The sequence below is a fragment of the Sphingomonas sp. genome, assembly GCF_042095875.1.
Taxonomy (GTDB): Bacteria; Pseudomonadota; Alphaproteobacteria; order Sphingomonadales; family Sphingomonadaceae; genus Sphingomonas.
In genome coordinates this window covers 1-40,406 of sequence record NZ_JBELMJ010000030.1, presented here as the reverse complement: position 1 = coordinate 40,406, position 40,406 = coordinate 1, and the positions used below count along the sequence as shown (strand labels likewise).

Annotated in this window: 44 protein-coding genes and 1 pseudogene; 21 read left to right on the top strand and 24 right to left on the bottom strand. The window is 65.3% G+C overall.

Features of this window, described 5'->3' with window-relative positions; genetic code table 11:
* Positions 1-119: 119 nt before the first annotated feature.
* Positions 120-2,867 (top strand): DEAD/DEAH box helicase family protein, encoded by a 2,748-nt coding sequence (locus tag ACFDS6_RS11400; RefSeq protein WP_375272279.1) that lies wholly within the window; start codon positions 120-122, stop codon positions 2,865-2,867.
* Here the strand turns inward: ACFDS6_RS11400 and ACFDS6_RS11395 are convergent.
* The 3 genes from ACFDS6_RS11395 to ACFDS6_RS11385 form a co-directional block, all read right to left on the bottom strand.
* Positions 2,824-4,065 carry a tyrosine-type recombinase/integrase gene (locus ACFDS6_RS11395; RefSeq protein ID WP_375272278.1) on the bottom strand — a complete coding sequence of 414 codons (1,242 nt, stop codon included), beginning with the start codon at positions 4,063-4,065 and terminating at the stop codon, positions 2,824-2,826. The genes ACFDS6_RS11400 and ACFDS6_RS11395 overlap by 44 nt on opposite strands.
* Positions 4,062-5,285: a tyrosine-type recombinase/integrase gene (locus tag ACFDS6_RS11390; RefSeq protein ID WP_375272277.1), complete on the bottom strand. Its 1,224-nt coding sequence runs from the start codon at positions 5,283-5,285 to the stop codon at positions 4,062-4,064. Before ACFDS6_RS11390 ends, ACFDS6_RS11395 begins: the two co-directional genes overlap by 4 nt.
* 239 nt (positions 5,286-5,524) lie before the next feature.
* The gene (locus ACFDS6_RS11385; RefSeq protein WP_245858546.1) at positions 5,525-5,773 is read right to left on the bottom strand and encodes a hypothetical protein; all 249 of its coding nucleotides are present in this window, start codon (positions 5,771-5,773) and stop codon (positions 5,525-5,527) included.
* 405 nt (positions 5,774-6,178) lie between these two features.
* On the opposite strand from ACFDS6_RS11385, the gene ACFDS6_RS11380 reads away from it, so the two are divergent.
* Positions 6,179-6,454, top strand: a complete 276-nt coding sequence (locus ACFDS6_RS11380) for a DUF6437 family protein (protein ID WP_375272276.1) — start codon at positions 6,179-6,181, stop codon at positions 6,452-6,454.
* The gene (locus tag ACFDS6_RS11375; protein ID WP_218838907.1) at positions 6,447-6,668 is read left to right on the top strand and encodes a hypothetical protein; all 222 of its coding nucleotides are present in this window, start codon (positions 6,447-6,449) and stop codon (positions 6,666-6,668) included. The genes ACFDS6_RS11380 and ACFDS6_RS11375 overlap by 8 nt, the downstream gene beginning before the upstream one ends.
* 45 nt (positions 6,669-6,713) lie before the next feature.
* On the opposite strand, the gene ACFDS6_RS11370 is transcribed toward ACFDS6_RS11375, so the two are convergent.
* Together ACFDS6_RS11370 and ACFDS6_RS11365 are read right to left on the bottom strand one after the other, a co-directional pair.
* Entirely contained in the window at positions 6,714-7,124 is a 411-nt protein-coding gene (locus ACFDS6_RS11370; protein WP_375272275.1) for a single-stranded DNA-binding protein, read from the bottom strand.
* Positions 7,125-7,384: 260 nt separating this feature from the next.
* On the bottom strand, positions 7,385-7,840 hold the full coding sequence (locus ACFDS6_RS11365) for a thermonuclease family protein (protein WP_375272274.1): 456 nt from the start codon (positions 7,838-7,840) through the stop codon (positions 7,385-7,387).
* Between the two features lie 105 nt (positions 7,841-7,945).
* Here ACFDS6_RS11365 and ACFDS6_RS11360 point away from each other — a divergent pair, with 105 nt between their 5' ends.
* Positions 7,946-8,644: a DUF2161 family putative PD-(D/E)XK-type phosphodiesterase gene (locus tag ACFDS6_RS11360; RefSeq protein ID WP_375272273.1), complete on the top strand. Its 699-nt coding sequence runs from the start codon at positions 7,946-7,948 to the stop codon at positions 8,642-8,644.
* A 47-nt stretch (positions 8,645-8,691) separates the two neighbouring features.
* Here the strand turns inward: ACFDS6_RS11360 and ACFDS6_RS11355 are convergent, their stop codons facing one another.
* The 8 genes from ACFDS6_RS11355 to ACFDS6_RS11320 form a co-directional block, all read right to left on the bottom strand.
* On the bottom strand, positions 8,692-9,663 hold the full coding sequence (locus tag ACFDS6_RS11355) for a DUF2493 domain-containing protein (protein WP_097064864.1): 972 nt from the start codon (positions 9,661-9,663) through the stop codon (positions 8,692-8,694).
* Between the two features lie 231 nt (positions 9,664-9,894).
* Entirely contained in the window at positions 9,895-10,539 is a 645-nt protein-coding gene (locus ACFDS6_RS11350; RefSeq protein ID WP_097064863.1) for a hypothetical protein, read from the bottom strand.
* Positions 10,540-10,603: 64 nt separating this feature from the next.
* The gene (locus ACFDS6_RS11345) at positions 10,604-11,518 is read right to left on the bottom strand and encodes an ArdC family protein (RefSeq protein WP_375272272.1); all 915 of its coding nucleotides are present in this window, start codon (positions 11,516-11,518) and stop codon (positions 10,604-10,606) included.
* Between the two features lie 125 nt (positions 11,519-11,643).
* Positions 11,644-13,647, bottom strand: coding sequence for a ParB N-terminal domain-containing protein (locus ACFDS6_RS11340; protein ID WP_375272271.1), 2,004 nt, complete (start codon positions 13,645-13,647; stop codon positions 11,644-11,646).
* 102 nt (positions 13,648-13,749) lie between these two features.
* Positions 13,750-14,208, bottom strand: coding sequence for a PIN domain-containing protein (locus tag ACFDS6_RS11335; RefSeq protein WP_097064861.1), 459 nt, complete (start codon positions 14,206-14,208; stop codon positions 13,750-13,752).
* On the bottom strand, positions 14,205-14,438 hold the full coding sequence (locus tag ACFDS6_RS11330; RefSeq protein ID WP_097064860.1) for a type II toxin-antitoxin system Phd/YefM family antitoxin: 234 nt from the start codon (positions 14,436-14,438) through the stop codon (positions 14,205-14,207). The genes ACFDS6_RS11335 and ACFDS6_RS11330 overlap by 4 nt, the downstream gene beginning before the upstream one ends.
* Before the next feature lie 59 nt (positions 14,439-14,497).
* Positions 14,498-18,715, bottom strand: coding sequence for a strawberry notch-like NTP hydrolase domain-containing protein (locus ACFDS6_RS11325; RefSeq protein ID WP_375272269.1), 4,218 nt, complete (start codon positions 18,713-18,715; stop codon positions 14,498-14,500).
* A 68-nt stretch (positions 18,716-18,783) separates the two neighbouring features.
* Positions 18,784-19,668: a toprim domain-containing protein gene (locus ACFDS6_RS11320; RefSeq protein ID WP_183930275.1), complete on the bottom strand. Its 885-nt coding sequence runs from the start codon at positions 19,666-19,668 to the stop codon at positions 18,784-18,786.
* Between the two features lie 129 nt (positions 19,669-19,797).
* On the opposite strand from ACFDS6_RS11320, the gene ACFDS6_RS11315 reads away from it, so the two are divergent.
* On the top strand, positions 19,798-20,412 hold the full coding sequence (locus ACFDS6_RS11315; RefSeq protein ID WP_188661004.1) for a lytic transglycosylase domain-containing protein: 615 nt from the start codon (positions 19,798-19,800) through the stop codon (positions 20,410-20,412).
* A 28-nt stretch (positions 20,413-20,440) separates the two neighbouring features.
* On the opposite strand, the gene ACFDS6_RS11310 is transcribed toward ACFDS6_RS11315, so the two are convergent.
* Positions 20,441-20,623, bottom strand: a complete 183-nt coding sequence (locus ACFDS6_RS11310) for a hypothetical protein (RefSeq protein WP_096342216.1) — start codon at positions 20,621-20,623, stop codon at positions 20,441-20,443.
* 86 nt (positions 20,624-20,709) lie between these two features.
* Here ACFDS6_RS11310 and ACFDS6_RS11305 point away from each other — a divergent pair, with 86 nt between their 5' ends.
* The 4 genes from ACFDS6_RS11305 to ACFDS6_RS11290 all read left to right on the top strand — a co-directional run bounded on the left by ACFDS6_RS11305 (position 20,710) and on the right by ACFDS6_RS11290 (position 22,834).
* On the top strand, positions 20,710-21,348 hold the full coding sequence (locus ACFDS6_RS11305; RefSeq protein ID WP_375272282.1) for a helix-turn-helix transcriptional regulator: 639 nt from the start codon (positions 20,710-20,712) through the stop codon (positions 21,346-21,348).
* Between the two features lie 28 nt (positions 21,349-21,376).
* Positions 21,377-21,775, top strand: a complete 399-nt coding sequence (locus ACFDS6_RS11300; RefSeq protein WP_097064855.1) for an HIRAN domain-containing protein — start codon at positions 21,377-21,379, stop codon at positions 21,773-21,775.
* Complete coding sequence (locus tag ACFDS6_RS11295) at positions 21,768-22,031, top strand: hypothetical protein (protein ID WP_375272268.1); 264 nt, start codon at positions 21,768-21,770, stop codon at positions 22,029-22,031. The genes ACFDS6_RS11300 and ACFDS6_RS11295 overlap by 8 nt, the downstream gene beginning before the upstream one ends.
* A 164-nt stretch (positions 22,032-22,195) precedes the next feature.
* Positions 22,196-22,834, top strand: coding sequence for a recombinase family protein (locus tag ACFDS6_RS11290; RefSeq protein WP_375272281.1), 639 nt, complete (start codon positions 22,196-22,198; stop codon positions 22,832-22,834).
* 234 nt (positions 22,835-23,068) lie between these two features.
* On the opposite strand, the gene ACFDS6_RS11285 is transcribed toward ACFDS6_RS11290, so the two are convergent.
* The 6 genes from ACFDS6_RS11285 to ACFDS6_RS11260 all read right to left on the bottom strand — a co-directional run bounded on the left by ACFDS6_RS11285 (position 23,069) and on the right by ACFDS6_RS11260 (position 26,145).
* A complete protein-coding gene (locus tag ACFDS6_RS11285; RefSeq protein ID WP_375272267.1) occupies positions 23,069-23,842 on the bottom strand; it encodes a methyltransferase domain-containing protein in 774 nt (257 codons plus the stop codon).
* Between the two features lie 126 nt (positions 23,843-23,968).
* Positions 23,969-24,220, bottom strand: a complete 252-nt coding sequence (locus tag ACFDS6_RS11280) for a plasmid stabilization protein (protein WP_375272280.1) — start codon at positions 24,218-24,220, stop codon at positions 23,969-23,971.
* 78 nt (positions 24,221-24,298) lie between these two features.
* Entirely contained in the window at positions 24,299-24,484 is a 186-nt protein-coding gene (locus ACFDS6_RS11275) for a hypothetical protein (protein WP_375272266.1), read from the bottom strand.
* Between the two features lie 59 nt (positions 24,485-24,543).
* The gene (locus ACFDS6_RS11270; protein ID WP_375272265.1) at positions 24,544-25,194 is read right to left on the bottom strand and encodes a sensor histidine kinase; all 651 of its coding nucleotides are present in this window, start codon (positions 25,192-25,194) and stop codon (positions 24,544-24,546) included.
* Between the two features lie 11 nt (positions 25,195-25,205).
* On the bottom strand, positions 25,206-25,985 hold the full coding sequence (locus tag ACFDS6_RS11265) for a Crp/Fnr family transcriptional regulator (RefSeq protein ID WP_375272264.1): 780 nt from the start codon (positions 25,983-25,985) through the stop codon (positions 25,206-25,208).
* Positions 25,978-26,145 (bottom strand): hypothetical protein, encoded by a 168-nt coding sequence (locus tag ACFDS6_RS11260; RefSeq protein ID WP_181814892.1) that lies wholly within the window; start codon positions 26,143-26,145, stop codon positions 25,978-25,980. The genes ACFDS6_RS11265 and ACFDS6_RS11260 overlap by 8 nt, the downstream gene beginning before the upstream one ends.
* A 171-nt stretch (positions 26,146-26,316) precedes the next feature.
* Here ACFDS6_RS11260 and ACFDS6_RS11255 point away from each other — a divergent pair.
* Positions 26,317-27,335: pseudogene (locus ACFDS6_RS11255) on the top strand (IS110 family transposase).
* Positions 27,336-27,780: 445 nt separating this feature from the next.
* Here the strand turns inward: ACFDS6_RS11255 and ACFDS6_RS11250 are convergent.
* Together ACFDS6_RS11250 and ACFDS6_RS11245 are read right to left on the bottom strand one after the other, a co-directional pair.
* Positions 27,781-28,635: an SDR family oxidoreductase gene (locus ACFDS6_RS11250; protein ID WP_375272263.1), complete on the bottom strand. Its 855-nt coding sequence runs from the start codon at positions 28,633-28,635 to the stop codon at positions 27,781-27,783.
* A gap of 29 nt (positions 28,636-28,664) precedes the next feature.
* Positions 28,665-29,504 carry a DODA-type extradiol aromatic ring-opening family dioxygenase gene (locus ACFDS6_RS11245; RefSeq protein WP_375272262.1) on the bottom strand — a complete coding sequence of 280 codons (840 nt, stop codon included), beginning with the start codon at positions 29,502-29,504 and terminating at the stop codon, positions 28,665-28,667.
* Positions 29,505-29,595: 91 nt separating this feature from the next.
* Here ACFDS6_RS11245 and ACFDS6_RS11240 point away from each other — a divergent pair, with 91 nt between their 5' ends.
* Entirely contained in the window at positions 29,596-30,504 is a 909-nt protein-coding gene (locus ACFDS6_RS11240; RefSeq protein WP_375272261.1) for a LysR family transcriptional regulator, read from the top strand.
* A gap of 216 nt (positions 30,505-30,720) precedes the next feature.
* On the opposite strand, the gene ACFDS6_RS11235 is transcribed toward ACFDS6_RS11240, so the two are convergent.
* Positions 30,721-31,737 carry a zinc-binding alcohol dehydrogenase family protein gene (locus ACFDS6_RS11235; RefSeq protein ID WP_375272260.1) on the bottom strand — a complete coding sequence of 339 codons (1,017 nt, stop codon included), beginning with the start codon at positions 31,735-31,737 and terminating at the stop codon, positions 30,721-30,723.
* 84 nt (positions 31,738-31,821) lie between these two features.
* Positions 31,822-32,757: a LysR family transcriptional regulator gene (locus ACFDS6_RS11230; protein ID WP_375272259.1), complete on the bottom strand. Its 936-nt coding sequence runs from the start codon at positions 32,755-32,757 to the stop codon at positions 31,822-31,824.
* 116 nt (positions 32,758-32,873) lie between these two features.
* Here ACFDS6_RS11230 and ACFDS6_RS11225 point away from each other — a divergent pair, with 116 nt between their 5' ends.
* The 10 genes from ACFDS6_RS11225 to ACFDS6_RS11180 all read left to right on the top strand — a co-directional run bounded on the left by ACFDS6_RS11225 (position 32,874) and on the right by ACFDS6_RS11180 (position 40,126).
* The gene (locus ACFDS6_RS11225; protein WP_375272258.1) at positions 32,874-33,668 is read left to right on the top strand and encodes a type 1 glutamine amidotransferase domain-containing protein; all 795 of its coding nucleotides are present in this window, start codon (positions 32,874-32,876) and stop codon (positions 33,666-33,668) included.
* A gap of 71 nt (positions 33,669-33,739) precedes the next feature.
* A complete protein-coding gene (locus tag ACFDS6_RS11220) occupies positions 33,740-34,060 on the top strand; it encodes a putative quinol monooxygenase (RefSeq protein ID WP_375272257.1) in 321 nt (106 codons plus the stop codon).
* Positions 34,047-34,229, top strand: a complete 183-nt coding sequence (locus ACFDS6_RS11215; protein WP_375272256.1) for a hypothetical protein — start codon at positions 34,047-34,049, stop codon at positions 34,227-34,229. The genes ACFDS6_RS11220 and ACFDS6_RS11215 overlap by 14 nt, the downstream gene beginning before the upstream one ends.
* A 13-nt stretch (positions 34,230-34,242) precedes the next feature.
* Positions 34,243-34,983 (top strand): SDR family oxidoreductase, encoded by a 741-nt coding sequence (locus ACFDS6_RS11210; RefSeq protein WP_375272255.1) that lies wholly within the window; start codon positions 34,243-34,245, stop codon positions 34,981-34,983.
* Between the two features lie 111 nt (positions 34,984-35,094).
* Entirely contained in the window at positions 35,095-35,388 is a 294-nt protein-coding gene (locus tag ACFDS6_RS11205; RefSeq protein ID WP_022673537.1) for a putative quinol monooxygenase, read from the top strand.
* A 101-nt stretch (positions 35,389-35,489) separates the two neighbouring features.
* On the top strand, positions 35,490-35,909 hold the full coding sequence (locus ACFDS6_RS11200; RefSeq protein ID WP_375272253.1) for a heme-binding protein: 420 nt from the start codon (positions 35,490-35,492) through the stop codon (positions 35,907-35,909).
* Positions 35,910-36,390: 481 nt separating this feature from the next.
* Complete coding sequence (locus ACFDS6_RS11195; protein ID WP_086493970.1) at positions 36,391-37,323, top strand: NAD(P)/FAD-dependent oxidoreductase; 933 nt, start codon at positions 36,391-36,393, stop codon at positions 37,321-37,323.
* A 60-nt stretch (positions 37,324-37,383) separates the two neighbouring features.
* Positions 37,384-38,093 (top strand): IS5 family transposase gene (locus ACFDS6_RS11190; protein WP_375272251.1). Its coding sequence is split into 2 segments (ribosomal slippage): positions 37,384-37,699 and positions 37,699-38,093, totalling 711 coding nucleotides; the frame shifts between segments, so codons are not numbered across the junction.
* Between the two features lie 292 nt (positions 38,094-38,385).
* On the top strand, positions 38,386-39,525 hold the full coding sequence (locus ACFDS6_RS11185) for a glutathione-independent formaldehyde dehydrogenase (RefSeq protein WP_375272250.1): 1,140 nt from the start codon (positions 38,386-38,388) through the stop codon (positions 39,523-39,525).
* A 31-nt stretch (positions 39,526-39,556) separates the two neighbouring features.
* The gene (locus ACFDS6_RS11180) at positions 39,557-40,126 is read left to right on the top strand and encodes a type 1 glutamine amidotransferase domain-containing protein (RefSeq protein WP_375272249.1); all 570 of its coding nucleotides are present in this window, start codon (positions 39,557-39,559) and stop codon (positions 40,124-40,126) included.
* The last annotated feature ends 280 nt before the right edge of the window (positions 40,127-40,406 follow it).

Genomic DNA, 40,406 nt, shown 5'->3' with positions numbered 1-40,406 from the left:
CATGGCCCCTTCCTCTCAGGAGTTGGGGCCTCCCACAAACCCGGGGCGGTTCAATGGCGACGCCATCACCCTTGCATCCCGCCTTCATTCTAGGCTTCTAATGATCGAGCGAGTCGCGCGTGAAGTTTCAATTTGAAGATCAGCCGCATCAAGCCGAGGCGGTTGCAGCGGTCGTTGACCTGTTCAACGGCGTTCTTAAAGCCCCAGCGATATTCAGCGCATCTGGCGGATCGGTGTCCATTGATCGCTCCGCGCTTGCTCAAAATCTCAGCGCCGTCACACTGAGAGAAAAAGTGGGCCAGCAGACCAAGCTGGTCGAGATGTCCGAAGAGGACTTCTTCGGCGAGGCGAGACTGTTTCCAAACTTCTCAGTCGAAATGGAGACTGGTACCGGAAAGACCTTCGTATACATCGCAACCGCTCTGAGGCTAGCTGAGTTATACGGCTTGAAAAAGTTCGTTATTGTTGTGCACTCACTGGCGATCAGGGCCGGCGTTGTGAAAACGCTCGAACAAACCGCCGAGTACTTTTCTACGCGCTACCCATCGGTAGCGTACAAGTGGGGCGTACTTGGCCAAGGGCCCGCCTTGGACGACTTCTTAGCCCCTTCAGGGTCAGTACAGTTCCTGATCGCGAGCATTCAGGCGATCGACAAGCCCGAGAAGAATGCCGTCTACCAAAATCCAGAGCAGCCGCAGCTTTGGGGTGAACCTGCCACTGGGATTAGCGCTACTGCAGCGCTCAGCCCTGTGGTCCTCATTGATGAGCCGCAAAACATGGTCAGCGAATTGCGGCGCAAGGCTATTGCCTCCCTAAATCCGTTGTTCGCTCTGCGTTACAGCGCGACGCATCGTGAACCGTTCAATCTCGTGCACCGGCTCGGTCCCAAGGCTGCAAGCGAGGCCGGGTTGGTCAAGCGTGTTTCGGTAAAGGGCGTTGTCGCCGGAGCAACCGGCGCTTACGTCCGCATCGATAAGGTGCGAGCGGTCCGCAGCCGTTTGATGGTCGACGCTACCATAGACGTGGCGGAGCGTGAGGGGGCATCTCGGCAAAGGGTGGTCCTTCAAAACGGCACAGACCTGGAGGAGGAATCCGCCGGACTGGCAGGTTATCGCGGCTGGGTTGTTGAACGGATTAGTCGCAAGCCGGACCAAGTTTTCTTCGAGAATGGCCGTGTGTTGTCTGTTGGAGACGAGATCGGAGTCGACAAGTTGTCGGTGTGGCGCGATCAAGTGCGTCATGTAATCCGGCAGCATATCTATCGTCAGGATCAGATCGATGCGGGAGGGCAGTCAATCAAGGTCTTGTCTTTGTTCTTTGTAGAGCGTGTTGCGGACTACGTCGGCACTGATGCGACCCTTCCAGCGATGTTCGACTCCATCTTCAGGAGTGAGTGGGCGCGTGCAGGTAAAGCGGAAGAGGACTGTCCGGATCCCGAGCATCTAAGAACGTCTTACTTTCCTTCAACAAAAACCGGTATTCTCAAGGATACATCGGGACGCGCCTCTGACGCGGATGCCGAAGAGCGGGCATATCAAGAGATCGTGGCTCACAAGGAATTGTTACTGGAGGCGGGCAATCCCCGGTCATTCATTTTTTCGCATTCGGCTCTTAAAGAGGGCTGGGATAATCCGAATGTCTTCCAGGTTGGCTTTCTTCGACATAGCAAGTCTGACCTAGAGCGGCGGCAACAGATCGGGCGCGGCTTGCGCCTGCCCGTGAACGCTGACGGGAAGCGTGTGTCCGATCCCGCAATCTGCAAACTCACCTTGGTCGTTGACGAAACCTTCGCAGACTTCCGCGAAGCCTTGAATGCTGAGTTTGCAAAGGCAACGGGTGGATCGGGAGGAGAGGCGCCGCCTCCGCCCGAGAATCTGGACACCGAAATAGTCATCACGCGGCGGCCAAAGAAGTTTGGCAGCGGTGAATTCGGAGAGCTTTGGAACCGCATCAGGTATAAAGCTCGATACAGAGTGACTTTAGACCACACGTTGCTACCGGAAGCTGTGGCCTCATCTGAGATACTTGAAGACACGGCTTACCTAGCGAAGCGGGCAAATGTTGTGCAGTCGGCAGAAGTTGAGTTCGACGAAAAAGGGCGGGTGATCACCTCCGACGAGGTCTTTGTAGAAGGGCGAGGCGAATCACTATCGCTGAACGGAAGCGGGCTTCCCGATCTTGTCCGGCTTATCGAGGACCAACTGGTCGCTGGAAAGAACCCTCTGCAACTAACCAGACCTACTATCGGAGCCATCCTGCAAAGGCTGCCCAAAGAAGTGAAGCGTCGAGCGATCAACGACCCGCAACGCTGGTGTCGTATTGTGGCGGATGCGATTCGGGTAACCTCGATTGAGCAGCTCGTGAACAGCATCCATTACGAGCCGCTTGCCGAGACCGAGTGGTGGGATGCCGAGCTAGTGTTCTTGGAAACCGAGACGGTCAATCCTCCGTCCGCGACTGGCGGTGAGGACCCGAGTTACGGCGCTGTCGCGGCGTCGGCGGGAGGTAACAATCTCTTCGACCACCTTGTTTATGACAGTCACGTCGAGCGTAACTTCGGCTCTCAGCTTGAGAGCATGAGTAGTCAGGTGCCTTTGTTCACCAAGCTGCCCAGACGCTTTAGGGTGAGCACGCCTGTCGGAGACTACTCGCCCGACTGGGCCATCCTTTATCGGGGCGATGGAGGTCACAAATTGGTGCTGGTTCGAGAGACGAAAGACACGCTCAATCTCAGGGACCTTGAATGGGATGAGGCCATGCGCATCAGGTTCGCCGGGCGGCACTTTGCCGCAAAAGCTGATCTTCCGGTCGACTTTGTAAACACTACCGACAAGGCGGGGCTGCGCATAGCTGAGCCATTGAGCTAATGGCAGGGCGACGCGCCCTTTTGCTAATGTGAGAGGCATCGAGTATTGAATTTCCAATGATCTCTGCTGCGGACAGCGCTGAGGCGTCGTCAAGATGAGCGTACCGAGCAGTCGAAGTCACTTTCGCATGTCCCAGCAGCTTTCCGATTATCGGCAGTGTCTCAGATCGACGCGCTGCGAAGCTCGCGAAGCTATGGCGGAGGTCGTGTAGCCGCACTTCGGGTAAAGCTGCGTCATTCCGTGCGGTCCGCCAGAACCAATCCAGAGCGTTCCGGCTACTGCCATTCAGGCGGAACACTCGGTCAGCTGGCTTCCGCCGGCCCAATCGGTTGAGGACCGCTCGAGCTTCATCTCCAAGCCACACCGTCCTCGCCCCCGTCTTGCTGTCCGACAGCATTAGCCGGTTGCCTTTAACCTCCGACCAGCGGAGGCCCAGAATTTCAGACTTGCGGCATCCCGTTAGCAGAATCACAGTCACTGCTGCCGCGTGCATCGGGTGGGTGGCTTCGGCGTTTCGGAGCGCCTGGCCGAGGCGCGCCAATTCCTGATCGGATAGGAAGCGCTCGCACCGGCGACGCCGGTTGGCTTTCACTCCAGCGCAAGGGTTGCTCCCCTCTGCGCGGTAGCCCCAATCCTCCGCCTTCCGCATCATGGAATGCAGGATCGAAAGGCAGCGGTTCGCCGCGCCTGGACCGCTCCCATCAGTCAGGCGAGCAAGCCACCTTGCCACGTCGGCTGTCTCGATCTGGTCGACGAACTTCCCTACGAACGCATTGTCGAGATGGAGGCGACGGTAGCCGTCGTGCGTCTCGATCGTCCTCGGCTTCCACTGCCGCGCCATGCGCTGCCAGTACTCATCGAGGAACGCCGGGAAAGCTGGAGCGGAGCGGACCGTGGCGCGTGTGTCGGCCGGATTTTCGCCTATCTGACAGCGTAGCAGGATACTACTTGCCACGTCGCGAGCGACGGCGTCGGTCATAACCGCAGCATTGCCGATCGTCACCGTTCGCATTCGGCCGCCGATCCGGCGCTGGACGATGTAGACGCGTCGGCCGCTCGGGTAGCTCCGAACCGCAAAGCCTGGCAGCGCAGCGATGAAGACGGTCGAGCGGGCGCGCTCAGGCGGGCGCGAGACGGCCTCAAAGCCGATCCGCGCAAGCTCTTGAGCGACGATCTGACGAAGGCTGAGCGCGGTCACCGGCTGAGCCCCAGCGCTTCCGCCAGCCCTCCGCTGACGCGCTCGGCTGCCTCGGCGATCACGCCATCCGCCAAGTGCGCGTAACGGGCCGTGGTCTCGGGCAGGGCGTGCCCGAGTAGCTTGCCGATCATCGACAGCGGAATGCCATCTGCAATGGCAACTGACGCGAAGCTGTGACGGAGGTCATGCAGCCGCACGTCGGGCAGCGCCGCGCGCCGTCGCAGCTTATCCCAGAATGGGAACATCTGGATCGGAACGCGGCCCCTCGCGCCGGGGAATACCAGTCCTTCGGACTGCTGGGGCAGGATTTCCAGCACCGCGAGAGCCGGGCTGTTCAGCCACACGATCTTGGCTCCGGTCTTGCTGTCGGGGAGCATCAGGCGAGGCGGTTGGACGTGCTCCCAGCGGAGGCCGGTGATCTCGCTCGATCGCGCGCCGGTGAACATCAGCAGGCGGACCACGGCGACCGCTGTGGGCATCTCTCCTTCCGCGTCATCAAGCACGCGCGCGAGGCGCTGATACTCGGCTGGGGAGAGGAAGCGGTCGGGAAGGTCGCGCTTGTAGCGCGGTGTGCCCTTGCACGGGTTGGAGCCTTTGCGCCGGTAGCCAAGCTGCTCGGCATATATGAGCATGACGGCCAGCAGGGGCAGGGCGCGATTGAAGCTGCCTTGCCTGTCGGCAAGGTCGTCGCGCCAGCGGAGTACGTCGGAGCGGCTGATCGCGTCGACCGCAAGCTCGCCGAACCTTGGCAGCAGCGCTCGGCGAAGGACGCGCGCGTTGCCCTTCTGTGTACTCGGCTTCCAATGCCGGCTGTAGTCCTGCCAGAACTCGCTTGCGTATTCGCGAAAGAGCGGGGCGGCCTTGGTCGCGCGTCGGGCCGGCAAGCCGTCCAACGCCGCTTGCCCCAGCACCGCTCGCGCTTGAAGGCGGGCGGCATCGATCGGCAGTGTTGTGGTTGAACCCAGAGTGACGAAGCGCTGGCGGCCGCGCTCTCGGAATTTGACGATCCACGCTTTGTGGCCGGTGGGCTGGACCCTCAACCCGAAGCCGGGCAGATCGGTGTCCCAGATGATGCCGGCGCTGAGCGCTCGCCGAGCCACGTTTCCAGACAGATGCTGAGGGACGCTGCTTTGAGCTACCAAATGGCATTCATCGGACCCGATTTCGACGCCAATGTTTGAAGCGGAAACGACGGATTTCTGCGGTTCTCTTTTCTGCATCTGCGATTTATCGCGTAGGGTGTGCTCCCTTTGCGCCATATCGTCGAAGTGCTGCGGTCGGGATGGATGGACTGACGACCGGGTCTTGATCGGGGTGCCCGGTGGGATCGCCGACGCGAACCTTGGCTCGGGAAACGGGGTGTGATCAGTCGGTAAAGGACGCGGCAGGCGTGCTCAGGGAGAGGGACGCTGCTCTGGACGAGCAAAGCGAGAGAGGCGTGGTTGCCCCTCTCGCCGGCTTATGATTCGTCGCTGCGGCCGGCAGCCACGGTGTGGACGATCCGGTCCACCAGGTCCTGCATCAGGGTTTCGTAGTCACCCTCGTCAGCGACCCAGTAGCAGCCATCGTCGGTGCGGATGATGTGCTGGTCGAAGTAGCTGTAGGGCGCCCTTGCGGCGGCCCTGGCGTAGGCGGCCATATAGGCGTCGTGCTCCGCAGCAGCAGCAGCAGCAGCGGCGGTGGTGGTGATCGGGCTGTAGAAGGTCATCGTCCGTCCTCTCAATGTTCAAGTGAAAGACGGCGTCTGAGGGACAGCGGGGAAGATCGGGGGTCAGGGACCGCGCGCTCGCGCGCGGCCGCGCCAGCGGCGATGGGGGTCACGATTTTTCCGGCCGCGTGCTGACGCCGGCGGTGGAGCGCGAACTTCGATCGGCCGGAAAAATGGTGGGGCCCCGTCGTCCTTGAGGCCCGGTCTTCGCCGCTGTCATGCTTCTCCATGTCGAGCGAGTAGAAGAGCTCGGCCGGCGCGGGCTCGATGCCCGCGGCGGCCGATTGGATGCGGCACGCTGGAGGGGAGGACCTGCTCCGGTCGCCCGCAGAAGTCCCTTTCCTACAGGTACGCAGCTAGGCGAAGAGAGAATCGGAAGGGGCTTCGACCGACAGGAGAATGGTCGTGGCCAAGAAGAAGCCGAGCGCGCTAGATGCGCTCACCCGACATGACGAAGAACAGCGCCTGCTCGAGAGCCGGCGCGAGGAGCTGCGGCGTGCTGCCGCGCTTGAATTGGGGCTGATCGCGCTCGATGCCGGCGGCGGTGCGCTGGGTGCCGAAGGCCTGAGAACGGCCATCCGGCTCGCGCTCAATGGGAACGGCGGCGAGCCCGCTGCCGGCAGAACGCGATTGCGCGACGGGACGGTCCAGCCGCCGGTGAAGGGGGAGGGCAATGCCTGACCCGATCACCCGTGAGCCGATGAGCGATGTCGCCGAGGTCATCGCGATCCTTGCTGATCCGGCGACCAGCTACTGGCTGCGCGATGCGATCGTCTCAGCCTGCCAGCGCGATCCGTTCGACGCCGAGCGGGACGCCCTGGCGCTCGCCGGCCTGCTGACCCGCCGCCTCGATGCGATCGTCACGCGGCACTTCGGCAGCCCTCGCCAGGCATGACGAAGGCGCCCCGGCGGCGGTGCCGCCGGGGCGTATTCCGGGCCGTCAGAAGGGCAGGTCGTCGTCAATGTCGTTCTGACCGGAAGGCTCGCCGCCGCTCGCCGACTTGCCGCGGCTGAGGAACTGGACATCCTCGGCGATGATCTCGCAGCCGTAACGCTCGACCCCCTCGCGATCGGTCCACTTGCTGTAGTGGATGCGGCCGCGCACCGACACCAGCATGCCCTTGGTCGCGTATTGCGCAACCGTCTTGCCGAGGCCGTTGAAGCAGGTGATGCGGTGCCATTCGGTCTCCTTGGCGGTGTAGCCGTTCGCATCCTTGAAGGTCTTGCCCTCATGGTCGCGCTTGGGTCGGCTGGTGCCGAGGCTGAGGGTGGTGACGCGGGTCTCGCTGCGGGTGGAGCGGGTCTCGGGATCGGTGCCGAGATTGCCGACGAGAAGAACGGTGTTGGTCATGGCGCTTGCTCCTTTCGGATCGTCGGGACCGTCCCGATCGACGGAGCCCCGGCCATGGCGAGGCAGTCGGGCGGAGGCACCGAGCGGCCCGCAGGGCCGGAAGGGGAACCCTGGGAGATCAGGCTGGCGCGGGCAGCGGAGGCGAAGCCGGAGCAACACGGGCCTGATCGGGAAGGGTTGCCTGCGCTCGCGCCCGCCATAGGGGTGAGCAGTCGATGGAAACGGTCCTGACCCGGCCGGATCGCAGGCGCCCGAGAGTGCTACCGTCTGGTACTGGAGGTTCGCGCCGATCGACACAGACGGTTTCCGCCGTAGCGGGCCCACGCCAGCGCATAGCCGTCCCGGACCATCGCGCAGGAGAGGTCGCCGACGTCGGGTGAACGGCACAAGGCGCCGGTCCGACTGCCCTTCGCGGAGCCGTTCGACACGCAGGTGAGAGGGGAACCACGGACCACGATGTGTCCGGTGCGTAGCGTGCCGCGGACCCCGCCCAGAAGGGCGACGAGATGGTCGCGTGCGGCGCGACCGCTGGCGCGAGGACAGGGATGTCCTGGCCGGCAGGTCTCGTCCATCTCGCGGGCGGCGATGCCTTCCAGCCGAATGCGCGGCCCTTCCGCACACCAGATCGGACCGTCTTCGTCCCAGACCGCGACGGGTGTGCAGGTGAAGGTGGCGCCGGGGGCGACGACGTTGGCGAGGAGCAGAAGCGGGATCATCGCCGATGCTCTTACGCAAGCGTGAACGACAGGCCACCCTGCAGCGGAGCGGCGCCCACAGGCGAGCGGTTTGAGGCGGCAAGGGAGCGAGCTAGTGAGGACGGAATGTCCCTGATCAAGCCTGTCAGCGAGACCGCGCTCTATGCGCCGATCAAGCGCTTCCTCGAGCGTCATGGGTTCGAGGTGAAGGGAGAGATCTGCGGCTGCGACATCGTTGGGCTGGCACCTGGCGAGCCGCCGCTCGTGGTCGTCACCGAGCTCAAGCTGTCCTTCTCGCTGGAGCTGCTGCTGCAGGCGGTCGAACGGACGCGCTCGTCCGACATCGTCTATGTCGCGGTGCCGGCCACGCGCCGCGGCCGCGACCAGGACCGCCGGGTGCATCGGCTCTGCCGGTTGCTGGGGCTGGGCCTGCTCGCGGTCGACCTGCGGCTCGGCACGGTCACCGTGCTCGCCGAGCCTGCGACCTACCGACCGCGTCCCAACCTGCCGCAGCGACGGCGGCTGGTGGCCGAGCATCGCCGTCGGAAGGGCGACCCGACCCAGGGTGGATCGACCCGCCAGCCGATCATGACGGCGTATCGCCAGCGCACGATCGCGTGCGCCGAGGCGATGCGGGATGGACCGAAGCGCCCAAGGGAGCTGCGCGGGCTCGCGGAGGATGCGGGCGCTATCCTGCTGCGCAACGTTTATGGCTGGTTCGAGCGCGTGGAGAAGGGGCTCTATGCGCTGTCCGAGAGTGGCCGGCTCGCGATCGGCGAGAGCGAGAAGAGCTCGTCGTCGACCCCGGAGCAGAAAGCGGCATAGCCTGCAGCCGCGAAGAAGGGCGCCGCCGAAGCGGCGCCCGAAAGGGTTCAAGCCGCGACCGCTTCGCCCGAGGTACGGGCGTGGTGCTTGGGGTTGGTGCCGAGCGGACCACGCCGGTCGACGACGGCAATCCCGCGCTCCTTGGCCTGGATGACGAGCCGCTCCAGCACGCCGTTGCCGGCAAAAGCGACGACGTAGCGCGGTTTCAACCCGAGCATCTGCTCGTTGCGGCGGAAGCCTGCCCGGGCGCCGAGCCGGGTGTCGAGGCTGAACGCGATCTGCGGCACCTTGTGACGCTCGGCCCATGACGCCGCGAGCCGGTCGGCACCCTTGCCGTCGCCCCCATGGACGAGGACCATGTCCGCGACATTGGCGCGCACCCGGTCGAGCGTGCGCCAGATTGCATCGCCATAGGCCTTGGCATCGTCCGCGCTGCCGAAGCTCAGCCGCCCGCCGGCAAAGACGACGGGCGTGCCCTCGGGCATCGCGGCCCGGCGCTTGCCTTCGGCGCGGGCCTTCAGGAACTCGCGTCCCTGGACCACAGCGGAGGTGCTCAGCGCATCGTGGCTGAGCCGCGAGCCGCCGGCCGGCTTCCAGGACGATCCGGTCTCGGCGAGGTAGAGCGCGGCCGCCGTTTCGCGGAGTGCCTCCAGCGCCAGCATCTCGCCTTCGGCCGCTTGCGCGCGCTCGACCTGCTGTTCGAGTTCAGCGGTGTGGACCTCCGAGCCGTCGTTGGTCGCGAGCAGCAGCCGGATCTCGTCGGTCGCCCGGTCGATGCGGGTCGAGGCCTTGGCAGCGGCGCGATGGAAGAGGTTCACGAAACCCCAGCCGAGCTCCTCGGCCTGGTCCTCGAGGATGGTGTCGGTGAACAGCGCGAACAGGTCTGACCAGACGGCTGCGAGCGTCTGGTCGATTGCTTCCGGCTCGGGTCGGGCGAGGAGACGCGCCCCGGGATCGCTGGCGATCGAGAGATGCCCGAGTTCGAGCGCAGCGAGCTGGGCGGCAAGGGTGGTCGGCATGAGAGGTCTCCTGTCAGACGCCGCGGATCTGCGGCGACGCGTGCCCTCCCACCCGGCGGCATCAGGGCCGGGCGCCACCCCCCGACAAGGCTGGCGCGGGCCGCCTCGCGAGGGCGCCAGCCCAGGCGAGGCAACACGGGCCGCAGGCGGGCGGGTTGCGCCTGGATCGCCGGCGGGTAGAGGGCCTCTCGCGCCCGCACCGCGGCACTGGCCGGACCTCGTATCCGGCTCTCAGGCGACGAGCCTCGGCTGGCTTTCAGGCAAGCATGCCAGCCCGATCTCGCGCGCAATCCGTGCCGCCAGCCGAACGTGGTCGACCAGCTCGGTCATGCGAGCCCAATGGTTGCGCTCGCCGACATAGTCGGACCGGCCGCGGCAGCGGCGGAACAGGATCTCGCCCGGCCCGAAGCCGCCGATCGAGACCTGGCAGTAGAGCTCGTCCCCGTGGAGGATGACCTCGCCCGACACCGCTGGACCGCCAGCACAGACGCGAATGTCGTATCGGCCGCGCTCGAGGTGCAGCGCGTCGGCAAGCCGCTTCAGCGCCCGTCGTGCTTCCGTGTGGAAGGTCCGCTTGGCGTCAGCGTCATGGTCGACGCCGCGCGCCGCGAGCAGGGTGAGCAGCGGGGTGCGCGCGATCTCGGCCAAAGCATCGCCGCAGAGCGTGCGAAGGGCCGGCCGATCCGGCATCGTGGTCGTCGCGACAGCTCCAAGGTGCTGGGCGAGCAGCACCACGGCAGGGTCGGACTCGAACGGCTTGCCGGCGTTCCGGCAGTCCTTGGCAGCGGCCTGGATGGCGTGGAGGCAGGCAGCGATGGTGTCGAGGCCGCTCGGATCGAGCGCCTGCGCGAAGCGGTAGCCGACGTCGTAGGTCATGAGGAAATCTCCTGAGGAGAGGAGGTACAGCGGCGAGCGCTGCGGGCCGCCGAGAGGGCGCGGGTCAGGCGGCGAGCGAGAGCTCGGCGGGGCGCTCGGCGCCGCCGAGCTTCAGCAGATAGGCGGAGGCCTCCTCAGCCTTCGCGGCCGCGGTTAGGATCGCGCGGGCATCGGTCTTGAGGACCTTGAGCCAGCTGCCGAGGTAGCTCGCATGATCGTCGAGATGGTCGACTGGCAGCCCAAGTTCGGCGCCGATCATCGCCGAGGCGAGCTCGGCGACCAGTTCCTCGACGGCGTAAGCGTCGCTCCCGAAGCGACCGCTCAGCGAGCGGTCCAGCCGGCTTCGGTGCCCGGTCCAGTGCGCAAGCTCATGCGCCAGCGTCGACCGGTAGAGGTCGCGCGTCCGGAACTGCGACACCTCCGGCATGGTGATCTGGTCGGTCGAGGGCATGTAATAGGCCTCGCCGCCGCCGTGGCGCAGCGACGCCGGGATGGCAGCGAAGAAGGCGTCGAGCTCGCGGTCACGCGCGCTCGGCTCGGGCAAGGCCGAGGGCTCGGGCCGGAACCGCTCGGGCAGCCCCTCGATCTGGTCGACGTTGAAGACGGTAAAGCTCTTCAGCACGCGGCGCGCCTCGTCTTCGCGCTCGCCCGTCGCGGGATCCTCAATCTCCTTGGTATAGCTTCTGTAGAAGATGGCGATCGTGCCGCGCTCGCCCTTGCGCACCTGGGCTCCGAGCAGCTCTGCCTGGTGGTAGGTCATCCAGGTCGGCGAGCCGAAGCCGCGTGCTTGTGCCGCCATCCAGAGCCAGATGACGTTGACCCCTCGATACGGCGTTCCGCAGACGCGCAACGGCCGGGAGACAGGACCGCCGGTCCAGGGTTGGCGCCATGGCCTGACGCCGGCCTTCAGGCGTTCGATTATGGCGTTGGTAATTGTCTCGGCGGGGCTGGTCGGCGGGGTGGATCGGCTGTGGCGCATCGCGCGGCTCCTCTGATCACGAGCCGGATCGGCTCGCCCCGGCGACAGCCGTCTCCCCTCTCTCGCGAAGCCGAAGACAAAGGGGCGACCTCCGGTGCAGGCCGCCCCAGAATGCCGCGTGCCGCTCAGGCAGCGTCGCGGTCGATCACGTCGCTGGCATGATCGAGCTCGGTCGCGCTGGCGTCCGCTTCGTCCGGCAGCGTGGCCGGATCGCCTTCAGCTTGCCGGGCAAGTTCGGGTGCGAAGCGCATTGCGGCCGGCAGCCACGCCCGTGCCGCCTGTTTGGTGCTGACCTCGCCGATGAAGTCGCCAGCACAGATCTTCTCGCAGGCGGCGGCGAGGTCGGCCTTCTTGGCATTGCCGTAGCGCACGGCAAGTGCGGGTCCGTCGATCTCGACAAGAGCGTCGAACATGACGGGCTTGGTGACCTTGTCGAAGAAGTTTGCCGCGGTTGGCCGCCACCAGGCGGCGACGTCGATGTCGAGCAGATGGCCCAGATGATCGTGGAAGCGGCAGCCGCCAGTGCCCGTGCCCGCAACGCTCGCCTCGAGACTGTCGGCAACCGCGTGGCCGAGCCACGCCGCTCGTTCGTCGGGCCCGAGCGCGCGAAAGGCGTCGAACCGCGCCTCGGCGCTATCGAGAGTGGTCCAGCCGCGATCGAGCGCCTGGCCGGCTTCCACCCGGGCGAGGGTGGCGGGCGCTTCGGGTGTCTTGAGCCCGATCACCGGCTCCTGCGGCGGCCGGGCGCTGAGCGACGAGCCGTACCGCTCCACTCCGTGGCCGGGCTTGCGGTCGACCATCAGGAAGATCGCGAGATCGAGCGCGAAGTCGGGATCGGCCGCGACATGGACCGCGAGGATATCGCGGCGCTGGATGGCAAGCTCGTCGGTCAGTCGCTGCGAGAGACCGACGGCCCGAGGGGCAGGCTCGCCCGCCTCGTGATCGGCATCGTCGGGCCCATTCTCTTCCTGCGGCGTCCGCTCGACGTAGAGCGTCTGGTGCAGCCGCGGCGTGCCGTCGGGGCCGAGGACGAGGAAGGCGCCGATCTGGGGTCGAAGCGCCTCGTCGAGCACCGGCGGCTTGTCGGTGATCGCCTCGACCGCCTTCTCGATGGTCTCGAGCTCGACTTCGGCCTGTGCACGGTCCTCGTCGCTGCTCGCCTCGTCTTCCAGCAGGGCGATCTTGTCCGCTGCCTGAGCCTCAAGCGTTGCAACCTGCTCCTGCTCGCTGTCGGTCAGCGCCGCGGGCTCGAGCTCGACCCGCTCGAGACCTTCGGTCTGCTGCCAGTCGACATAGCGGTCGAGCGTTGGGCGGATCCAGGCATAGCCGGTTTCAGCGGCGAGCGTCGCGGCGGCCTCGTCCATCTTCTCGTTGGCGAGCCGTTCGAGGATGGCGATGTCGAGCCAGCGGGTAGAGGTGTCGTCGGCGAAGAGATCGCGGTCGATGCGGCCGCCCGCTGCGAGGTAGGCGTCCTCGCCGACAAGCCGGGCGCGCGGATCGGCGGCGGAGACGGTCGCCTGCGTCATCATGCGCCGGATGCTGTCCGGGTGCGCCCCGCCATAGCCACGGCTCATCTGGTCGAAGACATGCGCCTGGCGCTCCCGGTCGGGAGTCGAGGCATAGGCCTTGGCGATGTCGAGAGTGATCACGCCGTCGGCGAGTGCCTGGAACACGACCGGCGCGAGGCTCGCGAGCCGGAGGCGGCCTTCGACGAACCGCACGGTAACGCCGAACCGGCGGGCCACGCCGTCGACGTCCGAACCCTGTTCGATGAAATGCTGGAAGGCGAGGCATTCGTCCGCCGGGTTCAGCGCCAGCTTCTGGAAGTTCTCGGCCAGGCTCGCTTCGGCCACCGCGCTGCCGAGATCGTCGAGCACGAGGCAGGGCACCGCGAAGTCGGCGGCGAGCTTGCCCTCCTCGGCAAGCGCCTTCAGCGCGGCATGGCGACGGCCACCGGCCTCGACCGCGAAGGTGCCGCGCGGCTTCTTGTTGGCAGTCACGATCAGGTTCTGGAGCAGGCCGCGCGCTTCGATGTCGGCACGGAGCTGGGCGTCGGCGGCGGCATCGCTTCGGCGGCGGACATTGCGCTTGGAGGGCACGAGCTTGGCAAGCGGGATAGTCTGGATCATCGTCTTCACTCCTGGTGACGAGCCCGCGTGCGCTCACGCCGGCTCGCGCCATCCGACGCGTCCTCCTCTCTCAAACGGTTCGGGGAATGCCCGATCAGGCGATCAGGCGATCAGGCGGCTGAGGCGTTCGTCGAGCGATGCGGCGAAGGGGTTGATCACGACAGTGCCGCGCCACGCGAAGCCGCTCGACATGTCCTCGGAGAGGAGCAGCGCGCATCCTGCCTCGGCGGCGGCGTTGAGGATCAGCGCGTCCCAGAGCTGCAGCTGGTGGGCGCTGGAGAGATCGAGCGCCGAGAGAAAGGCCGAGCTGTTGCTGTCCGCTGTCCCGAATGCTCGGGTCATGCGCAGCACCGTCTCACGCGCTTCCTCGCGGGAGGCACCCGATCGGTTCAGGACAACGTAGAGCTCGCCGAGGACCTGGACCGGGGCGATCAGCGAGGCCCGCCCCCGTAGTTGACTCAGGAGCGCGCGGCTGGCGTCGATCTTTGCCGCATCGTCAGGATGGCGATCGACCCCGGCGATATAGGCCAGGACGTTGGTGTCGAACGCGACACGGCTCACTCGTACAGATCCTCGCGTCGCCAGCCCTGGCCGCTGCGGCGGGGCAGGGCAGAGAGGAAGTCGAGCAAAGCGTCGATCTCGGGGCCTTGCCGCTCGAAATCGTCAACCGGCGTGACCTTGGCGACGGGGCGACCGCGCGAGGTGACGACGAAGCTCTCGCCCTCCTGCACCTCGCGGAGCAGTTCGGAGAAGCGCTGGTTCGCGTCGCTCGCTGTGATCGCCCGCTCCATCACCAATCCTTTCTAGTGGTACCACCTAAATAGAGGATGAGCGTCGTCGTGTCGACTGCTCACCGGCCGATGGACAGGCGCTCGACGACCTCCGCTGCCCGGGTCACGGGGACGAATAATCGGGTCTGATAGCGGATGATCTCGGTGAAGCAGCCGAGCGCCTTGAGTTCGCCGAGGCGGGCAGGATCGAAGCCGGCGAGTTCGAGCCGCCGTTCGCCACCCACCAGCGAGCGCTTCAGCTGGACCGAGAGCGTGCCGGGGATGGCACAGGACCGGCCGGTCTCCAGCACTCCCGACACCAAGGCGGGAACCGGAACGGCGCCGTCGAGGTCGAGACCGAACCGGCGACCCAGCTCAGAGACGGCGGCCGCGGGAACGGGCCTGCCGAGGAACGACCGGCCCTTCTCGTCGACGACCCGCAGCACCTGGACATGGTCATTGGGCAGAGCATCCCAGATCGGCAGGAGCAATCCGGTCGCGAGATGCATCGTCTCGGTGTGGGTTGATGCCGTCGCCTCCTCGACCTCAGCGTTCCATGCTGCGGCGAAGGCCGTGCTGTTGGTGGGGCGCCAGTGTGTTTCCTCGAATTGGCCATGGCCGATATGCTCGCGGCGGAGGGGCCGGACCAGCTCGTAGCGCCGGAGCGGCAGCCCGTCCTCGGTGAGAAGGCTCCGGGCATGAAGGCGTACCGCCGCGCGGCCCGAGCGATCGTTGACGAGGAGGCAAGCGCCTTCGCGCCCGGCGAGCCGCAGGACCGCCTTCAGTCGTAGCGGCCGGGGCCGCCGTTCGAGATTGAGGGTGAGGAGATGGCTCGTCGCGCCGCTCGACGGATCGGTCCGCAGGATACGATCATCGCTGACCGTCAGTGTCTCGACGAGGAGCGTCTCGACACCGACATCGAGGGTTCCGGCTTCGCGTGCCGCGGCGACCCGTGCCTCGACGAGCCCGAGATACTCCTCGAAGATTGCATTCTGGAGCGCGATCGGAAAGGCGAGGAGCCGGTTAAGCCAGCGCTGGATCGGCGGCAGATCGTCGCGCAAGCCGCCGCCTTCTGCTTCCAGCGCGAGGCCGGATCGATCCTGGAAGTCCGCGCAGGTGATCGACTGGAGCTTGCCGGCGAACAGCAACCGATACCAATTCGTGAGCGCGTCCTTGGCATAGTCGCTCTCGAGGTTGTCGGCCGGGTTGAAGAGGTTCTGGCCGCCGGTCTGCCGTTGCCCCCGGGTCAGCGCGCCAAGCGCATCCAGCCGCCGCGCGATGGTCGAGATGAACCGGCGTTCGCCGCGCACGTCGGTGGTGACCGGCCGGAACAAGGGGGCGGACGCCTGCGCGCTCCGATGAGTCCGCCCGAGCCCCTGAATGGCCGCATCGGCGCGCCAGCCGGGTTCGAGCAGATAGTGGACACGCCGCGCCTGGTTCTTGGCCTTCAGGCATGCATGATAGCTCCTGCCGGTGCCGCCCGCATCGCTGAAGACAAGCAGCTTCTTGGTGCCGTCCATGAAGGCCTGCGCTTCAGCAAGGTTGCTGCGCGGCGTTCGGCGTTCGAGCCGCTGCTGACCGGCGCGGTCGAGCACGAGCCGGCGGGTGCGGCCGGTCACCTCGGCGACACGGTCCGTGCCGAACCGCTCAAGAATGGCGTCGAGGGCGGTCGCGACCGGCGGCAGCGCACAGAGCTGCTCGACCATGCTGTCGCGGGCCTCGATCGCCGCCCGGCAGTGAACGGGATGGCCCTGGTCATCGACCATGGGTTCGGAGCGGACGTTGCCGTCAGGATCGGTGAAGACCCGCATCTGCCGCGTTGGGAAAGCGCGGACCAGATAGTCGACGACATATTCGCGCGGCGAAAGGTCGATCTCGAGCGTCTCGCGCTCGGCTGGAGCGAGGTCGGCGAGCCGGCGGTCGAGCATGGCTTCGGACGTCGAGACGAGCTGCACCACGACCGCGTTCCCGTTCTCGAGATCGGTGGCGATCGCCGACAGCAGGCTCGGCAGCTTGGCCGAGAGCAGCAGCTGGGCGAAGAAGCGCTGCTTGACGCTCTCGAAGCGGGAGAGCGCGGACGACTTGGCATTGGCGTTGAGGGTCGAGCCCGACGCGCTGTCGACCACGCGGGTCGCCTCGAGCGCTGCGCCAAGATTGCGATGGATGATCGCCCAGGCCTCGGCGTAGGCGTCGTAGACGCGGACCTGCTCGGGGGTGAGCGCATGCTCCAGCAGATCATACTCGACACCGGCGAACGAGAGCGCCCGCGCGGTGTAGAGGCCGAGCGCCTTCAGGTCGCGCGCGACGAGCTCCATGGCGGCAATGCCGCCGGCGCGGACACCGGTGATGAACGCCTCGCGGGTGGCAAAGGCGGTGCCGGGGCCCCAAAGGCCGAGCCGGCTGGCATAGCTCAGGTTGGCGACGTCCGATGCGCCCGTCGCCGAGACATAGAGGACGCGGGCGCGGGGTAGGCGGTTCTGGAGCCGCAAACCAGCGAGGCCCTGTCCCGAGCCCTTGATGCGACCGCGCGAACCCTCGCCTCCGGCGGCGTTGGCGAGCGCGTGCGCCTCGTCGAACGCGATTACGCCCTCGAAGCTTTCGCCCGCCCAGTCGAGGATCTGCTGGAGACGGGTGACCTCCTCCCGTCCCGAGCGGAGCGTCGGGTAGGTGACGAAGAGGATGCCCTGGTCGAGCGTAATGGGCGTGCCGAGCTTCCACTGCGACAGCGGCTGCACGTCGAGGCTCATGCCGCCGAGCGCGCTCCAGTCGCGCCGCGCGTCCTCGAGCAGTGCCTCGTTCTTGCTGAGCCAGATGTGCCGCCTGGGCCCGCGGGCACTCTGATCGCGGATGATGCCGGCGATCTGCCGGCCCTTGCCGGCACCGGTGCCGTCACCAAGGAAGAAGCCCTGTCGATAGGTGGTCCCGTCCTCCGCTATCTTAAGGTCGGTGCCGGCCTCGTCCGCGACGAAGCGGCCGGGCAGGTCGCGCTCGAAGGCACCGCCGGCATAGACGAGCGTCTCGAGCTGCGCGGCCGATAGGAGGGCCTGTCGCACGACGCTGGAGGGCAGGCGAGGCTGGTAGGCCGGCTTGGGGGCCGCGATTGATCCCATGGCGACGGACTCGACCAAAGGCGTGGGATGCTCTGCGGCCCCTGGCAGCACCAGACGGCTGGGGCGCCATGCCATGTAGATGCCGGCCGGCTCGCCTTCGGGTGCGGGATCATCGAGGGTCACCACCTCGATAGGCTGTTCACCGTCGGGCTCGGCTGCGCCCGGCTGGGGGCGCGGCGCCACCGAGGTTTGTGACGGGCGGCGGAACAGAGACAGCCGCGCGCTCGGAGTACGCGGCAGCGGGTCACTCGGGCCAGCGCGAGCAGGCAGGTGTTGGATAGCGTCCAGCAACGCTGGGAGGCCGGTCATCTCCAGCTCGGCTTGGCCCTTATCTGGAGCCGGAACCTTGTCGAGCACGAGCAGGCGGACGGCGATGCCGGTTCCGTGCTTCACGTACAGGCCGCGGGGCAGGACCGCGTCGAGGCGGATGGTCGCTTCCGATCCAAGCATCTGGCGGTCGAACCAGCTCGGCATGATCGCGACCGCGCGGCCGCCGCTCTTGAGGCGGCGGAGGCTGGCGTGCAGGTGCCGAGCGGCCGCATGCCGGTCGACCGGGCGGCCAATGGAGCGCGCAAAGGGCGGGTTGATCAGGAGAATGTCGGCTTGGACGTCGACCGGCAGCAGATCGTCCAAGAGTTCGCCGTCGTGATCACTGATCCGGGCCTGTGGAAAGGCCAGTTCGAGGCAGTGTCGGCGACCAGAATCGATCTCGTTGAGCACGAGGGCGGCGCCGAGCTTCGCCGCGGGCCAGACGAGCAATCCGGTGCCGGCGGAGGGTTCGAGCACGGTGTCGGAGGAGCGGAGTTGTGCCGCCACGCTCATCGCCCACGCGATCGGGGCAGGGGTGGAGAATTGCTGGAAGGCGAGCTGGTCTTCGGTGCGCACCGTCTGTGTCGGCAGTCGGCGGCACAGATCGATCAGAGCGTCCAGCGCGACCGACGGGCTGGAAAGGTCCATGCCCGCACCGGCTGACGCCAGCCAGAGCACTTGCGCGAGTTCGAGCGCATCGTAGGCGTGGCGCATCGACCAGCCGCCATCGGCGGCGGAGCGGCCTGTCGCGGAGGCAAGTAGGTCGCGCAGCAGGCGGGCGTCGATCGTCTCGCCGGCCTGGAGGAAGTCGCGAAGGCGATGCGCGACGGCGAGGACGGGATCGGCAGGAGCTTCGAGGCGAAGCGCGGCAGCGGTCATGGCAGAGACTCCGGCCCGGCCGGCTCCAGCGCCGACGTCGGGGCACGAAGTGTCCGATCTCCTCCCCTCTATCGTCCGGTCGTCATCCTGCCCCGCGGAGGTGCGCGCAGGACATCGTTCCAGTCCGCACCGGGCTGGGCCGGGTAGCGGGCCTCGATTCGCCGGCCGGCGAAGCGCTCGCGCGCCACCGTCTCGGCTTGGTGCCCGGCGGCATCATGGTCGAGAAACAGAATGATCTCCGTGACCGACGCGGGAAGAGTGATCCGCTTGAAGCGTTCGGCTCCGAGCGTGGCCCAGCAGGGCACGCCAAAGAGTCGACAGGCGGAGAGGGCGGTTTCGATACCTTCCGCCAAGCCGAGGCGATTGCTCGCCGACACGAGGCGGACGAGACCGCTGCCGAGTGATCCCAGCGCGGCACGTGCCGGCTGGCGGGAGGAGAGGGATAGTCCATCCCGACTGAGGAACGTCCGGTGCACGGCGACGAGCCCGGTCTCGTCAGTCACAGCCGCGATCATGGCCGGCAAGAAGCGTGTGAGGGGATGCCGTCCCTGAGGCGTTCGTGGGTGGAAACGAAGCGCCGAAGTCCCGGTAAGCCCGCGTCCCGCCAGATAGCGCGATGCAGGGCTTTCACGGAGCGGGCGTGCCTCGGACCAGAGCCGCTCCACTGCGGGCTTTCGTGTGTCGATTGGCTCGTCTGTGCCGAACACCACGCGCGCACCGCCGGGAAGGCGGAGCGCTGCGATCGCGTCGAGCACATCGCGTGTCTCGCAGCCGGCGAAGCAATGGAACAGCAGTCTCCTTCGACCCGGGCGGACGCTGAGGGACGGCGTCGCATCGGCATGTGCCGGGCAGCGGCACATGCCGCCCCGGGGCGTCCAGTGGCCGCCGAGCGCCTCGACGATGGTGCGACCGCTGTCGGCGCCGCTGGCGAGGTGGGGATCGTGAAAGGTCATAAGGGCTCTCGCTGTCTGTGACGCGCCCCGCGCCGCCGCCTCCACTCCCTTCAGCTTAGCGCTTTCCTACAGCAGCACGTTCGCACTATGTTCCGATTCGAGGAAGAGGAAAATGCATGATGCGAGGCGATGATGATCCGAACCTTCTTCCCCGCCGCGGCAGTGCTGCTGGCCTGCGCTTCACCCGCACTGGCGCAGCACACTGACGCGGAATTGAGTTCAGCTGAGGCGGACGATGCTTCAGCTGCCGTTTTCGAGCTGATCGAGCACCGGACGGCCGCAGCACGATCATTTTCTGCTGCGGCCGCCGATCCCCCAGTCATGACCGTCTCTGCGACGAGAGCCGCACCGCCGAGAGGACGCGAGCGATTCCTCGCGTTTATCCGTGCCGCCGAGCTTCGCCACGCGCTGCCGAACGGTTTGCTCGATGCACTGATCGCGGTTGAATCAGCCTACCAGCCCGGCGTGGTCAGTCGCGCTGGGGCCATGGGTTTGGCGCAGCTGATGCCCGCGACGGCGCGGGCGCTGGGTGTCCTCGATCCATTCGACGCGCGCATGAACGTCGATGGTGGAGCTCGCTTCCTGAGAGCCATGCTCGACAAGTTCGGGTCGGTGACGCTGGCGCTGGCCGCCTACAATGCTGGGCCTGCGGCGGTCATGCGGGCGCGCGGCATTCCCGCCAACAGCGAGACCCCGACCTATGTGCGCAAGGTCCTGTCAGCTTGGCGGCTGGGGAGCTTCTGACATGCGCGATTCCCTCGACAGCCCCGGCTCACGCGCCGTTCTGCAGCAACCAGGCATGCACATGGGCGTGAACGCGCCGACGTGGCCGGCGGCCCGCCCGGAGGTCGAACACGAACCGAGGATCGTGGACGACGAGGCGGCCGAACCGCGTGGGGCTGAGGCCCACCCGTGTCAGAAAAACTTCGATCCTCGGCAGCAGATCCCCGTCCATGCGTCGCGACTCGCTTTACTCCGTTCCTGTTATGTTCCATACTGCGTGATTAGTGCTGTAGGAAATCCCCTATGATGCTCGCCACGATCGAACACCCGCGCGAAGCGCTCCAGCGGCTCATCGAAGAGCGCAAGGAGGAGTATGCCGCGCTGTCGCGCATGCTCGGCCGCAATCCCGCATACATCCAGCAGTTCATCAAACGAGGTACGCCCAAGCGGCTCGACGAGAAGGACCGTCGCCTTCTTGCCAGCTATTTCGGGGTGAAGGAGACGGTGCTCGGCGGTCCTCAGGATTGGGAGAAGCCAACGCTGCAGCAGGTGCCGGTGCTCGATGTCTATGCGTCGGCCGGCTACGGGGCTGCCGACTTTGGCGAGGCGCGCCGGACGTCGATCGGCTTCGATCCGCGCTGGCTCCGCGAGCGAACCAAAGGCTCGGCCGATGGCCTGTCGATCATTCAGGTGAAGGGCGATTCGATGGCTCCGACGCTCGCCGATGGTGACGATGTGCTCGTTGATCGCAAGGATGGGGTGAGCCGGCTACGCGACGGCATCTACGTCCTGCGGCTGGACGATAGCCTGATGGTCAAGCGGCTGGCGCGGCAGCCCTCGGGTCGCGGCATCTCGATCAGGAGCGACAATCCCGACTATCCGAGCTGGCAGGACATCAATCCCAGCCGGATCGACATCGTGGGACGGGTGCTATGGTTCGGTCGCACGCTGAGCTGATCGGGACAGCCCGGTCACAGGTGACAGCATGAAGCAGATGAGCCTGCACGTCGTCGGCGCGAACCATCCCAATGCGGATGGCGGCAACCGGCGCTTCGAGATCCTGCTTTGCGGGCCCGGCGAACCGATCGAGCTGGTTCCTGAGCCGAAGAACCCGGCGGACCCGCATGCGATTGCGGTGTTCAGCAGTCGGAATGTCCAGATCGGCTATCTGACCGCGGACCGCGCTCCCTGGATTGGTGGCATGCTGCGCAATGGCCGTCCAGTCGAGGTGATTTTCCAGGCTGCCACGTCAGCCGGTGCCGCCGTTCGGATCGCGTTCGACGGCGATCATCCCGTTCTGCCGCCTGCTCATGCGACTGGTGCCACACCGCCGAATTCGGGGACGGTCGAGTTCTGGCCAGACGAGATCTACCCTGATGACTGATCCCGCTTCTCTCGCCGTCGAGGGCCATAACAAGCTAGGGAACGACGCTCCAAGTGGCCGAGCGGTACAACCGATCCTTGAGGAGGCGTGGGCGATCGCGATCGATCTGCGCCGGGATCTCGGCCTGTCCGAGGCGATCGCCTGGGCAGACGGCTATCTGGAGGAGGTGCGGGAGAAGGAAAGCTTGACCGCCGCCGCGCGCTGGGTGGTCGTGATCAGCGCTTTGGCCGAGTTGGCCCGAGCAAGCGTGCACTGACGATCGCTGATCGAGATAGCAGCCTAGCTCGCTAGGTTCGGCTTGCTTGGCTAAGCTCGGCAGCATCGGCACGATCGGCTCTGAGCTGCCGTCCCACTGCGTAGCTCATCCGGGTATACCCAAGCACGCCGGGCGGGAGTGATGAGCACGTGGCAGGCAGCGAGGTGAGGGCGGCGCGGGTGTACCTGCGGGTGAGCACGGACGAGCAGGACCTGACGCGGCAGGAGAGCATCGTCGCCGGCGCGCGGGCGGCCGGCTTCTACGTGGCGGCCGTGTACCGGGAGAAGGCGTCCGGCGCGCGGCCCGACCGGCCGGAGCTCCTGCGCATGGTGGCGGACCTGCAGCCGGGCGAGGTGGTGGTGGCCGAGAAGATCGACCGCATCAGCCGCCTGCCGCTGGCGGAGGCCGAGCTGCTGGTGGAGACGATCCGCGGCAGGGGGGCGCGCCTGGCGGTGCCGGGCATCGTGGACCTGTCCGAACTGGTAGCCGACAGCGCGGGCGTGGCGCGCATCGTGCTGGAGGCGATGCAGGACATGCTGCTGCGGGTAGCGCTACAGACGGCGCGCGACGACTACGAGACCAGGCGCGAGCGGCAGCGCGAGGGGATCGAGATCGCGAAGCGGGCAGGGCGGTACACCGGCCGCAAGCCCGACCTCGCTCACCACCGCCGGATCGTGGGCCTGCGCGAGGCGGGCATGAGTATCGCGAAGACGGCGGAGCTTGCCGGATGCAGCATCGCGCATGTCAAGCGCGTCACCGCACTCTACCGCGCCAGGACGGCCTCAGCAGCGCCGACCTCGTGAAGCGAGCCGGGCTTGTCCGCACAGTCCAGCCGGTCTTGCCGATATCATGACCTCTGAGCCAAGAGACGTGATCTACTTCGACGGCGGTGCACCACCACGGCCAAGCGCCGGGCTTAGCGTACGTTTTCGGGCCTTCTCTCACCGGTCTCCTGTAAACGCTCGTGATAAGTGGCGGCGTTCTGATAGCGCTATTTGCCGCAGCGAGCGACGAGGGTCGAGCGAACCCAAGTGACCTTAGCTCGGCTGTTTTCTGCCCGTTGTGAAGAACAAAGCCATATCATTGGGAACATAGCCGCTCACCGCGTCGGCAATCGCGCTGCCGATGAAGTCGGCCCTGATCGCCTCCCTCGTTTCGGCTCTGGCCTCCTTGATGCCCCGCCACGCCGGATGATCCAGGCGCTCGCCGTACATGGCGATCACGTCGTCGATCGCGACTGGGTTGGTATTCGCGAAAGCTTTGCGGATACCGACGACCTCAAATCCTGCCTGAACCAGCAAGTCGCGGCACCGTTCAGGCGTATCCGCCACTTCGCCGTAGGACAGCCTCACCCCGTGACGAAGCGCCGCTTCCGACGCGCGTTGCGAAAAGCCGAATGGCTTGGCGGCTGTGTCGAACGCGATCGTACAGCCCGGCTTCAGAAGGTCACGCCAACAGCGCAAGGCCGCGTTGATATCCGACATCAACACAAGGGCGGACGCGCAGAACAGACGATCAAAGCTGCTGGCAGCATAGGCGGGGTGTTCGGCGTCTTCTTGCTCAAATCGAACATTGGCGAGCCGCGCCTCCGCCGCTTCGATCATCGCCGCGACGATGAAGGGCTGCGAGATGGTCTGCTCCTCGGCGATGGGAAGCGGAGCGTCTTCATACGCGAACTCCTCGAGGCCCGGTTCGACGAAGCACTCCCGCGGAACGGCACGCATCGCTGCCAGCACGCGCTGATCCCGAACGCCACGCCGCTTGATATGCACGTCCATCATGCGATCGCGTGCGCGTTGAACGTCGGTCATTGCCGCTCTCCGTGCGATGTTCTTTCCGTGAGAAAACACGGCGATCCGAGGCGTTCCGGTTCTCGCCCCTTGGGCCGACGACCTGGGGGCTGGTGGCCATCTTCTCGGCCACATCCCGCCCATCTCTCACTTTCCCGCGACGTTGCGCTTGCGGGTCGCCGCTGCCGCCTTAGCGGACGCGGAGCGATCGGCTGCCGATCGGTGCGCGGATGCTTCTCCGCCCTTCTTACCGCCCGTCTTCAAGGAGTCATGCATGTCGGCTTTGCCGCGACCCGATCCCGGCTCGTCGCCGCCTCCGCTCTCCTTGGTGACCGTCGCTCGGGCGCGGCGTTCGGCCTCATCCTTGGGTCTGCCGCGTTCCTCGTAGCTCTCCTCGATGTGCTCAGCCTTACGCTTCTGCTTATCGGTATAGTCGTCCTTGTCTCCCTAGAGTATCGGCTCTCTCCTGCTCGCCCGTCAGGCTGATCGGATCGTCAGCTTCGGACGGGTCTTTGTGCGCCTGCGCAATTCGCGCGCGTGCGCTTCATATTCGATCGCGAGCAGGCGGTGCGCCGATCCCGCCTCGGCCGATTTCGCACTGTCTGCTGCCTCGGCTTCCTCTCGGGCGCGCCGTTCATAATATTCGAGATTGTCGTTGGTCACGTCGCCCTCTTCAGTCTGCTCCAGCTACTCTCCACACGAAGGCTACGACAAGATGACGCCTAGTGGCTCGCCATCGGCACCCTGATCTCGAAACACTTTGATCCGTTCGCGGGCAGAATGACGAGCCCGCCGATCGACTCGAGCAATCGCCGTACAAGTCCGAGCCCCAGTCCACCCGTCGTTCGACTTGCGATCTCGGGAAAAGGAAGACCGTCATCATCGACGATGATCGTCAGACTTCGGCTGTCGTGCGGGCGCACGACGATGCGGATGCGACCACTTCGGTCCTGTGCGAAGGCGTGTTTGATGGCGTTAGTCGCCAGCTCGTTGACGATCAGCGTCAGTGTCGTGACCTGAACCGCCGACAAGCCGCTCACGGCGCTCGCCGTTTCCAGCGACAGGAAGATGGAGCGCGGCTCGGCCTGGCTCTGCAACGCCTCGCACACCTGCCGCAATGCCGCCTCCAGCGTCGGTCGGCGTTCTTCCTTGAGCGACGCTCGGGCACGCGCGAGGATAGCGACCCGCTCCATCGTGTCGATCAGCGCCTGCCGCGTCTCGTCACTTGCCGCCTTCCGGCTCTGAAGCGCGAGCAGGCTCACGACGAGCTGGAGGTCGTTGCTGCACCGATGATTGGTTTCGCGCAGCAGCAGCTCGGCTTCCGGCGACAGGGCACGATAACCGGCAGAAGGATTGGCGTAGGCCGTTGCCATCTCGGAATCGTTCATGGCGCGAGGTGGGCGGATGCTCGCCCGTCCTGTAGATAGGCAGGATCGAAACCCGCGATCTGACGAAGCGCGTCCATGTCGGCGATCATGACAGTGCGCCCTTTCGTCTCGATCAGGCTCTCGGCGCGCAGCTGCTGGACCGTGCGATTGACGTGGACAGAAGTGAGGCCGAGCACATCGGCGATCTGCTCCTGGGTCAGCGGCAGCTCGAAGCGGCTCTCCCCATCGTCCAGATCGCCGAGCCGCGCGCTCATCTCGCACAACAGATGCGCCAAGCGCTGCCGGGCTGACAGCCGGCCAAGGCAAAGCGCCCACTGGCTGAGGATCGCGTTCTCATTCAGCGCGAGCCAGCCGAGAGTCTTGGCGATGCCGCTGTGCTGCTCGGCCAGCGCCAGGACGCGGTCGCGCGGAAGGGTGAGAACCTTGGTCGGGGTGAGCGTACGCACCGCATAATGCATGCGCGTGAAGAGCAGAGCGTCCAGGTTCGCCGCTTCGCCGGGGGTCAGGAGCGCCACGATCTGACGGTGGCCGTCTCGCGTCATTTTGTAGCGGCACGCCCACCCATCGATCAGAACCTCGATGTGGGCGGCGCGCTCGCTCTCCCGCAACAAGTCCTTGCCGGCTGCGACCGACCTTGCGGGAAGCGCGACTCTCTCAAGCGCGAGCCGGTCCTCCGTCGAAAGGAAGGGAGACGCGGCGAACCGCGTGCCTAGCAGCGTCGGGTGAGACGAACGCTGGTGTGAGAGGGTCCCGCTGGACCGAAACTCGTCAAGCATGTTCCACCTGCCTCGCCGGTTCCACGGAGGCGATACGATCGAGATAGGCCTCGGCGAGCCGGTGGTGCGCCGCTACGACTTCAGGCTTGGTCGCCCGCTGCGCCAACTCCAGTTCGGCTCCGGCGCGACGTTGGAAATAGAGGACATCATCTTCGGTCATGCCTTCCTCCACCTACCGTTCACATGCGATACATATTCCGGCATCTTCTCCATGTTAAGTTCTATCGGCTGGTCTGTCGGGAAGGCGACATGACGTGATGGGGTGGACGGCCCCTGCACCAGCGATGCTGTGCAATGATGTGGCCGTTGAGCCACGTCTAGGAGTCGATCCATGCAGAAGGATGTCGTGACCGTCGGTGTCGATCTGGCGAAGAACGTTTTTCAGGTCCATGCGATCGACGCTATGGGAAGGTATTGGTGCGGCGGCAGCTTCGGCGCGGCGAGGTACTGAAGTTCTTCACATCGTTGCCTCCGTGTCTGGTCGGGATGGAAGCGTGCGCATCGGCGCACCATTGGGGTCGCGAGCTTCTGGCACTGGGCCATGATGTCCGACTGATGCCGCCGGCCTACGTGAAACCGTACGTGAAGCGTGGGAAGACCGACGCCGCTGATGCTGAGGCAATCTGCGAAGCGGTTACCCGGCCGACGATGAGGTTCGTTGCGGTAAAGAGCGTCGACCAGCAGGCCGTGCTGATGCTCCACAAGACCCGAGATCTACTCGTGCGACAGCGAACCGCGTTGATCAACGCCTTGCGAGCGCACCTTTCGGAGTACGGCATTGTCAGCAGCAAGGGACCCGGCGGCGTCACCGCGCTGATGAAGCTCCTCCACGAGGAGCAGGAGAAGCTGCCGGCACATGCGCGGTCGGCACTGCAAACCATCGGTGCTCAGCTGCGCTCGTTGGCAAGCGAGGTTGATCGGCTCGAGACGCAGATTCTCGGCTGGCATCGGGCGGACGACACCAGCCGTCGGCTTGCGACCATCCCCGGCATCGGTCCGATTACCGCATCGGCCATCGCCGCGGCCGTGCCCGACGCATCGCTATTCCGCTCCGGGCGGCAGTTTGCGGCATGGCTCGGGCTCACACCTCGAGCCCATAGCTCGGGTGGCAAGGAGCGGCTTGGCGGCATCAGCAAGCAGGGCGACGGATACCTCCGCAAGCTGCTGGTGGTCGGCGCGACCGCGGTGATGCGCATGGCGCGCAAGGATGCCGCCCGCCAGCCGTGGGTCGCGCAGCTCCTCGAGCGCAAGCCAGTGAAGATTGCGACCGTCGGGCTCGCCAACAAGGCAGCGCGCATCGCCTGGGCGGTGATGGCGCGCAAGGAGGTCTACGCCGCGGCTGCCGCGTGACCGCTGTCCTCGCCGATCGCTAAAGCGAGCGGCAGGATGGTGTAAGGGCAGCTGAGTGGTGATGACAACTCGGTCAGACCGGGGATCGAACAAGCCCAGGGGAGCAGAGCGCTTCGAGCGCGATGACGTGATTAGGGATCCGATCCGCGGACTTCATCAGGGCCAGCAGCCATGCGGTGCTGCGCGAACAGGCCGAACACATGGATGCACCCGACCGGTGCTCATCGTCGCTTGAAAGCTCTTGCACCGCAGGGGTCGTCCACACATGGCTCAACGGCCACATCATTGCACAGCATCGCTGGTGCAGGGGCCGTCCACCCCATCACGTCAATCGCAACGCCAATTCCGGCCGTCGAACCTGTCACGAGCGTCGTCTTGCCGGAAGGGTCGATATTCATGCGCTATCTCCAGGGATGGTCTTTAACGGTCTGGGGATTGCGTAACGTCAGCCCTGCACGGCGAGTTGCGCCCGCACGGCGTCGGCCAGCGGTGTCGTCGGACGTCCGATCAGCTTCGAGAGCTGGTGACCGTCATCGAACAGCGCACCGTTCGAGGCATCGACGTCCCATGCCGCAAGTCTCTCGGCGAAGCCCTCGGGCAGGCCCACCTGCTTCAGGATCGCAGCGTATTCGGCCTGCGGCAGGTCGCGGTACGGGATGTCGCGGCCGGTCTGGCGCGAGATCTCGGCGGCAAGGTCGGCGAGCGTCACCGCGTCGTCGCCGGCCAGCTCATAGGTCTTGCCCTCATGACCCTCGCTGGTCAGCACGACGGCTGCGGCCTCGGCATAATCGGCGCGGGTCGCAAGCGACAGGCGCCCCTCGCCAGAGCTGCCGACGAACGCGCCATTTTCCAGAGCCGCCGGGATCGAGCCGGTGTAGTTCTCGGTGTACCAGCCATTGCGCAGGAGGGTCGTCGGGATACCGGAGGACGCCAGCAGCGCTTCGGTCGCGCGGTGTTCCTCACCCAGGCTGATCGGCGATCGGTCGGCGTGCAGCAGGCTGGTGTAGACGATACGCTTGATGCCCGCCGTCTTGGCGGCCTCGATGACGTTGCGGTGCTGTGCCTCGCGCTGCCCGACCTCGCTCGACGAGATCAGGAGCAACGTGTCGATCCTGGCCAGTGCCGGAGCGAGCGTCTCGGGCTGCGCGTAATCGAACGCGAGTGCCTCGACACCCAGGTCGCTGGCCTTTTCGGGCGAGCGCACCAGCGCCACGATCGGCTCGTCGGTCGACTTGCGCTTCAGGCTTTCGATGACGAGGCGGCCAAGCTGGCCGGTCGCGCCGGTGACGCCGATGGTCATGACAATTCTCCTTCAGTGACACGGTGAGATCAGTTGAAACGGAAACCCGAGATGGCGGTCGACAGCACTTCCTCGGCATAGACCCGGGCGCCTTCGCCTTCGGCCGCGCCGGCCGCGACCATCAGGGGCAGCAGATGCTCCTCCTTGGCGGGCGGATGGGCGAACCGCGCCGATGGCGCATCGGCCCAATGCGCCAGACGCTCGGCTCGCTGCGCACCATCCAGTTCCATGCTCTCGGCCAGCCATTGGTCGAACGCCTGCGAGCCGGGCGTCGAGCGCGGATCGCCATAGGCGCGCATGTTGTGGAAGCTCATGCCCGAACCCAGGATCAGCACACCTTCCTCACGCAGCGGCGCAAGGGCGCGGCCCGCAGCGACATGGAGGGCCGGGTCCAGCCCGCGCTCGACGGACATCTCGATCAGCGGAATGTCCGCACTCGGAAAGGCGACCTTGAGGGGCACGAACACGCCGTGATCCAGGCCCCGCTCCGGGTCGACAGAGGAAGGGATCCCCGCATCCTTGAGCAGGGCCGCGGCACGGGCGGCGAGCGCGGGTGCGCCCGGCACGTCGTAGCGCAGCTGATAGGTATGGGGCGGGAAGTTGTAATAGTCGTAGATCAGCTCGGGCCGTTCGGCGCCGGTCAAGGCAAAGCCGTCCGTCTCCCAATGTCCCGAGACGACGAGGATAGCCTTGGGCTTCTCGGCAAGCGAGTTCGGCAGGCTGCGCAGGAACGCTTCCATACCGCTCCACACGCCGCGCGGATCGTCCATGAAGAAGCAGGGGCCGCCGCCATGCGGGATGAAGTAGGTAGGCTGGACGCTCATGGTCATACACTCCGGTGCAGGCGCCACGGAAGCCGCCTGGATCATTGTTCGATCTGTTGACCGGGATATGTGCCCACTATCGCGCAATGATAATCTGCCACGTAGAAGGATCAGCTTCAACCACGGGTAGGAAATCATGGCGGATCGGTTGACGGGTATGGACGTGTTCGTAAAGGCGATCAGGCTCGGTGGCATCTCTGCTGCCGCACGCGATCTGCACATGTCGCCGGCGATGGCGGCCAAGCACCTAGACGCCCTCGAAGCGCGGCTCGGCACCACGCTGGTCCAGCGCTCGACGCGTCGGCTGTCGCTGACCGAGGCAGGCACCGACTATTTCGAAAAGGCCGAACGTATCCTGATGGAGATCGGAGAAGCCGAGGCGGAGGCATCGTCGCGGTCGATCACCGCCCAGGGACTGCTGCGCGTCAGTGCGCCCGCCACCTTCGGCGTTCTGCACCTTGCCTCACTCATCCCTGCTTTCTCCGCACGTCATCCCGAGGTGACGATCGAACTGGGCTTCAACGATCGTTACGTCGACCTGCTGGAAGAGCGTTGGGATGTCGCCGTACGGATCGGGCGCCTCGCCAACAGTGCGCTTGTTGCCCGCAAGCTCGTGACGATGCGCGTCGTGTTGTGTGCCGCCCCCTCTTATTTGGCGAGGAGGGGAACGCCGACCCGCCTGGCCGATCTCGGCGATCACGATTGTCTGGGCCACACCAACGCGTCGCTTGCAGGAACGACATCGTGGGCGTTCGGCAAAGACGGGACGATCAAGGTGCCGATCTCAGGATCGATGTGTTCCGACAATGGCGAGGCCTTGGTTCGCGCTGCCATCGCGGGCCAAGGGCTGGTCTATGGGCCACGCTTTATTGCGGCAGAGGCGCTTCGCGCCGGCCAGTTGAGCGAGCTTGAGCTGGACGAGCCGCCTATGATGCTGGGAGCGGCATATGCCATCACACACCCGACGCGGCGCCCCGCCGCCAAGACGCGGGCGTGGATTGACTTCTTAGCCGAAGCACTCCCCGCTCGTGGCACCGACTGGTAAGATGCCGAGCTAGCAGACGTCCCGATTTTTCACCTGAGGACCGCGTCTGCTATCTCGAAACATCACGGTCTTTGACTATTGTAGATATCAGTGACCCAGCGAAAGCGACGCCCACAACCGCACATGGCTGGCATCGATAACGCCGAGGCTTGGTCCCTTTCAGTTGGTGCAGCGGGGGCCGCGGGCGCGGCGGACGTTGAGTGAGCGTGAACCGCATCACTGCCAACCCTCGATGACGATCTTGCCGCGTGCGGTAGTGCTCTCAAGCGCCTGGTGCGCGCGCTTGAGGTTCGCGGCGTTGATGGGGGAGAACCGTTCGGTGAGGGTGGTGCGCACCTCGCCGGCGTCCACGAGGCTGGCGATGGCCGACAGGATCTGACCCTGCGTTTCCATATCAACAGTCTCGAACATGGACCGGGTGAACATAAACTCCCAGTGGGTCGACACCGACTTGCGTTTGAACGGTACGACATCGAGCGTCTTGGGGTCGTCGATGAGCGCAAAACGTCCCTGCGCGGCGATCAGCTCGGCGATCTGCTCGATATGCTCGTCGGTGTGGGTGGCCGAAAAGATGAAAGCCGGCGCGCCGATGCCCAAATCCGCCACTTGCCGAGCCAGCGGCTGGCGATGATCGATGACATGGTGCGCACCGAGCTCACCCACCCAGGCCTGCGTTTCAGGGCGCGAGGCCGTCGCAATGACGATCAGCTCGGGTACTTGGCGAGCAAGCTGGATCGCCATCGAGCCTACCCCGCCGGCACCCCCGACAATCAACAGCGCATGTGCTGCACCGGCTACAGGAGTACGCACGGACAATCGCTCGAAGAGGGCCTCCCACGCGGTGATCGCCGTCAGCGGCAACGCCGCTGCCTCTGCCCAATCGAGGCTGGCCGGCTTCTTCCCGACAATGCGCTCGTCGACCAGGTGCAACTCGGCGTTGGTCCCATCGCGGCCGATGCTGCCCGCGTAGAACACCTCGTCGCCCGGTTCGAAGCCGCGCACTTCAGGGCCAACAGCGCGAACGACACCGGCGGCATCCCAACCCAGGACACGCCAATCACCGCGGATCGAACCCGAGCCAGCGCGCACCTTCGTGTCAACAGGGTTTACCGAGACAGCCTTGACCTCGACGAGGAGATCACGGCCGGTAGCGTTGGGATCGGGAAGTTCGATATCGACGAGAGCTTCCGTGCGATCGATCGTTCCGGGCTGCTGGTAGCCGATTGCGCGCATGATAAATCCTATTGTCAGGGGCTGTATAGCGAACTTTGTCGCGTACGGGATACGCACAAGCGACATCGCGGTTCGACATCGTCCTCAGGCTGGCGACGGCGTGGTTGCCGCTGCCGTCCTCCCCGTGAGGTCGGTGATGACCGCGCCGATCAGCGCCCGTAACCAGCGGTGTGCGGGATCATGCCGATAGCGGACGTGCCAAGCCATCTCCACGGGAAAGCTGCCAAGGTCGACCGGAGCCGGCAGGATCTTCAGCCGGGGGTCGTGCCTCAGCCGCCTGCAGATGAGCGAGGGCAAGGTGGCGCAATAGTCGGTCACGGCCACCATCTCGGCTACCGCGAAGAAGTTTGTCACGGAGATTGCGACGTCGCGCTTCAGCTGCTGCTGCGCCAGCGCCTGGAACAGCCCGGCGCGCATCCGTCCGGGCGGCACGATGTTGACATGCTTCATCGTCTCGAACTGCTCGCGCGTCATGACATCGCCGACGCCCGGATGGTCGGCACGGACGGCGCAGGCGAGCCCTTCGTCCATCAGGTGCTGGACGACGAGGTTGTCGGGCGGATCGACGATGCGGCCCAGCACGAGCGCCGTCGTGCCCGACACGACGCATGTTTCCACAAGATCGTTCCCGTAGGGCGTCAGACGAAGCTTTATGCCGGGGGCGACCTTCTCCAGACGCGCCACGATAGCGGGGACGAGGACGAACTCGACATAGCCGTTTGGCGCGATCGTGAAGAGCCGTTCGGCATGTACGGGGTCGAAGGCCTGCTGACCGAGGACCGCGTCGTCGAGCTGGGCGAGTGCCTCGGCGATCAGCGGTGAGAGTTCAAGCGCGATCGGGGTCGGCTGGATGCCGTAGCGCTCGCGGACGAACAGTTGGTCCTGAAGCATCAGTCGTAGACGCGATAGGGCGTTAGACAAGGCGGGCTGTGTCATGCCCATGCGCTCGGCGGCCCGCGTGACGCTGCGCTCCTCCATCAACGCGACGAAGATCGGCAGCAGGTTCAGATCGTAGCGCATGCAGTCATCCTGTCAGCGTTATATCTGACATTAGAAAGATAAACTTCTGGAATATGTCAACGAGGCCCATTTCCCATCCGTCGGCGACGACGGACGCCGCGAACATGGAGGTTCAGATGAGCAAGGGTCAGGTTCTCGTTCTTGGATCGAATGCGACACAGCTCGGTCTGCGTAGCGGCGGTACCGCAACGGTCGGTCAGTATCTCAACGAAACGGCAGTCCCCGCGCTGGCACTGCTCGACGCCGGCTATGATATTGTTCTCGCTACGCCCAACGGGACCAAGCCGCACATCGACGCCGGCTCCGACACGAAGGACCACTTCGGCGGTGATGAGGCGGCATACCAGCGCGCCAAGGACTTCTTCGCCAGCCACCCGGCCATGAACGACGTCCGCACGCTGAAATCAGTCGTCGACGAGGGTCTGGACGGCTTCGTTGGCGTGTTCGTGCCGGGAGGTCACGCGCCCATCGTCGACCTGATGCAGGACCCCGACGCGGGCACGATCCTCCGTCACTTCCACGCGGCGGCCAAGCCGACCGCGCTCCTCTGCCACGGACCGGTGGTCGTTGTCGCCGCGCTCGACGATGCTCCGGCCTTCCGCAAGGCGCTGGAGGAAGGCGATGACGGCGGGGCGGCCGACCTGGCGCGAGACTGGATCTACTCAGGCTACCGCATGACAGTCTTCTCGGCGAGCGAGGAAAAGATCGCCGAGGAGCAAGTGCTGAACGGCGAACTCTACTTCGACATGGAAAAGGCGCTGCGATCGGCCGGTGGCGACGTCTCTGTCACCGACAAGAACTTCGCTTCGAATGTCGTCGTGGACCGGGAACTGATCACGGGTCAGAATCCGGCGTCGGACCAAGCCATGGCCGACGCTTTGATCGAAGCCCTCGATCGCGCCGCTGCGTGAGTACCAGGATGACGGGCGGGGCGCTCAGGATGCGCCCCGCTTCGCATGTAACCATCATAAGGAACGGTGCCATGACCGCCAACGTGAAGATCGTCGCCGTCCTCACCGCCCGTGCGGATACCGTCGACCGCCTGCGCGCCCTGCTCGACGCCATGCTAAAGCCGAGCCGTGCCGAGCCGGGCAATTTGCGCTACGATCTCTGGCAGGACCAGAGCGATCCGAACCGCTTCGTCCTCGACGAGCTGTACGCGGACGCGGATGCGGTCACCGCCCACCGCGCGACGGCCCACTTCCAAAACTACCTCTCCCAGATCGGCGATCTGGCCGAGCGCGCCGCGTTTGTCCTCAAACCCATCTCCGCGACCTTGGGGTGCTGCCATGGGCAAGCTTAAAGAATGGGTGGGGTCGGCGCTGCTGGCACAACCGTTCTACATAGAGGAGGTGCGGATGATCGGCCTGTTGGCACCTGCGCTTCGCACGGGGCTCTTGGGCCTCGTTCATCCACGCACCTACCGCTGGCGCGGGGCCGCGACCCAGCGAAACAATCAACATCTGAAATGAAGGACACACAGTCATGACCAAGGGTATCGAAGGCAAGGTTGTTCTCATCACCGGCGGCAGCACCGGCATTGGCGCGGAAACCGCGCGGCTTCTCGCCGAACGCGGTGCGAAGGTCGCCATCGCCGCACGGCGCAAGGACAAGCTCGACGAGGTCGTCGCGCAGATCGCCGAGAACGGCGGAACGGCACGCGCCTATGCGCTCGACGTCACCGACAAGTCGGCGGTCCAGTCCGTCGTCGCCGCGATCGTCGCCGACTTCGGCCGTCTCGACGTACTGATCAACAACGCCGGTCTGATGCCGATCCGTCCGATGGCCGAGGTCAACACCGACGAGTGGGACCAGATGATCGACGTCAATCTGAAGGGCACGCTCTACGGCATCGCCGCGGCTCTTCCCGGCTTCCTGGAGCAGGGCAGCGGCCACATCATCAACCTGAGTTCGGTCGCCGGCATCAAGGTCTTCGCCCCGGGCGGCACGGTCTATTCCGGCACCAAGTTCGCCGTCAGCGCGATCAGCGAAGGTCTTCGCCAGGAGGTGGGCGAGAAGGTCCGCGTCACGTCGATCGAGCCCGGAGCCGTCGAGAGCGACTTGAAGTTCACGACCTCGGGTACGGCTGCCGAGACGGTGCTGGACTTCTACAAGCGGGCCATCCCGGCGGCATCGGTGGCGCGTGCTATCGCGTTCGCTGTCGAACAACCTGATGACGTCGACGTCAACGCGATCGTCATCCGGCCGACCGCACAGGAGTTCTGATTTCGACGAGGAGGCGGGGCCGCGTGTGCTCCGCCTCATGGGGAACGTACCGGTCCGCTCGTCCGTTACTTTGCCGAATAATATCTGTCCGTTTCACTTGAGGAGTCATTTATGCCCAAACTTGCCCTGTATGTACCACTGAAGGCCAAGCCCGGAAAAGAGCGCGATGTCGCCGATTTCCTGACCTCGGCATTGCCGCTCGTTCAAGCTGAGCCGGGCACTCTGACCTGGTATGCGATCGAGGAAGGTCCCGGTGCGTACGCGATCTTCGATACGTTCGACACAGAGGAGGATCGGCAGGCCCATCTTGACGGCAAGGTTGCCGCCGCACTGATGGACAAGGCAGACGAACTGTTTTCTGAACCGCCGCAGATTCACAAGTTCACCCTGCTGGCCGCGAAATAGCGGAGCGGTCGGCACCCTAGCGCGTCGCCCTCATCGCCCGCGTGGGGGGGGGGGCGGCGTACGTTGAACGGCTTTCCCCGAACCGGCCACGGAGACACACCATGCGCACCACCCAGACGCTCGACCTGAACGACGCGCGGACGATCATCGATGCGGGGATCGCGGAGGCCGAGCGGATCGGCAACCCGATGAACATCGCGGTGGTGGACGCGGGCGGCTGCCTCCTAGCGTTCGCGCGGATGGACGATGCGTGGCGCGGCAGCGTCGACATCGCGATCGGCAAGGCGTGGACGGCGCGCGCGTTCGATGTCGAGACCAAGGCGCTGGCGAAGCTCGCCCAGCCGGGCGCCGACTTCTACGGCATCCATGCCTCCAACGACGGCAAGGTGATGATCTTCGCCGGGGGCGTGCCGATAAAGGAGGGCGAGACGGTGATCGGCGCGGTACGCGTGTCGGGCGGCACCGGCAAGCAAGACCAGGGCGTGGCCGAGGCGGCGGCGCAGGCGTTCGCGCGCGGCTGAGCCTTGGAGCGCGGTGCCGGGCGCGGCGGTGCCCGCTTAATGGCACGCCGACGATTTGCAGCTGTCGATAACGGGCACTCGTCAGTGCCGAGGTCGGCTGCGGAAACGGCCTGATCGCCTTCGTATCGAGCCTGCCCGTCACGAGTGACTTTCTGAAGTGGCAGGCGCGAACACCTGATTCACAATGTTCGAACATCAGCTCGCACACCGCAGGTATTGCGGATCGTGCCGGCACCGTCTTGACGTATGCGGATGGCGGAGGGGATGGGTCTCAAATCCAACCTTCTCTGCTTTTTCTATTTGAGATCGGGGACAGGAAACTCGTATTCTAGAGCCACTGCTTTCGAGACACCGGTGGCCGCCTTCATCGTTGAGAACGCCTATCAAAACGGTGAAACGATTCGCATCGACGGCGAGTTGCGGATGCGCTGAACCCCCTTGCCCCGCCCCGTCGCGCCCCACCCGCGCAGAAGGAGACCCGATGCCAGACGCCCCCACCGCCGGACGGATTGACTGCCTGATCGTCGGGGGCGGCCCGGCCGGCCTGACCGCGGCCATCTATCTGGGCCGCTTTCACCGCAAGGTGGTGCTGGTCGACAAGGGCGAGGGGCGGCTGAAGATGGTCCCGCGGTCGCACAACCACGCGGGCTATCCGCAGGGCGTGGTCGGCGCCGACCTGCTGGAGAACATGGCCGACCAGGCGCGACGCTACGGGGCCGATCTGCGCCGAGGGGAAGTCACCGGGCTGCGGCGCGACGGCCGGCTCTTCACCGCCCAGACCGACGCAGGCCCGATCACCGCCCGCACCGTCCTGCTGGCGACCGGGGTGGTCAACCACCGCCCGCCGGTCCCCGAGGACGTGCACGCCGACGCCGTCGACCGCGGCCTGCTGCGCTATTGCCCGATCTGCGACGCGTTCGAACAGACCGGCAAGCGCATCGGCGTGCTGGGCGGCGACCGACACGCCCTGGCCGAGGCGCTGTTCCTGCGCACCTACAGCCCGGACATCGTGATGATCTCGCTGACCGGCGAGGGGCTGGACCCCGACGCCCAGGCGCAGTCCGACGCGGCCGGGATCAGCGTCGTCGCGGCACCCGTCTCGGGGTTCGACTTCTCGGGCGACCGGGTGGTGCTGACGCTGGCCGACGGGCAGACCGAGGTGATGGACACGCTGTATGCCGCGCTGGGATCGCACACCCGCAACGACCTGGGGCGGATGCTGGGGACCGATCTGGTCGGCGGCCAGTGCTATGCGACCGATCCCCACCAGCGCGCCAGCCTGGACGGGGTCTATGCCGCCGGCGACGCGGTCGATGGGCTGGACCAGATCGGCACGGCGATGGGCACCGGCTCGCGCGCCGCGGTGGCGATCCACAACGATCTGCGCGACCAGGACGGGCAGACGCTCGACTAGGGCCTGTTAGCGCCTGCACCTGACTCTATGTCGGTGGCTTTTCCGCCAAGGAAAGCTGAGATGCTGAGCGACGAACAGTGGGCTGAACTGGAACCGTTGATCGAGGCGTGCCGCCCGCACGCGAAGGTGCCGAGCCCGCACCTGCGACGAACCATCGAGGCAATCCTCTGGCGTCATCAGAACGGGGCGAAGTGGAGGTCACTGCCGGCGGAGTTCGGGCCCTGGTGGATGGCGGCTCAGACCTTCATCCGGTGGGCACGGCTCGGGGTTTGGGAGAGGCTGCTGGCGTTGGTTCAGGAGCGTGGCGTCCGGCTCGGCATGGTGTTCCTGGATGGAACCAACATCCGGGCGCACCAGAAGGCAGCGGGTGCCAGCCGAAAGGGGGATCTGCGAAAGAGCGAGACGGCCGTGAAGCGCTTGGCCGATCTCGTGGCGGCTATGGCACCAAGGCCTGCGTGATGGCCGACGCCGTTCCGCTGCTGGACAACCTGCCCGGCGTTCCGAAGTGGGTCGTGGCCGATCGCGGCTATACCAGTCATGCCTTCCGCCAGCACGTCTGGGACATGGGAGCCCGACCTGCGATCCCGCCGCTTCGCCACGAAGCGCCCGTCGCCTGCCCGGACTGGATCTACAACAACCGAAACCGGGTCGAGCGTTTGTGGGCTCGATTGAAGGAGTGGCGCGCCGTCGCCACCCGCTACGAGAAGACTGCCGTCAGTTTCCTCGGCGTCCTCTGTCTCGCGGCAGCCCTCGATTGGATCAGGCGCTAACAGACCCTAGTCGACGGCGGTTCAGTCGACGGCGGCGGGCGCGCCTCCCGCGCGGCGCGGGTCGCCTCCGTTTAGAGCGTTATTCGGCCATTATGGCCCAGTCATTCTGAAAACCGCCGTGAATCGGTCCCAGGGGATAGCCCACGGGAAGGAACCTCTCAGGTAGCACAAGGTTCAGGAAACTGAGATCACTTGGAAGGGTGCGATGTCCTCCGCCGTTGCGATGGACCGGATCATCAGCAAGGTCTCGATTTGATGACGGGTTGAGAAGAGCTGCGAAAGGAAAAGATCAGTGAAAGCTGTCGTGTACAACGGGCCTAAGGATGTTTCTGTCAGCACCATCGACGATCCCAAAATCGAAAAGCAGACCGATGTTATCATCCGGCTGACCACGACCAATATCTGCGGGTCGGACCTTCACATGTATGAGGGCCGTACCAGCTTCGAAAAGGGCCGGGTCTTCGGTCACGAAAACCTTGGCGAGGTCATCGAAGTTGGCGCTGCCGTAGATCGTATCAAGAAGGGCGATCGCGTGTGCATGCCGTTCAACGTCGGTTGCGGTTTCTGCGAAAATTGCGAACGCGGTTTGACGGGTTTCTGCCTCACGACCAACCCTGGAACCGCCGGCGCAGCGTATGGCTTTGCCGAGATGGGTCCGTGGCAAGGTGGTCAGGCCGAGTTGATGCGCGTTCCTTATGCGGACTTCAATTGTCTGAAGCTGCCTGAGGACGCTGAGGAGAAGGAGGATGACTATGTCATGCTCTCCGACATCTTCCCCACCGGTTGGCATGGCGTCGAACTGTCGGGTTTCCTGCCTGGCGAAAGCATCGCGATCTACGGCGCCGGTCCGGTCGGTTTGATGGCCGCGCACTCAGCCGAAATCCGCGGTGCCTCTCAGATCTTCGTGGTCGATTCTCACGATGACCGCCTGAAACTGGCCGAGGCGATGGGCGCTATTCCGATCGACATGCGCAAGGGCGATCCCGCCCAGCAGATCCTTGACGCGACCGGCGGCCTCGGGACCGACCGGGGGGTCGAGGCGGTCGGGTATCAGTGTTGCGATCGCCACGGCAAGGAGCGCAGCAATTACACGATGAACTGCCTCGTCAAAAGCACGAAGGCCACCGGCGGAATCGGCGTCGTCGGCGTGTTCGTTCCGGAAGACCCGAACGCGCCCGACGATCTCCAGAAGGAAGGCAAGATGGCGTTCGACTTCGGCAACTTCTGGTTCAAGGGCCAGAAGATCGGCACCGGCCAGTGCAATGTAAAGCACTACAACCGGCGACTGATGAAGCTTATCGAGCAAGGCCGGGCCAATCCTGCCCAAATCATCTCGCACCGACTGCCGCTTGATCAGGCACCAGACGCCTACAAGCATTTCGACGAGCGCGATGCTGGTTGGACGAAGGTCGTGCTCAAGCCGGGCACCTGACCTTAGTCTTCGACGGAATAGGAAATAAATTATGACTTTGGAAGGCAAATCAGTTGCCATTCTGATCGCACCCCGCGGGACGGAAGAACCAGAATTCTCGAAGCCCAAGCAAGCTGTCGAGGACGCTGGTGGCAAAGTGACCGTGGTCAGTTTTGAACCGGGCAAGGCTCGCACAGTCAATAACGATCTTGACGAGGGTGCCAGCTATACTATTGACAAGACGTTTTCCGAGGTGAAAGCCGACGATTTCGACGGACTTGTTGTACCCGGAGGGACTGTCGGTGCCGACAAGCTGCGCGGCAGCGTCGAGGCGATTGGTTTCGTCCGGGCTTTCTTCGATCAGAAGAAACCTGTTGCGGCTATATGCCATGCACCCTGGACATTGATCGAGGCGGGCGTGCTTGAGGGTCGCACCTTGACGTCCTACCCGACGCTGAAGGTCGATATCGAGAACGCCGGCGGTGCATGGACCAATGAGGAAGTCGTGGTCGACAACGGCCTTGTTACAAGCCGCGACCCCAATGATTTGCCCGCCTTCTGTGCCAAACTCGTGGAGCAAGTCGCGGCAGGTGTGGGCGCTGGGCTCGCAGCCGGGAATTAAAGACGGGGCGTTTCGACGAACCATGTGAGGGCCCTCTCCCTTTAGAAGGTCCGCACAAAGCAAGTGTGGCGGATGGCCAGCGATTGGCCGTCCGCCACGCCGAGTATCACACGAACACGGCGCAGCTGACGGGCACTTAAACCCTAAGCCGCGTCAACCGCGGTGACACATCGCCGGCTCCCGCTTCCAGATTCGACCCATTCCAACGTGTGGTCGAGATGCACCTGATCGAACGTGCGTTCGGCCAGATTTACGACCTACAGCGCCGCCTTGAGATAGC

Bases quoted from the DNA above. Each gene is read 5' to 3' on its own strand.
- ACFDS6_RS11330 (WP_097064860.1), bottom strand. From the start codon at position 14,438: ATGGAGCGGGCGATCACAGCGAGCGACGCGAACCAGCGCTTCTCCGAA.
- ACFDS6_RS11235 (WP_375272260.1), bottom strand. From the start codon at position 31,737: ATGCGCGCAATCGGCTACCAGCAGCCCGGAACGATCGATCGCACGGAA.
- ACFDS6_RS11250 (WP_375272263.1), bottom strand. From the start codon at position 28,635: ATGACCATCGGCGTCACCGGCGCGACCGGCCAGCTTGGCCGCCTCGTC.
- ACFDS6_RS11200 (WP_375272253.1), top strand. From the start codon at position 35,490: ATGCGCACCACCCAGACGCTCGACCTGAACGACGCGCGGACGATCATC.
- ACFDS6_RS11245 (WP_375272262.1), bottom strand. From the start codon at position 29,504: ATGATCCAGGCGGCTTCCGTGGCGCCTGCACCGGAGTGTATGACCATG.
- ACFDS6_RS11320 (WP_183930275.1), bottom strand. From the start codon at position 19,668: ATGACCTTTCACGATCCCCACCTCGCCAGCGGCGCCGACAGCGGTCGC.
- ACFDS6_RS11265 (WP_375272264.1), bottom strand. From the start codon at position 25,985: ATGCTTGACGAGTTTCGGTCCAGCGGGACCCTCTCACACCAGCGTTCG.
- ACFDS6_RS11270 (WP_375272265.1), bottom strand. From the start codon at position 25,194: ATGGCAACGGCCTACGCCAATCCTTCTGCCGGTTATCGTGCCCTGTCG.
- ACFDS6_RS11365 (WP_375272274.1), bottom strand. From the start codon at position 7,840: ATGATCCCGCTTCTGCTCCTCGCCAACGTCGTCGCCCCCGGCGCCACC.
- ACFDS6_RS11180 (WP_375272249.1), top strand. From the start codon at position 39,557: ATGACTTTGGAAGGCAAATCAGTTGCCATTCTGATCGCACCCCGCGGG.
- ACFDS6_RS11205 (WP_022673537.1), top strand. From the start codon at position 35,095: ATGCCCAAACTTGCCCTGTATGTACCACTGAAGGCCAAGCCCGGAAAA.
- ACFDS6_RS11325 (WP_375272269.1), bottom strand. From the start codon at position 18,715: ATGACCGCTGCCGCGCTTCGCCTCGAAGCTCCTGCCGATCCCGTCCTC.
- ACFDS6_RS11385 (WP_245858546.1), bottom strand. From the start codon at position 5,773: ATGACCTTCTACAGCCCGATCACCACCACCGCCGCTGCTGCTGCTGCT.
- ACFDS6_RS11225 (WP_375272258.1), top strand. From the start codon at position 32,874: ATGAGCAAGGGTCAGGTTCTCGTTCTTGGATCGAATGCGACACAGCTC.
- ACFDS6_RS11295 (WP_375272268.1), top strand. From the start codon at position 21,768: ATGACTGATCCCGCTTCTCTCGCCGTCGAGGGCCATAACAAGCTAGGG.
- ACFDS6_RS11345 (WP_375272272.1), bottom strand. From the start codon at position 11,518: ATGCGCCACAGCCGATCCACCCCGCCGACCAGCCCCGCCGAGACAATT.
- ACFDS6_RS11300 (WP_097064855.1), top strand. From the start codon at position 21,377: ATGAAGCAGATGAGCCTGCACGTCGTCGGCGCGAACCATCCCAATGCG.
- ACFDS6_RS11360 (WP_375272273.1), top strand. From the start codon at position 7,946: ATGTCCCTGATCAAGCCTGTCAGCGAGACCGCGCTCTATGCGCCGATC.
- ACFDS6_RS11285 (WP_375272267.1), bottom strand. From the start codon at position 23,842: ATGACCGACGTTCAACGCGCACGCGATCGCATGATGGACGTGCATATC.
- ACFDS6_RS11240 (WP_375272261.1), top strand. From the start codon at position 29,596: ATGGCGGATCGGTTGACGGGTATGGACGTGTTCGTAAAGGCGATCAGG.
- ACFDS6_RS11355 (WP_097064864.1), bottom strand. From the start codon at position 9,663: ATGCCGACCACCCTTGCCGCCCAGCTCGCTGCGCTCGAACTCGGGCAT.
- ACFDS6_RS11315 (WP_188661004.1), top strand. From the start codon at position 19,798: ATGATGATCCGAACCTTCTTCCCCGCCGCGGCAGTGCTGCTGGCCTGC.
- ACFDS6_RS11310 (WP_096342216.1), bottom strand. From the start codon at position 20,623: ATGGACGGGGATCTGCTGCCGAGGATCGAAGTTTTTCTGACACGGGTG.
- ACFDS6_RS11375 (WP_218838907.1), top strand. From the start codon at position 6,447: ATGCCTGACCCGATCACCCGTGAGCCGATGAGCGATGTCGCCGAGGTC.
- ACFDS6_RS11215 (WP_375272256.1), top strand. From the start codon at position 34,047: ATGGGCAAGCTTAAAGAATGGGTGGGGTCGGCGCTGCTGGCACAACCG.
- ACFDS6_RS11370 (WP_375272275.1), bottom strand. From the start codon at position 7,124: ATGACCAACACCGTTCTTCTCGTCGGCAATCTCGGCACCGATCCCGAG.
- ACFDS6_RS11230 (WP_375272259.1), bottom strand. From the start codon at position 32,757: ATGCGCTACGATCTGAACCTGCTGCCGATCTTCGTCGCGTTGATGGAG.
- ACFDS6_RS11390 (WP_375272277.1), bottom strand. From the start codon at position 5,285: ATGCAGAAAAGAGAACCGCAGAAATCCGTCGTTTCCGCTTCAAACATT.
- ACFDS6_RS11260 (WP_181814892.1), bottom strand. From the start codon at position 26,145: ATGACCGAAGATGATGTCCTCTATTTCCAACGTCGCGCCGGAGCCGAA.
- ACFDS6_RS11195 (WP_086493970.1), top strand. From the start codon at position 36,391: ATGCCAGACGCCCCCACCGCCGGACGGATTGACTGCCTGATCGTCGGG.
- ACFDS6_RS11340 (WP_375272271.1), bottom strand. From the start codon at position 13,647: ATGATCCAGACTATCCCGCTTGCCAAGCTCGTGCCCTCCAAGCGCAAT.
- ACFDS6_RS11350 (WP_097064863.1), bottom strand. From the start codon at position 10,539: ATGACCTACGACGTCGGCTACCGCTTCGCGCAGGCGCTCGATCCGAGC.
- ACFDS6_RS11210 (WP_375272255.1), top strand. From the start codon at position 34,243: ATGACCAAGGGTATCGAAGGCAAGGTTGTTCTCATCACCGGCGGCAGC.
- ACFDS6_RS11220 (WP_375272257.1), top strand. From the start codon at position 33,740: ATGACCGCCAACGTGAAGATCGTCGCCGTCCTCACCGCCCGTGCGGAT.